The organism is Calidithermus chliarophilus DSM 9957, assembly GCF_000430045.1.
Classification (GTDB): Bacteria; Deinococcota; Deinococci; order Deinococcales; family Thermaceae; genus Calidithermus; species Calidithermus chliarophilus.
The window spans coordinates 110,781-155,670 of the sequence record NZ_KE387027.1 but is presented as its reverse complement, the minus strand read 5'-3'; the positions used below and the strand labels follow the sequence as shown (position 1 = coordinate 155,670).

Genomic DNA, 44,890 nt, shown 5'->3' with positions numbered 1-44,890 from the left:
CGTGGCCCACAGGCTGGCCCAGGCCTACCGGCAGGGGCTGGGGGCGCGCGAGACCGCCCGGGCCCTGCGCGAGGCCGAGGCGGCCACCGGGATGCCCCTGCTGGAGGCGGTGCTGACCTTCCTGGGGAGGGCCGAGGGGCTGAAGGCCGGCCTGCTGCGGGCCTACCGGGGGGAGGAGCCCCGGCCCGCACCCGCCCAAGCGTCACCCGCCCTCCAGCGCAAGGAGAAGACCGGCCAGGCCGAGGAACCCGTCAACAAGCCCGGCGTGGTCTTCGTGGACGAGGCCAACCTGCGCCTGGCCCCCGATCCCGGCAGCAGGCTCCTGGCGACCCTCCGCTTCAACGACCGGGTGTTCGTGGTCTCGGAGGCGCCCGGGGAATGGCTCCGGGTGATCGCGGGCGGCCGGTCGGGGTACGTGGCAAAGCGCTGGGTCAAGACCAACCTGCCCGACCCCGGGTCGCGGCTCTACAAGGTGCAGAGCGGTGAGAGCGCCATCGGGATCGCGCAGCGCTTCTACCAGGACCTGGTGCGGCCAGGCCAGGACCTGCGCTTCTACGTCAACGTCCTGGCCTACGCCAACCCGAAGGCCGTGCAGGGCCAGAGCGGGGACTGGCGGCGGGTGGGCTTCCAGGCCGACACCCTCATCTGGGTCCCCAGCCCTGCCTTCGCCCAGACCCTCAAGGGGGTGGTGGGCGACGGCTCCATCACCGGCGGCCTGTGGGCCAAGGCCAAGAACCTCGGGGATCACCTCGAGGACGTCGTGAGGTCGGTGCTCGAGTCGCCACAGTACCTGGGCGAGGTGCTGGGCGAGCTGGTCCAGCTCGCCAAAGACCACTGGCCCGAGATCGTGGCGACCACCGTAGCCTTGGTCGGCGCCGAGCTCGTCGCCGGAGCCCTGGCCGCCGCCCCCGATCCCACCCTGGTCACCAAGTTCCTGGCGATGGCCCTGCAGGGCGTCGTTATCGCCGTGGCGGGCGCGGGGTTCGTGCTCTCGCTCGAGCAGGCCGTCCAGCACGGCCAGGCCTGGATCAAGGCCGCCTGGGCCGCCAACGGCGACCCCAAGCGACGCGCCGAGGCCTCCAAAGCCTTCCTGCGCATGGTGGGAAGCATCCTCGGCGCCCTTCTGGCCGCCGCCGGTGTTCGGGGTAGCTGGGGCAAGCTCCAGCAGTACAGCCAGGTCAAGGTCCCGCCCCGCTCCCAGCCCGGGGGCGAGGTCGTCACCCCCGAGGGCCAACGGGTCCAGCTAGGCCAGACCCCCGAAGCAGCGGCACCCGCCCAGCTCCCCCCGGCCCTCGCCAAGCTCCCGGACGCCCAGCGCCAGGCCCTGCTGCGCATGGCGGGCAACGACGCCCGGCAGCTCGAGCGCCTCCTCGGCAAGGTCCCCGACCCCCTCGAGCTGAAGGCCCTGCTCCAGATCACCCGCAGCCCGGCGACGCTCGAGCGCCTGCTCGCCGAGCACCCCGCCGCCCGCGTGTCCCGGGCCCTGCGCGAGATGGACCCCTGGAGCATCAGGCCCGAGTTCGTGGAGGAGCTGGCGAGGCTTAAGCTCGAGTACCCGGTGCAGACCAGGAACCTGACAAGAGAGGAACTGGCTCTCTTGCAAGACCCCAAGACCAGGAACGGGATGCTCGACCAGCTCTACCAGGGCAAGATGCCCCTCAAGCTGGCCGAGCTCAGCGAGGCGGAGCGCCTGCGCGACGCGCAGTTCGGGGAGCGGTACAGGAGGCTGCTGCTGGCGATGCTGGAGGAGGAGGAGTACGTTTACCGCTATGTGCGAGAGGCTGTCGCTAGGCGTTATGCCGAGAAGGGGCGGATTGACAGGCCTGGGTTCATGACAAACGTAGGGACCCTGAGCCCTGAAGAGGCCGCATACATGTCACAAATTGAGGGTCGTTGGTATCAGCAACAGCCATGGGACATTGGAAATCCTGATGGGCTACCCCAAGTGGTCATTAAAATTCCTAAGAACGCCCTAAAACTAGACAGCATTGAAGTTCCTCGCCCCACGGGCAATAATCTCGATGTTGCTAACTGGGAGCTAACCACAAGCGCCTATCCAAGCGCCGGCAAAGGTGGTGCATTGCAGTTCATGGCTGAGACTACCAACTTCGACGAGGCTTGGATAATCCGGCTGAAAGAGCCTAAAGTACGAGGGAGGAAGTAACGGTGAAGGAAGCCGCCCAATCGTCCAAGCAATATTTCCATACTGTACGTGGCAAGACCATCGCCGAGGTGTACAAAGCAGCGAATAACCCGGAGGAAGTTACAGACGAGATGATCGATCACTTCTGCCTGCAGGTGCTGAAGTCCTACCCGGCCATCCCCGAGGAGGACTACCCCTGGATGCTCGAGCACGTCCGAGAAGACGCCCATCTTTTTATCCAGGAATTCCCCTGGCAATACTTCAAAGAATTGGCTGAGTATCGTAAAAACCATCATGGCAAAACTTATGATGAAAACATTCTGATTCCTGCAATCATGCGGGCGGCAAAAGTCATCTAATAACTACTAACTACCGTGCGAAGAAGCGGCCTACACTTCCCAGTTGGAGGGCCGCTGGTACGGATTCACCGGCGGGCTGCCCGAGGTGGTCATCAAAATCCCCAGGAAAGCGCTGATCGATGAGTCCATCCGTGTCCCCAGGCCCACAGGGGATGCAAGGGTCATCGCCAACTACGAGTTCACCACCTCGGCCTATCCCACGGCGGGCAGAGGAGGGGCCTTGCAGTTCAAGGCAGAAACATCGACATTTGACCCAGCTTGGGTGTCCGAGTTGAACCGTAGAATCAAGGGGAGGAAATAGCAATGCCTAAGGAACCCAGCTATGAGATCAAGAGCTGGCACCACACGATCAAGGGGCACACCCTGGCCGAGATCTTCAAGGCTGTGGACCGCCGCGAGCAGGTGAGCGGCGAGCTCGTCGACCGGCTGTGCCTGCAGGTCCTCAGGACCTACCCCGAGATCCCCGAGGAGGACCACCCCTGGATGCTCGAGCACGTCCGTGACGGGGTGGACACCTTCCTCCACGCCGCCAACTGGGACTACTTCAAGAAATTAGCCCTTCACGCAAAATCTCCTGACCTATTGGTAAACACCATCATGCGGGCCGCCAAAATTTTGTAGGTGGGTTGCTCGGCTATCTACCTACCCGACCCCGAGGCGAGGAGGGGCCTTGCAGTTCAAGGCAGAAACATCGACATTTGACCCAGCTTGGGTGTCCGAGCTAAACCGTAGGATTAAGGGGAGGAAGTAACGTGGACGTGAAGGAACCTTCAGAGCTGACCCATAGCCACTACCACGTGGTCAGGGGCAAGACCCTGGCCGAGATCTTCAAGGCTGTGGACCGCCGCGAGCAGGTGAGCGGCGAGCTCGTCGACCGGCTGTGCCTGCAGGTCCTCAGGACCTACCCCGAGATCCCCGAGGAGGACCACCCCTGGATGCTCGAGCACGTCCGTGACGGGGTGGACACCTTCCTCCACGCCGCCAACTGGGAATACTTCAAGGGGCTAGCAAACAAGCGCAAAGACTACGACGGCCCGACCTTCGATGACATGGTGCTGATCCCGGCCATCATGCGGGCGGCCAAGATTCTATAGGGGTAGCTCGGGGAAGCAGGCGTGAAGGAAGCTTCCAGAGAATCCCAACGCAAATACCACGGCGTCAAGCAGGCCGAGTAGGCCCTGCGGGGGGTACTGCGGGGGGTACCGCCGGGCGGCCCACGAACTGGCCCGGGCCTACCGGCAGGGGCTGAGCGCCGGCGAGACTGCCCACACCCTGCGCGAGGCCGAGGCGGCTACCGGGGTGCCGCTGCTGGAGGCGGTGCTGACCTTCCTGGGGAGGGCCAAGGGGCTGAAGGCCGGCCTGCTGCGGGCCTACCGGGGGGAGGCGGAGGCCCCCCAAGCTGCCACAGCCCCCGCCCAGCCCGCCCTCTGAAGATCCACCGCGCGCCCGACGGGCGGCTCTCCGCGCTCTACAGAGTGACGCCGGGCAGCGGGATCACCTGGAGGATGACCGGCGCGGTCCTGCCGAACGGCAGCTTCTACCTCGAGCGCGCCGACCACGGGGCCTTGGTCCGGGGCCGGTACCAGAACGACAACACCCTGCTGGTGGATTACGTCAGGATCGTGGGCGAGCGCGACCCCAGCCCCAAGCCCGACGACCGTAAGGACCTGGTTTTCGATAACTTCGTGCTGCGGCCAACGACAGAAAGCCCGCTGGGGCCTGAACCTACACGCCAGGAGTCGTCCCGTACACCCGCACCCGGTCCCTCTCCCGATAGCAGGGGCGATCAACGTCAGGACATGGACTGGGGTGGGCTCGAGAAAGCGGTCCTAAAAGCCTTACCGGAGGCCGCCAAGAAAATGGGCAAGCCTTCCAACCCCGAAGCCATTCGCCAGTTCATCCCCCATGTCAGGACAATCCTGGAAGCCAGTAAAAACGCCGGGGTCACCGACCCTGCTCACATTGCGTACATCGTCGCTACTGCGGCTTGGGAATCGAACATGGGAAGATCGCTGACAGAGCTTTACAGTGGGGCTTCCGCATACGCGTATTTCGAGGCGAAGTACGGGCCAAATCCTAGCATTTGGGACGATGATTACCAGATTTATCGCCTACCTAGGAACGACTCTGCACGGCTCCAGCGATTCCTTGAGGAGCGCAGGCAGCGCAACCTCAACGAGCTGAAGAACACCCAGCCGGGCGACGGTTACAAGTACCGTGGCAGGGGATACGTTCAGATCACCGGCAAAAGCAACTACATGAAGTGGCAACAGATTATCGAGGAAGAGGGCTTCACTGTCAACGGCGTCACCCCGAACATTGTCGAAGACCCGGACGCGGTAGTTCGATACCCTCAACTGTCGGCATTAATCCTCGTGGAAGGAATGCGTGCTGGGACTTTCCGTCCAAGAAGGCAAGCTCCACAGAACTCCCTCGACGGTCGCTTGCCAAAAGGAAAGCAGCCCGACCTTCAGGACTTCATAGGGGCCAGACAGATTGTCAACGCCAGCCTCCATGCAGAGCAGGTGGCCATTAGCGCAGAGATGCTGTATTCATCTCTCCGCGAGTTAGGCAAGTCCGAGCCCGACAAGGCCGACAAACCTCAACAGCCTGCCAAGGTTGAGGGTTTGGTAGTACGCCCCCTTGCGGAGCGACAAAAGCTACTTGACTCCAAGGCCGACGGCTTGACCAAAGAGGAGCGGGACGAGCAGGGTAAAGGAATCCCTATAGGGTCACTCGACGGGGTTGAAGGGTTCTACCACGGGCTGGCAGAAGGCGACTCTTACGGTCCTAACCATTTGAATGATACATACATGGGGCAGAAATGGCAGTGCGTGGAGTTCGCACGTAGGTATTACTGGCTTATTTACGGCCACATGTTGGCTGGCTTGGGCTATGGCACTGGGGCCATCAAGATGTACACAGAGGGCCTCAAAGACGGGGAGATGGGTTACTCCGGCCTGGCGCAGTACCTCAACGGCAGTCCCACTAAGCCCCGCAAGGGCGACCTCATGGTGTTCGCGACAGGGAGCTACGGCCATGTGGCCGTGGTGGCTGAGGTATCCGATGAACACGTCACCGTGGCGCAGCAAAACGTGGGCATTGAATTTACGACCAACTTCCGTTTGAAGAAGACTATCGAAAACGGGAAGGAGTGTTGGACCGTAGATCCGTACGAGAACTTTGTCCCCAAATGCTGGCTCAGAAAGGTATAGAAATGAGGTACCGCAGCCTGATCATCTATATGGGCATAACCGTAGGCATAGCCCTGGCCGTGGGGGCTTTGACCGTCTCCCGGCGGCCCCCAACCGGGCGCACGCCGCTGTTCGGCACCGCCGGCTCGCTGCGCGGGACGGACTTCTGCCAGAAGTACGGCTGCGACTACGAGGGAGCAGAAGGTATAGAAAAGATCCTCCACTTCTTTAGGCTTCTGCGCGATTCTACAGGAAGGTCTTCTCAGCCGGCACTAGTAACGCTCGTGAAAGATCTTGAGGGGCGGGTCATTCAAGCTGAGCTGCGTTTATTCGGCACCGACGACCCCGAAGAAATGCCAAGAATTGTTGATCACCGCATGGTTCAGGACTTCATGCTCCTCATGGTTGGCAACCTGGGCGGTTTTCAGGATGGCCCAGCTCCCTTCTTCGCCAGCCTGTGCGGGGCCGATAGCGACGGGATCTACATGCAGAAATTCATGTTGACCAAGGGGCGGTTTCCAAACGGCACACCCTACTTCATCTACTGCCTTTTGCCGGAGGAGTCGAACGCCGCTTACGCACCTGACAACAGCATCGTTTGGACGGTCAGCATGACCGATGAGGAGTACCGTAGGCGCTGAGCTGTCGAGGTATGAAGCCTAGCTCGCGCCCGACCCTCGAGTTCAGGACCGGGGACCTCGGCGCGACTACCCCGCCTCGGAGAGCCCCCGGGCCAGCACCGCGCCCACCAGCAGGATCCACATGGTGAGGTAGAAACCCACCATCGCCAGCAGGAACCCGGCGATGGGGCCGTAGAGCACCTCGTAGTACTGGGCACGGGGGAGGAGCAAGGGTAGCCCCAGCCGCATGCCGTCCCAGGCCAGGGCTGCCGCTCCCGCCGCCACCACCGCGGCGCCGAGGCGTGGGGCGGGCAGGGGCAGCAGGGTGTAGGTGACGAGGAAGAGCAGGAAAGCGCCCAGCAAGGGCAGGATGAACTCGAGGCCCCCCCGCAGGATCCCCAGCTCGGGGGGCAGGTAGCGCAGCAGGAAGGACAGCGCCAAGCCCCCCAGCGCCAGCAGGATCAGGGCCAGTCCCAGCAGCAGCGGGGCCAGCAGGGCGAGCACCCTCGAGCGCACGTAGCGCCAGACCCGCTGCCCGGCCCGCAGCAGCTTCTGCCCGGTCATGGGGGTATAGCCTTCCATGGGGGTGGGCAGTTCGGCCTGGTGCAGGTGGGGGGCGAGCCCGCCGAAGATGATGCCCAGCGCGTAGGCCAGCGAGGCGAAGAAGCCGCTCGAGGCCCACAGCAGCACCAGCAGGCTGCCCAGCGTGATCGGGAAGGCCCCGCGGGTGAGGAAGCCCACCAGGCCGTTGGCGAGCTCGGGCTGGGTGGGCAGCAGGTAGACGGTGAGCTCGACGAGGCGCACCAAAAAGGCGTCGCGCAGGCCCTCGTTGCCCGAGAGCACGAAGCCGAAGACCCCCACCAGCAGAAACAGCAGGGGCATGAGGCTGAACAGCGCGTAGTAGGACAGGGCCGCCGCGAAGAAGGGGATGTGGGCGTTGGTGTAGGCCCGGACCATCCGGGAGAGCCGGGGGTTCATGGCGCGGTGTGCTCGAGGTTCACTCCCGCACCTGCCCGTCGCCCAGCGCGATCCACTTGGTGGTGGTCAGCTCGCGCACCCCCATCACCCCGTAGGCGTGGAGCTTGCTGGTGGAGATGCCGATCTCGGCGCCCAGGCCTAGCTGGAAGCCGTCGTTGAAGCGGGGCGAGGCGTTGACGAGCACCAAGGAGGCGTCCACCTCGCGCAGGAAGCGCATGGCGTGGGCGTGGTCGTTGGTGCAGATGGCCTCGGTGTGGCGCGAGCCGTAGCGGGCGACGTGGGCGAGGGCCTCCTCGAGGGAGTCCACGACCTTGAGGGTGAGGATCAGGTCGAGGTACTCGGCCGACCAGTCCTCCTCGCCGGCCGCCTTGACGCCCGGCAGGACCTCGCGGGTGCGTTCGCAGCCGCGCAGCTCGACCCCGGCGCGGGTCATGGCGGCCTCGAGCCGGGGCAGGAACTCGGGCGCGGCGGCCGCGTGGACCAGGACCTTCTCGAGCGCGTTGCAGGTGCTGGGCCGCTGGGCCTTGCCGTTGACGGCGATATCCACAGCCTTATCCACAGGGGCGCCGTCGTCCACGTAGAGGTGGTTGACCCCTTCGGCGTGGGCCAGCACCGGCATGCGGGCCTCGCGCCGCACGAGCTCGATGAGCTCCTTGCCGCCGCGGGGGATGAGGAGGTCGAGCAGGCCGCCCAGGTGGCACAGCTCGAGGATGGCCGCGCGGTCGGTGGTGGGGACGAGCTGGACGGCCTCGGCGGGGAGGCCGGCCTGCTGCAGCGACTCCTGCAGCAGCCGCACCAGCGCCTGGTTCGACCGGAAGGCTTCCTTGCCCCCGCGCAGCACGATGGCGTTGCCCGCCTTGAGCGCGAGGGCGCTGGCCTCGACGGTGGCGTTGGGGCGCGACTCGTAGATGAAGCCGATCACGCCCAGCGGCACCCGCATGCGGCCCACCTGCAGGCCGTTGGGGCGCAGGGTCAGGCCCTCGATCTCGCCCACCGGGTCGGGCATGTCGGCCACCTGGAGCAGGCCGGTCACGAGGTCGTCGCGCACCCTGGGCGTGAGCCTGAGGCGGTCCAGCTTGGCCTTGGAGAGCCCCATGGCCTCGGCGGCCTCGAGGTCGTGGCGGTTGGCGGCCTCGAGGGCGTCCCAGTCGCTGTGTAGCCGTGCCGCCGCCTGCCGCAGGGCCTGGGCCTTGGCCGCCGGCGAAGCGCTCGCCAGCCTCCGGGCGGCCTCCCTGGCCCGCTGGGCCATCTCCACGATGGAACGGTGCCCGATCTCGCCGATCATGCCCTCGAGTTTACCCGAAGCCCCGAGCCCTTTCCCTCAGGGGCTGAGCGCGGCCAGCTCGCTGGCGAGGGCGAAGTAGTCGCGGTGGATCACCTCGTCGGAGTGCTTGTAGCCCAAAATGGCCTCGAGGTCGCGGCTCTTGGCCCCCTTGACGCGCTCGATCTCGGCGGAGCTGTAGTTGACCAGCCCCACCCCCACCAGGTTGCCCGCGGGGTCGAGGCAGCGCACCGGCTCCCCCACCCCGAAGCTGCCCCGCACCGCCCGGATCCCGGCCGGCAGCAGCGAGGCCCCGCCCTCCCGCAGCGCCCGGGCGGCCCCGGCGTCCACCACGATCTCCCCCGCCGGCTTGGGGAGCTGGTACAGCCAGAGCTTCTGCCCGCTGTAGCGGCGCTGCCCCGCCGCGAAGAAGGTGCCCACCGGCTCGCCGCGCAACGCCTGCAGCACCGCCCCGGGGCGGGTGCCCGGCAGCAGCAGCATGGGGATCCCGGCGGCCTGGGCTTTCTCGGCGGCCAGCAGCTTGCTCCGCATGCCCCCGGTCCCCACCCCGTTGGGGTCGGCCCCGGCCATCCGCAGCACCTCGGCGTCCACGCGCTCGACGTAGGGCACCGGGCGGGCGTGGGGGTTGTGGCGGGGGTCGGCGTCGTAGAGGGCCTCGATGTCGGAGAGGATGACCAGGAGGTCGGCGCCCACCAGCGAGGCGATGAGGGCGGAGAGCTGGTCGTTGTCGCCGAACTTGATCTCCTCCACCATCACGGTGTCGTTCTCGTTGATCACCGGCACGATGCCCCACTCCAGCAGCGTCTCGAGGGTGTGGCGGGCGTTGAGGTAGCGGTGGCGGTGGGCGAGGTCCTCGGCGGTGAGCAGGATCTGGGCCACCCGCAGGTCGTACCAGGCCAGCGCCTGCTCCCACAACTGCATCAGCACCGGCTGCCCCACGGCCGCCGCCGCCTGCTTGCCGGGCATGGTCTTAGGCCGGGCCTTCAGCCCCAGCCGGGCGACCCCCGTCGCCACCGCCCCCGACGACACCAGCACCACCTCGCGCCCCTCGCCGCGCAGCCGGGCGACCTGCTCGGCGATGGCGATCTGCCTCGAGCGCCCCTCCCTACCGCTCAGCACCGCGCTCCCCACCTTGAGCACGACACGGCGGTACTGCGGCAGGGGAAGGGGGGTGCGCTCCGGCGTCATCCTGAGCCCAGGATAACACCCGTTTTCGGCCTGCTGAACGCCTGCGCTATGACCTGAGTCAGGATTGTCGCCCCGTCCAACTTGCCCATGGGTATTCTGCGGTCTCTGGTACGATGGGGCGTACGGGAGGGAAACCGTGAAACGTATTCCGTTGGTCGCGCTAGCTATGGGCTTGTTGATGCTTCTTACCGCATGCCCGATGAACAAACCCCCTACCATTGGCTCCTTTAGCCGCACCCCCGGCTCGGGCCCCGCCCCTCTCCAGGTGACTTTTTCATGGAGTATCTCTGATCCTGATGGCAACGCGCTGACCTGCAAGCTGGACGTGAACAACGACGGCACCTTCGAGTACACCCTCAGCAACTGCACCTCCAGCTCGACGCGCCAGCACACCTACAACGCCGCGGGCAGCTACGTCGCCAAGCTCGTCGTCAGCGACCCCAGCGGCCTGGAAGATAGCGCGACCGTATCGATCACCGTGAACCCGCCCGCCGATGACCCCTACGACATCACGCTGCGCTTCACCGGCAGCCCCACCCCCAGCCAGCAGGCCGCCTTCGAGGCGGCGGCGGCCAAGTGGGAGCAGGTCATCACCCAGGGCTTCGCCAGCACCAACCTCACCATCCCCGCCAACGACTGTGAGGACGGGTTCTCCGCCTTCAACGGCTCCGTTGACGACATCCTCATCGACGCCGCCGTGGTGCCCATCGACGGGCCGGGCCAGATCCTGGGGCAGGCCGGGCCGTGCTACGACCGCAACCCCGACCGCCTCACCCTCTACGGCATCATGATGTTCGACTCCGCCGACCTCGCGCAGCTCGAGGCCGACGGCCAGCTCGACGAGGTGATCTTCCATGAGATGGGCCACGTGCTGGGCATCGGCACGCTGTGGAACTGGCAGCGCAGCCTGCTCGTCGGCGCGGGCACCAGCGACCCGCGCTTCGTGGGCGCCAACGCGGTGCGCGAGTGGCAGGCGCTGGGCGGCGCGGGCAACGTCCCCGTCGAGAACACCGGCGGGGCCGGCACCCGCGACAGCCACTGGCGGGAGTCGGTCTTCAACAACGAGATCATGACCGGCTACCTCGACAGCGGGGCCAACCCCCTGAGCCGGGTGACGATCGGCTCCTTGCAGGACATGGGCTACACGGTCAACTACGCCGCCGCCGACCCCTACAGCCTGCCGGGGCTCAAGGCCTCGAGCGCCGCCAAGACCCCGCTCAACATCATCCTGCTCAAGCCCAAGGGCACGGTGCAGTAACCCGAACCCCTTCGAGCCCGGGGCCGTATCGGTCCCGGGTTTCCGCTTATAATCCCTTCGCATGGCGCTCTATGCCGTGGATAAACCCCTGGGCCTGACCTCCCACGACGTGGTGGACCTGGCCCGCCGCCACCTGGGCACGCGCCGGGTGGGCCACACCGGCACCCTCGACCCCCTGGCCTCGGGGGTGCTGATCCTGGCGAGCGAGGCCTCGACCAAGCTGGTGCCCTACCTGTCGGCCGAGGACAAGGAGTACCTGGCCTGGGTGTCCTTCGGGGCCACCACGCCCACCCTCGACGCCGAGGAGCCCCCGCCGTCGGCGGAGCCCGTGCCCTTCGGGCGCAGGGACGTCGAGGCGGCCCTGCCCTACTTCCTGACCCTCACCGAGCAACTGCCCCCGGCCTACTCGGCGGTGAAGGTCGGGGGGGTGCGGGCGTACGAGGCGGCGCGCAAGGGGCACGAGCTCGAGCTCGCCCCCCGCCCGGTGCGCTACATCAGCCTCGAGCTCCTCGCCTTCGACCCCGCCCCTACGCCCTACCGCATCGGCCCCACCGTCAACGGCTGGAGCCTGCAGGAGAAGGGGCGAAAGGTCGAGCTGCCCCGGCTCGAGGGCCCCTTCCCCACCGCGGTGATCCGGGTGGTGGTAGGCTCGGGCACCTACATCCGCTCCTTCGCCCGCGACCTGGGCGAACGCCTGGGCGGCAAGGCCTTCCTGTCGGGCCTGGTGCGCACGCGGGTGGGCAACGTGGGCCTCGAGCGCTGCCAGAACCCCCGCGCCATCGACCCCAAGCAGACCCTGGGCGAGCTCGAGGCCCTCTCCTGCCCCGTGGTCGAACTCTCCCACGCCGAGGCCCGCAAGGTGCTCGAGGGCATCCCCCTCCCCATCCCCGCTCGCGGCGTGGTAGCCCTGGTAGACCGCCACCGCCGCCTGCTCGCGATCGCTGAGGGAGACGGGTTCAAGCTGAAGATCCGGCGGGTGTTTAAGGGGGAGGGGTAGGCTGGGCGCGGGTCGTGCGTTTTAGGTCGTACGTCCTGCGTCGTACGACGTACGCAAGACGCCTTGGCCCTGGGCCCTCGACGAACCACACGCCATGGGCCTCCCGCTGATCGCTGACCGCTTAAGCTATACCCATGTCCTGGAAAGACGCCTACCAACGCCTGAGCTTCGCTGAGCCCGAGGAAGGGGTTCTCGAGGTCATCCTCTCGAGCCCTGGCCGTCTCAACGCTGCCGACGCCGAGATGCATCGCGAGATGGCTTACGTCTGGCGCGACATCGACGCCGACGAGAGCGTCAACGCGGTGCTGGTGCGCGGGGAGGGCGGGGCCTTCTCGGCGGGGGGCGACTTCGAGCTCATCGAGGAGATGATCGCCGATTACGAGGCGCTGGTGCGGGTGTGGAAGGAGGCCCGCGACCTCGTGTACAACGTGATCAACTGCTCCAAGCCCACGGTGGCGGCGCTCGAGGGGCCCGCCGTGGGGGCCGGGCTGGCGGTGGGCCTGCTGTGCGACATCACGGTGGCCGGGAAAACCGCCCGCATCCTCGACGGGCACACCCGGCTGGGGGTGGCCGCGGGCGACCACTCGGCCATCGTCTGGCCCTTGCTGGTGGGGCTCAACAAGGCCAAGTACTACCTGCTGCTCAACGAGCCCATGAGCGGCGAGGAGGCCGAGCGGCTGGGGCTGGTCTCGCTGTGCGTGGAGGACGATCAGGTCTACGCCAAATCCCTCGAGATCGCCCGCAAGCTCGCCAAAGGCTCCCCCACCGCCCTGCGCTGGAGCAAGTACGCCCTCAACAACTGGCTGCGCCTGGCCGGCCCCACCTTCGACACCTCACTCGCGCTCGAGTTCCTCGGCTTCCTAGGCCCCGACGCCAAGGAAGGCCTGGCCTCGCTGAAGGAAAAGCGCAGGCCGAATTTCCAGAAGAAAGCGCCGCTATAGGCCGTTGGCAAGGTGTAGGAGGCCTGTGGCGTGTGGCTCGTGGCGTGTAGTTGACCCCTCCCCGTCCCTCCCCGCATGCGGGGAGGGTTTATCCCCCTAGCCCCCCTTGCTAAGGGGGGCAAAGAAGGGGCGTCTTGCGTCTTGCGTCTTGCGTCTTGCGTCTTGCGTTTTGCGTTTAGCTATCGGCCATCAGCTATTGGCTATCGACTATCGACTATCGACGTCCTTCAGTCACGGAGCCCCCGGATCGCAATTGAACCCCGCCCGCAGATCGAGCATCCCGTCGCCCACCAACTGGCGGAACACCAGGCCGCTGAGCGGGTCGCGGGTGGCCCTGGCCCGGAGCTTGAGCTCGACGGAGGCGGGGACGAGGTCGGGGCAGGCGTTGCGCCAAAGCGCCAGGGCGCCCGTGACACAGGCGGTGGCGAAGGAGGTGCCGCCGTAGGCAGCCAGGGCGGTGAGCCCGGGGGCGGAAATCTCGACGTGGGGCCCGGCCGTGCTGCTGGGCATGCGCTCCCAGGTGCCGGGCTCGTATGGCGAGGGCTGCAGAGCTGCCACGCCCAGCAGGCCCTCGAGCTCGGGGGCGTAGTGGGCGGGGAAGTGGGGCAGGGCGCCGTAGCCCTGGGCGCCGTCGTTGCCGGCGGAGGCGGCGGCGAGGGCGTTCTTCTGCAGGGCGAAGGCCAGCAGCACCCGCAGGGGCTCGATGGGCTTGGGGCTGCCCAGGCTGTAGTTAAGCACCAGCGTGCGCAGGGCCCTGAGGTCGCGGCCGCCGCTCGAGACCCGCGACAAGGCCCAGCAGGTCCCCCGGATGAGGTGGCTGGCCCGGCACAGGCCCTTCTCGTCGCAGACCCGCACCGGCAGGACCCGGGCCCTGGGGGCCAGGCCGGACCTCTCGCCCGCGATCAGGGCCGCGACGGGCGTGCCGTGCAGGGCGCCGCCGTTGCCGGGGACCTCGCGGGCGTCGGGGTCGTTGCTCACGAAGTCGAAGCCGGGGAGGAGCCTCGAGCCGAAGTTGTCGAGAACCCCGTCGGTGACGCCGGTGTCGAGCACCGCCACGGTGACCCCGGCGCCCGCGCCGCCCTCGAGCCCGGGCCTCCAGCCGACGGCCTCGCGGTAGTCCGGGGGGGCCTGCACGAGGGCGGGCGCGTCGGTCCAGCCGGAGCTGTGGCTGTCGTCGACGGCCAGCACGAAGTCGTTCTGGGCGATGCGGGCGATGGCCTCGTTGAGGCGGACGCCGTCGACTTCCAGCAGCGCGAACGCCCCCTCGCAGGGGCCGAGCTCGGCGGGTGCGGCGAGACCGGGGCCAGGTGGCGGCACCGCTTCGCACCGCCGGAGCGTCTCCGCCGCCACGGCCCCGCCGAGCACCTCCCGCTCGACCCGCTGGTAGAGCTCGTTGGGCGCGGTCCGGCCTTCGCGGAAAGGGTTGAGCGTGCGGTGGAACTCGAGCACCCGCGCCCTAATGCCCTGCCGCTCGAGGCCGCCGAGCAGCCGGGCCAGGTCGCAGGGCGTCGCCGTGGCCTTGAACAGCACCGAGATGCCCGTCTCGGGCCCTAAGTCGAGGCGGGGATAGGGCGTCTGGGCCCAGGCCACAGCCGCCAGCCATAGCAGCACCGCGATAAACCCCTTCCGCATGCGCAGACCTCCTGGAGCAAACCGGACGCCCGCCGTCGCGGGTCGCCTCAAGACTGCACCTTCGCCCCTGACTGCGCCCTGACCGCCCGCAGCTCCTGGCGGAAACGCTCGGCGTAGTCGTGGTCGCCGGCTTCCTCCAGCAGCAGCACGGCCTCCTCCAGCGCCGAGGGGTTGCCGGTGAGCTGGGAGATGTTGGCCAGCACCAGCGCCAGGTTGCGCAGGTCGCCGGTCTCGCGGGCTGAGGCCATGGCGCGTTCGAAGGCCTCGAGGGCAGCCTCGGGCCGCGCCTGCTTGTTGAGCACCGAGCCCAGGTTGTTCCAGGCCAGCACCGCCACGGCCAACAGCCCGGCCTCCTGCGCCCAGGTGATCGACTGCCGGTAGGCGTCCTCGGCCCGCTCCCACGCCTGCTGCCGCTCGAAGACGAGGCCTAAGTTGAGGTAGGCCCCGGCCCGCAGGCGCAGGTTGTCGCGGCTGGCTTCCAGCACCTCCTGGAAGGCCTGCTCGGCCTCCTCGCCCATCTCGAGCCGCGTGAGCGCGGCGTTGTTGAGCGCCCCGGCCCGGCGGACGGGGTCGCCCAGGCTGTAGAACAGGGCGGCGGCCCGGTTGAAGCGGTCGAGGGCCTCGTCGAACTGCTTGCTGGAGAGGAAGACCTTGCCCAGGGTGTTGTGGGCCTCGGCGCGGGCCTCGGTGCCCCCCTGCAGGGCGGCCTCGGCGGCTTCGCGGGCCTCTTCGGGGCGGCCCAGGCGCCACAGCAGCACCCCCTGGAGGGCCAGCAGGTCGGGGTGTTCGGGCAGGGCTTGCAGGCTCTCCAGCGCCTCCTGGTAGCGGCCGGTGCGCTCGAGGCAGCGGGCATACAGCAGCCGCACGCCCGGCCCCGGGGGGGCCTCCTCCAGCACCTCGGCGGCCTTCTGGGGGAAGCCGCGCCGCAATAGCTCGCGGGCCCAGGCGGTGTAGGCCTGCTCGACCTTGGGCAGGTCCTCCGCCTCCCACAGCAGCCTCGAGCGCCGGTAGAGCGGGAAGGCCTCGAGCCCGCCGCGCTGCCGGGCCAGCCGGAGCGAGAGCGCGGCCTGGAGGGAGGGCTGGCCCTCGAGGTAGTCGAGCACCGGGCGGCGCACCCGCAGGCGGCCCGAGGGCTCGATCAAGGCGGCGGTGACGAGCTCCTCGAGGGCTTCGGCCATGCGGGGGGCCTCCAGGCTCAGGGCCCGCCGGGTGAGCACCAGGTCGGGCTCGTCGAGGAGCGCGAGGGTCAGGAACACCTCGCGGGCCACGGGCGAGAGGATCGCCAGGCGGGCCTCCAGGGCGGTCTCGAGCGGCTCCTCGCGCAGGTAGGCCTCCACCAGCGCGGGCAAGCCCCCGGTCTGCTCGAAGGCGCCGGGGAAGTCGCGCAGGGCCTCGGCCGTGAGCGGCCCCAGCTCCAGCAGCAGGTCGGGCCCGAAGGCGGGGGGCTCGCGCGAAGCCACGATCACCGCGGGGCCCCGCCCCAGGCCCCGCAGGCGGGTCAGCAGCGCCCGGCTCTCGGGGTCGGCCCGCTCCCAGTTGTCCAGCAGCAAGGGGCCCCGCGCCTGGCCGAGGTGGCGCAGCAGCGCCTCCTCGCCCTGCCCCAGCGCCCCGCGCAGCAGGGGCTCGAGCGTCGCGTAGGGCAGCCCTGGGCGCCCCGCCAGGTACTGGCCGCTGCACGCCCGTAGCAGGGCGCTCTTGCCGATCCCGCTGCCCCCCCGAACCCAGGCCCACTGGCCGGGCCCCAAGGATCGCAGGGCCTCGAGCTCGCGCTCGCGCCCCACCAGCACCCGGCGCAACTGCACGCGCGCGTCCTCCGGGCGCTGCTCCAGCCGCAGCCCCAGGCCCTCGGCCTCGCGGCGCACCTCGCCCAGCAGGAAGCTGTTGCCCGCCAGCAGGAGGGGGTACAGCCGCAGCAGGTCCTCGGGCTCGAGGGCGGGCGCCGCCCGCAACTGGTAGGCCTGCTCGGCCAGCTTGGCGGCCTGGTCGAAGCGGCTGCGGGTCGCCTCCTGCTCGGCCAGCGCGAGGTAGGCCTGGCGCACCTGCCCCGCGACGTGCTCGCGCTGGGTGTAGACCCACTCCTCGAGCTCGGCGCTCCAGTCGGGCAGGTAGAGCCCCTCGAGGAAGGGCCCCCGGTACAGCGCGATGGCCCCGGCGTAGTCGCGGGCCTCGAGCGCCGCCTTGAGCGCGTCGAGGTCGTTGTCGAGGCGGGCCCACGCCCGCACCTCGTCGGCCTCGACCGCCCCGGGAACGCCCTTGCGCAGGCGGGTCAGGGCCACCGAAAGGCTGTTGAGGGCGTCGGCGTTGTCGGGCCAGAAAAGCTCGGCCAGATGCCGCCGTTCGCTCGGACCCTCCACCAGCAAATACGTCAGCAGCAATAGGGGTTTTAAGCGGCCGAAGTCGGAGTGCTCGAGCTCGAGTCCGCCCAGGGTGCGGAGGAGCATAGGCCCATTGTAGGCGCTCGTCTCCCGGGATGCGCTCCAAGTCCTTCAGCAAAAGCTAAGGCAGCGGTCAGGCTCCGGTCATGCTGCCTTGCCATGCTGGGCTTAGCTGCCAAGCCATTCGGGAGGAAGCTATGCTGAAGCCTATTCGCAAACCCCAACGCCCCTATACCGTCGCCACCCGCCGCTGGAGCCGTTCCCGCCTGCCCGCACGGGTTTTATTGCTGCCGAGCAGCCTAAAGAACTAAAGCGTTGACACTCCCATGGATAAATCCGTGGGATTCTTGGGCTCACCACTGCGCCCGGTACGGGCGTCTTACACGGTGATGCACGGCATTTCGACCGTCTCCTCGAGCGTGACTTCCCGTGTGCCCCACGCCCCGCCACGGCGTGGCGGGAAGTTTGGACGTTGATGCACGGCTTGGTTTTCGCCGCACGCGTCCGAGGTCTACGCTACAGGTTTTACCCGCCCAGCGCTTCGTGGGCGGAACCCCCTACCCCGCCCCGCCAAGGCGGGGCGGCAAGGACCCCGGAGACTGCTGTCTCCAAGGGCGATTGGAGCACATCAGCCGCCCGCCATGCCACGTCCGCCAGAGGCGGACGTGGGGGAGTCCTCGCCACGGCGAGGCGAGGACTCCCCCACACCCCCTCGCTTTTATAAGCGGTCAGCTATCAGCGGTCAGCCATCAGCGGGAGGCTCGTGGCTCGTGGCTTGTGGTTCGTGGCTTGTGGTTGACCCCACCCCAACCCTCCCCGCGTGCGGGGAAGGAATATCCCCCCCAGCCCCCCTTGCTAAGGGGGGTAAAGAAGAGGCGTCTTGCGTCTTGCGTCTTGCGTCTTGCGTTTTGCGTACGGCGTAGGACGTACAACGCCGGGCGCGGCTATCAGCTATCAGCTACCCCACGGGCTCAAAGTCGAAAACCACCACCTCCGCGTCGCAGAACGTGCGCACCGGCAGCCACGTGGTGCCAAGGCCCCTCGAGACGAACCCCGCCGCGGGGGCGCGGTGGAAACCCTGGGCGAAGCGGGTGCCGTACCTCGAGGGGGCGTGGACGGCGCCGATCAGCGGCAGGCAGACCTGGCCGCCGTGGGTGTGGCCGCAGAGGGTGAGGCTCACCCACTCGGGCACCTGCGGCAGCAGGTCGGGGTTGTGGCTCAGCAGCAGGGTGGCCGCGTCGCGGGGGGCGTCCCGGAGCGCGGCGGCGAGGTCGGGGTTGCCGTGCCAGAGGTCGTCCACCCCGGCGAGGTAGAGGTCGGGGCGCAGGCGCACGCCGCGGTTGGTCAGGAGCTCGATCCCGGCGCGCTCGAGCTCCGTGGTCAGGCTCGAGAGCCAGGCCCGGCGGTCGGCGTTGTCGACGGAGTGCGAGTAGTCGTGGTTGCCCAGCACCCCGTAGACGCCCAGGGGGGCCTCGAGGCGGGCCAGCTCGTCGCCGAGGGACCGCAAGGCTCTGGGCCGCGTGGCCTGGTCCACGAAGTCGCCGGTGATGACCACCAGGTCGGGGCGCTCGGCCAGGGCGACAGCCACCCAGCGGCGCACCGCCTGGGCCGGGTGCTGTTCGCCGAAGTGCAGGTCGCTCAGGTGCGCCACCCGCAGCGGCTGGCGCAGCCCCGGCAGCCCGTAGCGGTGGCGCGAAAGCTCGAAGCCGCGGGCCGAGGCCAGGCCGTAGGCCCCCAAACCCGTTCCTCCCAAGACCCCAAGGCCCAGCAGGCCCAAAAACGCGCGTCGGTTCATGCTCCCCTGCTCCCTCTAGACTACCCCGTAAGCTAAAAAGCGTATGCACCTCGAGCGTGCCCAGTTCCCCGATGACTTCGTGTGGGGCACCGCCACCGCCGCCTACCAGATCGAGGGGGCCGTGCGGGAGGACGGGAGGGGCCCCAGCATCTGGGACACCTTCAGCCACACCCCCGGCAAGACCCGCGCGGGCGACACCGGCGACGTCGCCTGCGACCACTACCGCCGCTACCGCGAGGACGTCGCCCTGATGCAGGGGCTGGGCGTCAACGCCTACCGCTTCTCCGTCGCCTGGCCCCGGGTCTTCCCCGACGGCCGCACCCTCAACCCCAGGGGGCTCGAGTTCTACGAACGGCTGGCGGACGCGCTGCTGGAGGCCGGGATCACGCCCTGGGTCACCCTCTACCACTGGGACCTGCCCCAGGCCCTGCAGGACCGGGGAGGCTGGGCCAGCCGCGGCGTCGTGGACGCCTTCGTGCGCTACGCCGACGCGGTGACCAGGCGCCTGGGGAGCCGCGTGCGGCACTGGATCACCCTCAACGAGCCCTGGGTCTTCAGCTTCCTGGGGCACGCCACCGGGCAGCACGCGCCGGGGGTGCGCAACGTCCCCCGCGCGGTCCAGGTCACGCACCACGCGCTGCTGGCCCACGGGCGGGCCGTCCCGGTGATCCGGGCCAACGTGCCGGGCGCGCAGGTGGGCATCACCAACAACTACATGCCCGTCGAGCCCTTCAGCGCCACCCCCGCCGACCAGGCCGCCGCCCGGCGGCTCGACGGCGTGTTCAACCGCTGGTTCACCGACCCCCTCTTCGGCCGCGGCTACCCCGAGGACACCCTGCGGGTGTTCCGGCTGGGGTTTCCCGGCTTCCTGCAGGGCCCGCTCTTCCCGCCGCGGGTGCTGCCGGGCGACCTCGAGGCCATCGCCGCCCCCCTCGACTTCCTGGGCGTCAACTTCTACACCCGCTTCGTGGCCCGCGCCCGGCGGGGAGGCCAGCCCCTGGGCACCGAGCAGGTCAGGCCCGAGGGCGAGTACACCGCCATGGGCTGGGAGGTCGTGCCCCACGTCCTGCGCGACCTGCTCCTCCGGCTACACCGCGACTACGCGCCCAAAGCCCTCCTCATCACCGAAAACGGCGCGGCCTACCCCGACGTCCTCGAGCAAGACGCCGTCCACGACCCCGCCCGCACCCGCTACTTCCAGCTCCACCTGGCTGCGTGCCTCGAGGCCATAAACGCGGGCGTCCCGCTGAAGGGCTACTTCGCCTGGAGCCTGCTGGACAACTTCGAGTGGGCCGAGGGCTACTCCAAGCGCTTCGGCCTGTACTACACCGACTATCCCACCCAGCGGCGGGTGCTCAAGGACTCGGGGAAGTGGTGGAGGGGGTTTTTGCGGGGGAGTGGTAGGGTCGCTGAGCGCTGAGCGCGGGTCGTACGTCGTACGTCCTACGCCGTACGCCGATAGCCGATAGCCGATAGCCGATAGCCGATAGCCGATAGCCGATAGCTAAACGCAAAACGCCAGACGCCTTGTCCCCCCCTTGGCAAGGGGGCTAGGGGGGGTAAACCTTCTCCGCCTGCGGGGAGGGAAGGGGCGGGGTGAACCACACGCCACAGGCCACGAGTCACGCGACTTTTGCCTACCGTCTTCCCTATTCCTGCCGGCGGTAAACCCTCAGGCTATACCGCAACCACTCGATCCTGCCGTCCTTGCCGCGCAGGAACTCGAGGCGGGCCCCCTCGAGCTGGCCTTGGGTGATCACCAGGCGGTCGGGGTCGTAGAAGAGGGCGGGCGATGGGGGCGGGGGGTCGGCGGGGGTTTCGGTGATGCCGGAGCGGTCGCCGGGGGTGAAGCGGAACTCGAGACCTTCGGCCGTGGGCACGAGCTCGATGGCGTTGCCCATCGCGCCCTCCACGTAGCGCCCGGCGTACTCGGCGAGCTCGGCGGCGGGGCGGGGGGTGGGCTGGGGGGCCGGGGGCTCGAGGCCCAGCAGGTGCTTCTGGACCCAGGCGGTGAGGCCGTTGTTGAGGAAGCGGCCGTGGTCGGCGTTGGTGAGGATGGTGCAGGCGAAGTTGCGTTCGGGGACGAACCAGAAGGCCGACATCTGGCCGTTGGTGGCCCCGCCGTGGCTCACCACGCGCACCCCGCTCACGTCGCGCAGGAAGAAGGAGAGGCCCATCTCCTGCCCGTCGGCGGCCGGCACCTGCGGGGTCTGGAGCAGCCGCATGGACTCCGGCGAGAGCACCCGCTCGCCCTGCTCGTTGCGGCCGTCGCCCAGGTGGAATCGGGCGTAGCGGAGCTGGTCACGCACGGTGGAGGAAAGGCCGCCCACGGCGTTGGCGTTGCGGGCTAAGGCCCAGGGGCGGGCGATGGTGCGCTGCCCGTCGCGCAGCAGGTGCCCCACGGCGAAGCGGTGCAGCATCACCTCCTCGGGGAAGAAGAAGCTGTGGCTCAGGCCCAGCGGCTCGAGCACCCACTCCCGGCAGACCCGCTCGTAGGGCTGGCCCGTCACCGCCTCGACCACCCGCCCGGCCAGGGCGAAGCCGGCGTTGTTGTACGACCACAGCCCGCCCAGCGGGGCCAGTTGCCGCAGGCCGGCCATGGCGGCCACGTACCTCGCCAGCGCGTCGTCGCCGTCGCCGGTGCGCACGAAGAGGTCGCCGGCCCAGCCGCCGGTGTGGGTGAGCAGGTGGCGCAGGGTGACGCGGCCCGCCGCGTCCTCGTCCTGCAGCTTCAGCTCGGGGAGGTAGCGCCGCACGGGCACGTCGAGCTCGAGCTTCCCCGCCTCCACCAGCCGCAGCACCAGCGTGGCGGTGACGGTCTTGGTGGTCGAGCCGATCTGGAAGAGGGTCTGTGGGGTGACCGGCAAGGGGTGGTCCTGGCTGGTCACGCCGAAGCCCTCGGCCCATTCTTCCCCGTCGTGCCAGATCCCGATGGCCAGGCCGGGGACCTGGTGCTGCTCCATGCCTGCGCGGACCTGCTCGGTGAGCGCGGCCAAGTCGCTAGGGTTCATGGAGCCATGCTAACGCCTGCGCCAGGTCGTGCTAGGTGCGGTCCTCGAGCTCCGCCTCCGGGGCGTGGTGCTCCACCGAGTCGATCCCCTGGTCCCGCGCCGCCGCCGAGCTGTAGGTTTCGCTGTGCCCGAGCACGCGACCGTTGGCCCCCTTGAGCACGAAGTAGGGGCGGCCGTCGCTCGAGGTAAGCCGCTCGTAGCGCGCGTCGATAGGCGCGTTGATGCGCACCGAGGCGATGCCCGCCAGCGCCGCGTCCTTGCTCATGTAGCGCTCGCTGGTGAGCACGACCTCGCCGTTGGCGGCCTGGAGGTTGAACAGGTACTGCCCGTCTGCCGTATGCTGGAGCACGAATTTCCCGGCCATAATTCCTCCTCCGGTCTTGCGTCCTCTGTAGGATACGGCGGCGGCGTGGCTTAAAGTAAGGAGATATGCGACTGCAGCAATTTCTCGCTCGAGCCGGTATCGCCAGCCGCCGCAAGGCCGAGGAGCTGATCCGGGCCGGACGCGTCACCGTCAACGGCCAGGTGGCCGACCTCGGCAGCAGCGTGGGCGAAGGCGACGTGGTGCGCTTCGACGGCGAGCGGGTGCGGCTGCCCCAGCGCAAGGTGGTCATCGCGCTGCACAAACCCGCCGGCGTCACCACCACCAAACAGGACCGCCACGCCGAGCGCACCGTCTACCAGCTCGTGCCCGACGTGCCGGGGCTGCACCCGGTGGGCCGCCTCGACCGCGAGTCGGAGGGGCTGCTCCTGCTCACCAACGACGGCGACCTCACCGAGCGCCTCACCCACCCGCGCTACGGGGTGCGCAAGGTCTACCGGGCCTGGTGCCGGGGCGGCGAGGTCTCCCTGGCCGCCTGCAAGCGCCTGGTGAGCGGGGTCGAGCTCGAGGACGGCCCCGCCAAGGCCCTCGAGGCCAAGCCCATGAACGGCGGCGCCCGGCTGGTCATGACCGAAGGCCGCAAGCGCGAGGTGCGGCGCATGCTCAAGGCGGTGGGCTACCCCGTCGAGCGGCTGGTGCGCACCCAGATCGGCATGCTCGAGCTCGGCGGCCTCAAGCCCGGAGAGTGGCGCTACCTCGGCCCCGAGGAGATCGCCGCCCTCACCGCCGAGCCCCCCAAGCCCAAGCCGCAGCGCCCGAAGCCGCAGCCGTCCGAGCCCGCCCGGGAGGCCCGGCGCCCCAGGCCCCACCCGGCGCGCGAAAAACCCCGAAGCACCCCGGAAGCGCCCGCCAAACCCCGCAAGGAAGCCCCGCAGCCCAAGCCTCGAGCCGCAGCGTCCGAAAACCCCGCCGATCGGAACCGGACCCAAAAGCCGCGCGAGGCTCGAGTAAAATCGCAACGTGAGCATCTTCCATCCCGGAAAGGGAAGCGTTCAAATCACTGAAGCCGAGATCCAGGCCCGCATCCGAGCCCTGGGCGCTGAGATCGCCCGCGACTACGCCGGCCAGGAGCCCCACCTGGTGTGCGTGCTCAACGGGGCCTTCATCTTCATGGCCGACCTGGTGCGCGCCATCGACCTCCCCCTGAGCATGGACTTCCTGGCCGTCTCCTCCTACGGCAACTCCACCCGCACCTCCGGCGAGGTCGAGGTGCTCAAGGACCTGCGCATCCCCATCGCCAACCGCCACGTGATCGTGGTGGAGGACATCGTCGACACCGGCATCACCCTCAACTACCTGCTGCGCATGCTCGAGGCCCGCCAGCCCGCCAGCCTCAAGGTCGCCGCCCTCCTCTCCAAGCCCGCCCGCCGCCGCGTCGAAGTCCCCATCGACTACCTGGGCTTCGAGATCGAGGACGCCTTCGTCTACGGCTATGGCCTCGACCGGAGCCAGTTCGACCGGAATTTGCCGTTTATTACGTCGCAGGGGGATTAGGGTCGATAGTCGATGGCCGATAGCCGATAGCCGAACGCTGAACGTCGAATGCTGTGGGGACGCAATGTCTTGCGTCCCCATGGAATTTTGCCTTGTGCTTGGCTGCCGAGCCACGGCGCCGTAGGCTGCCCAATCCTGCGTGCCCTCGAGCCCCTGAAGGGGTAGACTCTTGTTTTGTTGAGGGTTCGCCCATGAAGACCTACCGCTACCTGGACCTGATCACCGCCCTGTTCGTGGTGGTCCTGATCGTCTCGAACATCGCCTCGACCAAGGTGGTCCTGCTCGGCCCCTTCACCTTCGACGGCGGCACCATCCTCTTCCCCCTGGCCTACATCTTCGGCGACGTGCTCACCGAGGTTTACGGCTACAAGCGCAGCCGCCGCGTCATCTGGATCGGCTTCTTCCTGCTGATGCTGGCGGCCCTGACCTTCGGCCTCGTCAACCTCCTCCCCACCCCCGCCGACCCGCAGAGCCAGGGCACCGCCCAGGCCTTCTCCATCATCCTGGGCCTGGTGCCGCGCATCGTGCTGGGCAGCCTGGTGGCCTACTGGGTGGGCGAGTTCGTCAACAGCTTCATCCTCGCCAAGCTCAAGGTGGCGACCCAGGGGCGCTGGCTGTGGGTGCGCACCATCGGCTCGACCCTGGTGGGCCAGGGCCTCGACACCGGAATCTTCCTGCTCATCGCTTTCTACGGCGTGTGGGACAACAGCCTGTTGTGGACAGTGTTCGTCTCCAACTACGTCTTCAAGGTGGGGGTCGAGGTGCTGTTCACCCCCCTCACCTACGCGGTGGTGGGCTTCCTCAAGAAGCGCGAGGGCGAAGATTATTACGACCGCGATACCGACTTCAACCCCTTCGCGCTGGGCCGATAGCTGAACGCCGATAGCCGATAGCCCATAGCCAAACGCCCTTTCCTTACCCCCCTTAGCAAGGGGGGCTGGGGGGATATCCCCTCCCCGCCCGCGGGGAGGGATTCCTTTCACCACGAGCCATAAGCCTCCTGCCGCCCGCTGACGGCTGAAATTACCGCTTGCTGCTCCGTGCCCTTCCTGGACCAGGGCTCCCGCCGCGCCGTCTTGCGTTTGGCGGCTTTCAGACCCAGCTCACCGCGCCGAAGGTGTCCTCGCGGCGCGGGCTGGTGGAGAACATCACCACCGGCACCCCGGTGTACTCCTCGATCATCTCGATGAGGCTGAGCACGCTCTTGGGCAGGGCCTCGCGGGTGCTGATGCCCGCCAGCTCGCCCCAGCCCTCGAGCTCGGCGTAGCGCACCCCATCGGGGGTGTGCTCGACCCCCACCTTCACCTTGGGGAAGCCGCTGAGCACGTCGAGCTTGGTGAGCACCAGGCCGTCGAAGCCGTTGACCTCGCAGGCGTACTTCAGGAGCGGCAGGTCGAGCCAGCCGGTGCGGCGGGGCCGGCCGGTGGTCACGCCGAACTCGCCGCCCTTCTGCCGCAGGTGCTCGGCCTCGTCCTCGGGGAGCTCGGTGGGGAAGGGGCCGTTACCCACGCGGGTGGCGTAGGCCTTGGCCACCCCGTAGACCTTGTTGATGGCCTTGTGGTTCACCCCGGCGCCCACGATGATGCCGCCCACGGTGGGGTGGGAGCTGGTGACGTAGGGGTAGTCGCCGTAGTTGAGGTCGAGCAGGGTGGCCTGGGCGCCCTCGAAGAGCACCTTCTTGCCCTGCTTGATGGCCTCGCGCAGCATCCTGCCGGTGTCGGCGACGTGCGGGGCCAGGATCTCGCGCATGCGCCCCAGCTCCTCGAGGGCCTTCTCGAGCGAGTCCCAGCCCGCCTCGCGGGTGGAGTTGGGCTTTTCGACGAGCAGCGTCTCGACCCGCTCACGCAGCACCGCCTCGTCGAGCAGGTCGCCGGCGCGGATGCCCACCCGCCGCGCCCGGTCGGAGTAGGCCGGGCCGATGCCGCGCTTGGTGGTGCCCACGAAGTTGTTGCGGCTCTCCACGTGCTTGTGGTGCGGCAGCACCAGGTGGGCCTTCTCCGAGACCAGTACCCTAGGCTCGAGGCCCTCCGCCCGGATGTTGCCCATCTCCTCGGCGAAGCGGAAGGCGTCGATCACCATGCCGTCGCCCAGCACGTTGGTGGCCTGGGGGTGGATCACGCCGGTAGGCAGCAGGTTGAGCTTGAAGGTCTTGCCGTGGGCCACCACGGTGTGGCCCGCGTTGGCCCCGCCCTGGTAGCGCACCACGTAGTCGGCGTCCTGCGCGAGGGCGTCGGTGACCTTGCCCTTGCCTTCGTCGCCCCACTGGGCCCCGATGATCGCGATCCCTGGCATACCGGCCCAGTTTATCCAACCGCGCCGGTTTCGGCCACGCCGCCCTTCTGTTACGCTGGGCAGGTCATGAGCCGACCCTGGATGCTCCTCCTCCCGCTCCTGCTGGGCCTGGGCTGGGCCGACACCTCCGCCCGGGGCTCCCACCCGGTCCTGGTGCGGCTGCCGGGGTCCGAGCGGGCCGACCTGCTGGGCTCGAGCCGGGACGGCAGGTGGGTGGAGGCCCAACGAACGGCCCCCGGCGTCGCGGGGGGCGAGCGCTACCGGGTGTTCGCGGGCCCTACGGCGCTGGGCGAGGCCCGGGGCTCGAGGCCCGAGAGCGGCGAGCCCTGCGACTGGAACTACGGGGTGGCCCTGAGCCCCAACCCCTCCCCCGCCCGCTGGGTCGTCGCCACCACCGCCCCCTGGAACCTCCAGCCGCGCAAGGTGGAGGAGCTTCCCGCCGCCAACAGCCCCTACGCCGCCGTGGTGCGCGACCTCCTGGCCCGCAAGGGCCTGCGGAACCCCCAGGTCCGGCTCACCCGCGTGCTGCGGGCCGACCTCGAGGGCGACGGCCGCCAGGAGGTGATCCTGGCGGCGACGCGCTACACCGGGCGCGACGAGCCCTTCCCGCCCGGCCACGGCGAGGTGGGCGACTACTCGCTGGCCGTGGTGCGCCGCCTGGCGAGCAACGACCCCGCCAGCCTGCAGACGCTCGAGCTCGGCGCCTCCGTCACCGTCCGGCCCTCCAGCCCCGGCGCCGAAGCGCCCCAGCCCTACGCCCTGCGCTTCGACGTGGTGGGCGTCTACGACCTCAACGGCGACGGCCGGATGGAGCTGGTGTTCTGGGACGCCTTCTACGAGGGCTACACCCTGAGCGTGCTCGAGTGGGACGGAAAGGGCTTCCGGGAGGCGCTTTCGACGGGCTGTGGGGCCTGACCCTTGGCTTGGGCCGGGCGAGTGTGCTATACTCTTGCCCGTTGTCGTGACGCTGGCCGCAGCCAGCAAGGCGGAGGAAAGCAATGTCGAGGATTTGCGAAATTAGCGGCAAGCGCCCCATGGTGGTCAACAGCATCATCCGCCGTGGTAAGGCCAAGGCCGATGGCGGCGTGGGTAAGAAGACCACCGGCATCTCCAAGCGCTGGCAGACCCCCAACCTGCGCAAGGTCACCGTGCAGGTCGGCGAGCACAGCATCACCTTCAAGGTCGCCACCACCCACGTGCACAAGGTCTACGAGATCGTCGAGCGCTCCAAGGGCATGAACCTCAAGGGCCTCGACGCCAAGCAGGTCAAGAACAAGCTCCTCTCCCTGCTCTGATACCCGATTCGGTCAGTCCGGCGCCGGGCTGACAGGGCCGAAGTTATCCGCGTAGCGGAGGGCGATACCGCCCCTCGGGAGGGATACGCTTTCTTCGCCGACCCTCAGGGAGGGGAGTGCTCTGGGATTCAAAAAGATAGCCTCTGAGGGTCTTTGGGTTTGGATGATTATCTTTTTGAATCCGGTGTAAGCCCTCCTTCAGACGAACGGCCCCCTCGGGGCCGTTTTCCTTTGCCCGGTCCCGCGAGGGCGAGGCCCGGCGGAACTCACGGCGACGTCTCCCCCTCCCGCACGGGAGGGCTCCGCCCCTTTCCCTTAGCGCTGTGACAAAGGAGGGGGCCGCCCGTGGGCGGCCCCCTCCTTCGGTGTGAAGCTTACTTCTTCTCGGTCTCTTCCTCGAGGTCGAGCTGGTTGAGCAGGTCGCCGAACATGTCGCCGAGCTTGACGCTGGCCGAGGCGGCCTCACCCGAGGAGTAGGAGCCGGAGTAGCCGCCGTCGATGCCGCCCATGTCGTAGTCGCGGTCGCGGCCACGGCCCTCGCGGCCACCCTTCTTGCGCTTGCCCGCGCTGGGGCGCTGGTCGGGACGGCCCTCGCGGCCCAGGCCCATGCTGCGGCGGGGACGGTCTTCCTCGCCCGCCTCGCTGGGCATGGGGGGCGGGAGCAGGCGCTTGCGCGAGAGCGAGACGCGCTGCTCGACGGGGTCGATGTTGAGGATGATGGCCTCGACCTCGTCGCCCTTCTTGAAGACCTCGGAGGGCTTCTCGATGCGCTGGTAATCCAGCTCGGAGACGTGGATCAGGCCCTCGATGCCCGGCTCGACCTCCACGAACACGCCGAACTCGGTGAGGCCGGTGACCTTGCCCTTGATGGGGGTGCCCGGCGGGTAGCGGTCGGGGAGGGTCTTCCAGGGGTCGGGCTGGGTCTGGCGCAGGCCCAGGCTCAGGCGGCGCTCCTCGGGGTCGATGCGCAGCACCACGGCCTCGACCTCCTGGCCTTCCTTGAGGATCTCGGAGGGGTGCTTGGGGCGCTTGGTCCAGGAGAGCTCGCTGATGTGGATGAGGCCCTCGAGGCCCGGCTCCACCTCCACGAAGGCGCCGAACTGGGTCAGGCCCACCACCTTGCCGTTCACGCGCGAGCCGATGGGGTACTTCTCGCTGACGTTGATCCAGGGGTCGGACACTAGCGCCTTGATCGAGAGGTTGACCCGCTCACGGTCGGCGTCGACCGAGAGCACCTTGGCGCGCACGGTCTGGCCCTTGGAGATGACCTCGCGGGGGTGGGTGAAGCGGCCCCAGGTGATCTCGGAGCGGTGCACCAGGCCATCCACGCCGCCCAGCGCCACGAAGACGCCGAACTCGGTGACCTCGACCACCTGGCCCTCGACCTCCTGGCCTTCCTGGAGGCTAGAGAGCAGGCCGGAGCGCAGCTTCTTCTGCTCCTCCTCGAGGATGGTGCGGCGCGAGAGGATCACGCGGCCCTTCTTGCGGTTGAGCTCGATGATCTTGACCGCGATGCTCTGGCCCACGTACTCGTCGAGCTCGGGGGTGCGGCGCAGATCGACCTGGGAGGCAGGGAGGAAGGCGCGCACGCCCTCGATCAGGGCTACCAGACCCCCCTTGACCTTCTCCTGGACCTGGACGACCACGGGCTCGCCCTTCTCAAAGAGTTCCTGGAGCCTGACCCACGACTGGTCGCTCTCGGCGCGCTTCTTCGAGAGGATCACCTGACCGTTCTCCAGGTCGGCGCGCACCACGTAGACCGTGACCTCATCGCCGGGCTTCAGGAGCTTCTCCAGCTCTTCCTGCGGCAGGTTGGCCTCGGTGAGCTGGTTGAAAGGGATGATCCCTTCAGTGCGGGTGCCGATGTCCACCATGAAACCGTCGTTGGTCTTGAGGACCACGGTACCGGTGATGACCTGGCCGCGCTGAACGGTCTTCTCGAGCCGGGCCTCCACTTCCTGGAGGGCCTGCTCCATGCTAAAAACTTCGGGGTTTCCGGCTTGGGCCGGGGTCTGGGTTGCCTTGTCTTCCATCCGCCTGTTTCCTCCAACCTTTGTCGCGCCAAAAACCCCGCCCAGCTACTCTGGGCTCGGGTGGGGTGGCCTGCGCGACGGGTCGTCCTCTTATAGAAGCCGCTAGGGGACTCACGAGGACATACCTGTCAGTTATAACACACCTCGAGGCGTTTTGTCCAACGAAAAGGCCGCGAGAACATCGGCTCAGATGGGGCGGTCAACCGGAAGTCGTAGGCCTGTGGCCCGTGGCTCGTAGTTACCCCTCCCCGCCGGCGTTGAGGGCCGAGGCGTCTTGCGTCTTGCGTTTAGCGTTTAGCTATCGGCTATGAGCTATCGGCGTACGGCGTAGGACGTACGACGCACGACCGCGCCTGGCTATTAGCTATTAGCATTTAGCTATCGACATCCACTGTTAGAATGCCCGCATGCAAGTCAAGGAGCTGATGAAGGCTCGGCCCTACACCGTGCGGGGCGACGAACCCTTGATCGTGGCGGCGAGGCGGATGCTCGAGCACGGCCTCGGCGGGCTGCCGGTGGTCAACGAGAAGGAGCAGCTCATCGGGCTGCTCGAGGTCGACGACCTGTTGCCCAAGCCCGAGAACGTACCTTTTTCCACCGTGCAGGCGCTGCAGCTCTTCGGGGAGTGGGTAGACCCCGGTTCTATCGAGAAAATCTACGCCCAATACGCCCGGATCCCGGTGAGCGAGGTCATGCGCACCGAGCTCGCGACCGTGCGGCCGGAGGACTCGCTCGAGACCGCCCTCGCCCGCATGATGGAAGGCCAGCAGTACCGGCGGGTGCTGGTGATCGACGAGCAGAACCACCTGCTGGGCACGCTTACCCGCAGCGACTTCCTGCGGCTGTTCGTGCAGGGGGGGGCCTAGATGCACGGCGCGGGGCACCTGCTCGAGGTCTTCTTCCTGCTGCTGGCCGCGCAGCTCATGGGCTGGCTCTTCCGCCGCCTCAAGCAACCCGCCGTGATCGGGGAGGTGCTGGCCGGGGTACTGGTGGGGCCTGCGCTGCTGGGCCTGGTGCACGAGGGCGAGGTGCTGGAGTTCATGGCCGAGCTGGGCGCGATTTTCCTGCTGTTCATGGTGGGGCTCGAGACCCGCCTGCGCGACATCCTGGCGGTGGGCAAGGAGGCCTTCTTGGTGGCGGTGCTGGGCGTGGCCTTTCCCTTCGTGGGGGGCTACTTCTTCGGGCTCGCCATCGGCTTCGAGCAGTTGCCCTCGCTCTTCCTGGGCACCGCGCTGGTGGCGACGAGCGTGGGCATCACCGCGCGGGTGCTGCAGGAGCTGGGCGTGCTGTCGCGGGCCTACAGCCGCATCATCCTGGGCGCGGCCGTGATCGACGACGTGCTGGGCCTGATCGTGCTGGCGGTGGTCAACGGGGTGGCTCAGAGCGGGGCGCTCGAGCTGGGCACCGCCGTGCGCATCAGCTTGCTGTCGGTGGTGTTCGTGGGCAGCGCGGTGCTGCTGGTGCCGCTGGTGCGGCGCATCCCCGTCCGGTCGCTACCGGTGGGCAGCCCCTTCGGCTTCGCCCTGCTGGTGGGCGTGGGGCTGGCCTCGCTGGCCGCGACAATCGGGCTCGCGCCCATCGTGGGGGCCTTCCTGGCCGGGATGCTGCTGGCCGAGGTGCGCGAGGAGCTGCGGCTGGAGGAGCCCGTGCAGGCCGTCGAGAGCTTCCTGGCCCCCGTCTTCTTCGCCATGGTGGGGGTGCGGCTCGAGCTCGCCGCCCTCGCCAACGCCAGCATCCTGCTCTACGGCAGCGTGGTCCTGCTCATCGCCCTGCTGGGCAAGCTGATCGGCGGCTTCCTGGGCGCCCTCTCCCAGGGCTTCCGGCGGGCCGTGGTGGTGGGCGTGGGCATGGCCCCCCGCGGCGAGGTCGGGCTCATCGTGGCGGCACTGGGCCTGGCGGCGGGCGCAGTCAACGAGGAGGAGTACGCCCTGGTGCTGTTCATGGTGGTGGGCACCACCCTGCTGGCCCCCCTCTTCCTGCGCCCCAGCATCGCCTGGGCCGAGCGCGTGCCCGGGCCCAAGCCCGCCGCGGAACCCGCCGACGAGCCCCGCGCCTAAGGCAAATTCCGGGCATAGGGCGCGGAAGCTGTGCTACACTCGGCTGGATGAAAGCCAAAGCCCTGCTTGCCTGGCTCCTGGGCGCAGCGCTGTGCACTCAACCCTTGATTCTGGCTCAGGAAAACGCCGCAACTGCGTCGCCGCAGGCCACCTACACCGTCCAGCGCGGTGACACCCTGTATTCCATCGCCAAGCGCTTCGGCACCACCGTCGCCGCCCTGAGGGAGCTCAACGGCCTCAGCGGCAACGCCCTGAGCCTCGGGCAGGTGCTCAAGCTGCCCGGCCCGGCTCCCAAGCCCCCCGCCCCCAAGGCCGAACCCCAGGCCAAAACGCCGCCCCCCGAGCCCTCCCCGAGCACCTACACCGTCCAGCCGAAGGACACCCTCTACTCCATCGCCCGGCGCTTCGGCACCACGGTCGAGGCGCTGGTGGCGCTCAACGGCCTCGAGGGGACGGCGCTCGAGGTCGGCCAGGTGCTCAAGCTGCGGGCGGGCGAGTCCAAGGACGCCCCGGCCCCGCCCGCCGAGCCCAAGCCGGAGCCCGCCCCCACCGCCCCCAAACCGGCGGAGGCAGGGGGGCTCGAGTACGACCCCAACCACCCCCTGATGCCCGCCATCCTCAAGTACCTTGGCCTGGTCTACAAGTACGGCGCCAACTCCGACAGCACCCTCGACTGCTCGGCCTTCGTCCAGCGCGTCTACGCCGACATCGGCGTGCGCCTGCCCCGCACCAGCCGCGAGCAGTACGCCGCGCTGCCCGAGGTGACGGGCGAGCTGCGCCAGGGCGACCTGATCTTCTTCAGCTTCGGCGGCAAGGACATCGACCACGTGGGCATCTACCTAGGCCGGGGCGTCTTCGCGCACGCCAACAGCTACGCCAGCCGGGTGGTGATCGAGGGGCTCTCCACGCCCTATTACCAGAAGACCTACCGGGGGGCCCGGCGCCCTGACCTGACCGCCGTAGCCCGGACGGGGCCATGAGCCCGGCCCCGTCCGGCTACGGCAGCGGGCAGAACGACCAGCCGCGCCCCCGGAGCAGGCGCTGCTCCCGCTCGTGGAGGACCACGACGAAGCGGCAATCGCCGGGGTAGTCGTCGCAGGCCACGAAGCGGTAGGCGGGGTCGCGCAGGCCCTGGTTGACCTGCCGCATCAGCGCCAGGTGGTGCAGGAAGTCGTCGTGGCCGTCGGGGTGATCGAGCCGGAAGGCTCGGCCCGCCGCTTTCCAGGTGACCTCCACCGGCCCCAGGGGCGTGTGCCAGCGCTCGAGCACCTCCTGCGGCTCGAACAGGCCCCGGGAGATGCCCGCCCACTCGCGCAGGGTGGTGGCGTAGGCCTCCTCGCCGGGGTAGACGCCCTCGAGGTCGCGGCACCAGACCCGCCGTTCGTCCGGCCACAGCAGAAGCTGGTCGAGCCCCGCCGGGGTGCGCGCTCCGGCCAGGACGTCGGGCCAGTCGAGCCCGTAATAGTCCTTGACGTGCCGCAGGGCCAGCCCGGGGCCGGCGAAGCCGGCGTAGAAGCCCAGGGCTTGCAGCTCGGCGAGGGTCTGCAAGAGCGCTTCCTCGGTGGACAGGGCGGCCATAACGGCTGCGGCTCCTCAGAACCCGGCCTCCTCGAGCAGCTCCCGCAGCACGCGCAGGTTCTCGAGGGCATGGCCCTTGGTCGTGTTGTTGAAGATGAACCAGGCCTGGCTGAGGTCCTCCTGCTCGCGGGCCTCGGCCAGCGACTGCACCCAGAAGGCCAGCTCGTCGCGGGTGTAGCGGTAGTCGTGGCGCTCGGAGGCGCTCTTGCCCTCGTGCCACTTCTCCTTGTTGCGCCCCGACAGCCGCACGTAGACGATCTCGCCGGTGACGTGGAGCTGGTTCTTGGGCAGCCCGGGCAGCGGGGGGTAGTCGGTGCTGACCCAGATCAGGCCCGCCTTCTTGAAGGCCTCGCGCACCTCGTCGTTGTCCCAGGAGTGGTGGCGGAACTCCACGGCCAGGCCGCCCGGGGCCAGGGCCCGGTCGCGGAAGCGCTCGGCCAGGGCCGCGAGGTACTTGCGGTTTTCGGGGGTGCGGTGGAAGCGCTGGGGGAACTGGGCCAGAAAAGGCCCCAGCACGCCCGCCTCGCGCAGCGGGGCCACCGATTCGAACAGGCGCTTGTAGTCGTCGTCGGTGGCGTTTTGCTCGTGGGTCATGCTCTGGTGGATCTTCACGCCCCAGTGCACCCGGCCCCCGCTCTTCTTCAGCATCCCCTCGAAGGCGCGCACGCCGGGGATGTTGTAGAAGGAGGAGTTGAGCTCGACCGCGTTGAAATGCTGGGCATAAATGGAGAGCCAATCGCCCTTCTTGGCTTCGGGGGGGTAGATCAGGCCCACCCAGTCGTCGTTGGTGTACCCGCCGGTGCCCAGGTAGAGTTCCACCCCTCCAGTTTAACCGCTAGTACGGTAGGAGCATAATGGGCTGGCAAGATTTGCACCGCCGCATCCTCGAGCAAGGCGACGCGATGGACTGGGGCGCCGCGCTCACCCCTGGGATCCTGCCCTACCTCGAGGGCCGCGAGCGCGTGCTGGCCCTGGGGTGCGGCCAGGGTCACGACAGCCTGCGGCTGGCCCGGTCGAGCGCTCGCCGGTTAGCGCACCGGCCAGACGAGCTCGGTGCGGTACTCGGCCGGGTTCTCCACCTGCCCCTGGCCCACCAGGTACACCTCCCGGGGCGGCCCGGCCGCCTCGTGGCCGTGCTCGCCCATCCAGGTGGTCACGGCCTGGTAGGCGCGCCCGATCCCGCCGTAGGGGCCGGCGTGCAGGGTGTAGGCCACCGGGCCGGGGGGCAGCTCCCAGGCCCGCAGGTCGCCCCAGGAGCTCCCGAGCCGCTCGGTGGGCAGGCCGGGCTCGTAGTCGAGGTCCTCCTCGTCGAACTCGGCGCCGTGGTAGAGCACGAAGGGGGGCCCCGCGGGGCGGAGGTCCTGCCGCACGAGCGCGGCGTAGAGCTCGGCGAACGCCGCGCCCAGACCCCGGACCATCTCCGGGAAGGGGGCCCGCAGGCGCCGGCTCAGCACGGGCTGCGCGGCTTCGTGGCGCAGGCGCACGGGGTAGGCCGCGCTCAGGGGGGCCGCCTCGAGCCCCTCCAGCGCCGCGATCACCCGCTGGTACCCGGCGACGGCGGCCTCGAGGCGGGCCTTGTGCCGCTCCAGCCGCTCCCGGACCGAGCGGGCGTCCGGGGCCGAGAGCAGCTCGCGGATCTCCTCCAGGGGCATCTCGAGCGAGCGCAGCAGCCGGATGCGCTCGGCCTCGGCGGCCTGGGCCAGGCTGTAGTAGCGGTAGCCGGAGGCCTCGTCCACCAGGGCGGGCTTGAGCAGGCCCAGCTCGTCGTAGTGCCGGAGCATGCGGACGCTCAGCCGGGTGACCTGGGAGAAGCGGCCGATGGGCAGCAGGTTCCTCATGCCTTGCGCACAGGATAGCGGATGAGCGTCCGCAGCTTCTCGGGGGCGGCGCGCAGGGGGTCGCCGAGGTAGATTTCGTGATGCTTGCCGGCGATGGCGTACCCCTGCTCGGCGATGGCGGCGTGGAGCCGGGCGAGGGTGGGGCCTTCGGCGGCGTAGGGGCCCACGTGGAGGGTCTGCGCGCACAGCCCCTCGCCGAAGCGCTCGAGCCGCACCCGCTCCAGCCCCTCCAGCCCCTTCTTGCGGCGCAGCTCGGCCCTGGCCCGCTCGAGGTCTTCGGGGGTGAGGGCCTCGGGCTGGGCGATCATCAGGGTCCAGCTCCACTCGCCGCGGCGGGAGAGCAACTCCTCGAAGCTCATGCCCTCGGCCCCCTCCACCCACCACAGGCCCTCCAGCGGCCCCACCTTGTGCTCGAGCCCCCGGGACTTCTTGAGCATGAATTTGATGGCGTAGGACAGGCTGTAGAGCGCCTGGACCACCTGTTTGAAGCCCTCCGAGTTGGGGTCGCCGAGGCCGTCCACCACCAGGAAGGGCATCTGCGGAACTTCCACCAACACCACCTGGCCCTTGGGCGCCTTGTAGAGCTCACCGGCCTTCGTTCCCGTGCCGACCATTCGCCTCACCTCCTGCCCTCAGGGTCAACCCTGACACGGCCGGAGGGTCAAGGCCCACGGCTCATACCGGATTCAAAAAGATAATCATCCAACCCAAAGACCCTCAGAGGCTATCTTTTTGAACCCCAGAGCGCACCCCTCCCTGACGGTCGGCGAAGCAAGCGTATCCCTTCGGTCGGGTCAGTACGCCACCGAACGGTGGCGCACTGACCGAATCGAGTATCAGAAGGCGGGGGCGGCGGGGGCCTCGAGGGAGGCCGAAGCCTCGGGGGCGGGCTCGGGCGGCGGGGCCTGGTCGTGGTCGGGGAGCAGCGTCTCGGCGTCGCGCACGGCCGGGAACAGGTAGCCCCCTAAGCCCACCAGCGCGCCCAGGATGCCGGTGAACACCAGCATCAGGGCGATCCCGGCGCCCGGCCCCGTGCCCACCAGGCCGCCGAAGGTGCCCGCCAGCGCCCCGCCGGGCATCATGGCCGGGGTCATGAGCTTGTCGGCCACCGGGCCCGCCAGCAGCATGGCGAGGGGGTTGGCGACCCAGGCGATCATGCGCCGGGCGGCGAAGACCTTGCCCTGCACGTCCGGGGGCACCTTGGCCTGCCAGATGGCCTGGTTGGAGCCGTTGAGGATGGGGATGGTCACCAGGGCGATGAAGCTGGCGAGCGCCCACAGCGCCACGCCCTGCCCCAGGCCCATGAGCAGGCTGCCGGAGAGGCTCGAGACCACCATCCCCGCCAGCACGCCGTGCACCTTGCGCCGGGGGCCGCCCCAGGTGGACAGCAAGAGCCCGCCCAGCACCCCGCCGACCCCGGCCGCCGTGCGGACGATGCCCATGGCGGTCTCGTCGTTGCCGGTGCGGCTGAGGATCATGGCGGGCTGGACGGCGTGCCCGAAGGTGGCGAAGAGGTTGAGCAGCAAAAAGGTGGTCTGCAGGCCCAGCAGGCTCGGGCGGGCGAAGATGTAGCGGAAGCCGTAGGCCGCCTCCTGCAGCAGGCTCCCCCGGCTCTCGCGCCCCGCGGCGCTCTGCCGGGGCTGGGGCACCTTCACCACGAGCAGGGCCCCGATCGCCACCAAAAAGCTCAGCAGGTCGATGATCAGGAGCCCCCCGACCCCGATCAGGCCGTAGAGCACCGCAGCCAGCATGGGCGCCCCGATCCCCGCCACCGACTCGCTCAGCGACAGCAGGCCGTTGGCCCGGCCGTACTGCTCCTTGGTCACCATGGTGCTGATGGCCGCCGAGAAGGCGGGCCACTGGAAGGCGTGGAAGGCCCCGCTGACGGCCGCGGCCAGGTAGAGGTGCCAGATCTGCAAGCCCCCGCCCAGGTAGAGCCCGAAGACCATCAGCGTGGCGGCAGCCGAGCCCAGGTCGGAGAGCATCATCATCAGCTTGCGGTTGCTCCGGTCGACCAGGGCCCCGGCGAAGGGGGAAACCGCGATCAGGGGCAGGAAGTGGAAGAAGCCGATCAGGGCGAGGGAGGTGGCCAGGCCGGTCTGCTCGAAGGCCCACAGCATCAGCCCGAACTGGCTCATCTCCGAGCCCAGGATGGAGACGAGCTGCCCCGAGGCCACCAGCGTGAACCCCGGAAGTCCGGTGGGTGCTCTAAACCTCCGCATACGGTGTCGGTGAGGGCGCTCCTCGAGCCCGGCCCGCCCGGAGGGCACCTGCCCCCCTCGAGCGCGACCCTGCCCGCCTTGCGCCCGGCGTGCCCACAGGGTAGCGGCCCTCTACTCAGATCAAAAGCCAGCGTGTAGAGTAGTAAGAACATGTCCGCGACCGTGGAAATCCCTCCGATGGTGGAGGTCAGGAACCCCCTGGCCGCCCGCATCCTGGCCGACCCCGACGTCGCCTTGTGGCTCAAGCCCTTCATGAAGGCCGAGCTGTCGGTGAAGGAGGCCGCCGAGACGCTCAAGGTGCCGCTGCAGACCCTGCACTACCGGGTCGAGCAGATGGTGGAGGCGGGGCTGCTCGAGGTCGTGGGCCTCGAGGCCCGCCGCGGCCGGCCCATCAAGCGCTACCGGGCCACCGCCACCGGCTTCAAGGTGCCCCTCGACCTCATCCCCCCGCGCATGCTCGAGGACCTCGAGAGCGCGGTGTTCTGGTCGCGGCAGTTGCAGGAGGGCCTAGAGCGCACCCGCCGGCTGCCGAAGTACCGCGACCACCTCACGGTCTACCTCAACGAGCACGGCCTGATGATCTTCGGCTCGAGCCACGAGAAGGTGCGCCCCAAGCTCCTCGGCGACGACGAGCCGGCCGTGCTCAGCCTGTGGACCATCGGCCTGCACCTCACCCGCGAGGACGCCAAGGCCCTGCAGGCCGAGCTGTGGGAGATCTACCAGCGCTACCACAAGCGCCAGGGGCCCGAGCGCTACGTGCTGCACCTGGGGATGGCGCCGCACCCCGACGGCAGGTGAAAGCGGGCCGGGGGGTCCCCCGGCCCGCGCAGTTTTGGGGCTACCTGCAGGTGCGCAGCCCGAACTGGCCGATCAGGAAGGCCTCGAGGCTGGTCGAGCCGCTGGAGAAGGTCAGGGTCACGTTCTCGCCGGGCACGCAGTTGCCGTTGGCGTCGTCGAGGACGCCGGAGAAGGTGACCTGCTTCTTGTTGACCTTGAGCACGCCGTTCTGCAGGCGGAAGCTCGCCTCGGGGCCGCTCTTGAACTGGTCGGCCAGGAAGCTCAGGGCCAGCGACTGGCCGTCGGCGCTGACGCCGGCCGAGAAGTCGAGGTTGGCGGGCATGAAGTTGCTGAGGCGGCCGCAGCCGCTGCGCTCGACGGCGCCCACGCTGGAGACGTCCCACTGCACCGAGGCCTCGTTGCCGGCGCCCTTGGCGCTCAGGGAGCCGCTGGTGTGGACCTTACTGGCGCCGATGCTGTAGCGGGCGCTGGCCTCGATGGCCCTGCCGCCGCCCGGGCGGTTGACGAAGCCGCTGAGCTCGAGCGCGTCCGGGGCGTCGTAGAGGTACTTGCCGGCCAGGCAACTGCTGGGGTGCCAGGCCACGGCGAGGGTGCCCTGGGCGAGGACCTGCGCGTCGAGGCTGACCTTGGCCGTCATCTTGGTCGGGGCTTCGATGAAGTAGCCCTGGTAGGGGCTGCCGTCGTTGGTCAGCATGTGGAGCTGGACGGTGGGAGAAGGGGCGCCCAGGCTCGAGGCGTCCCAACATGGAGCGCTCACGAAAGCGAGCCCGCCCTGCGGCCGCAGGGCGGGCGGTGGGGGGCTCGCGAAGCCCGGCGCCCTAGGCCAGCGCCTCCTCCGCGGGGGTGTACGGCAGCCCGAACGCCTCGGCCACGCCGGCGTAGGTGAGCTTGCCCTGGTGGGTGTTGAGGCCCTTGCGCAGCACGGGGTTGTGGCGCAGGGCGTCGAGGCCCTTCTCCGCGAGCTGCAGCAGGTAGGGCAGGGTCTCGTTGGTGAGGGCGAAGGTGCTCGTGCGGGGGACGGCCCCGGGCATGTTGGCGACGCCGTAGTGCACCACGCCGTCGACGACGTAGGTGGGGTCTTTGTGGGTGGTGGCGCGGATGGTCTCCACGCAGCCGCCCTGGTCCACGGCCACGTCGACGATGACCGCGCCCTCCTTCATGGTGGGCAGCATGTCGCGCGTGACCAGCTTGGGCGCCTTGGCGCCGGGGATCAGCACCGCCCCGATCAGCAGGTCGGCGTGCTGGATCGCCTTCTTGATATTGGCCTCGGTGGAGGCCAGGGTGATGACCCGCCCCCCGAAGATGTCGTCGAGGTACTGCAGGCGGGACTTGGAGACGTCGAGGATGGTCACCTGAGCACCCATGCCGAGCGCGATCTTGGCGGCGTTGGTGCCCACCACGCCCCCGCCAATGATCACCACGGAGGCCGGGGCCACGCCGGGCACCCCGCCCAGCAGCACGCCGCGCCCGCCGTGGGGCTTCTCCAGGGCGGCGGCGCCCACCTGCGGCGCCATGCGCCCGGCCACCTCGCTCATGGGGGTGAGCAGGGGCAAGGAGCCGTCCTCGAGCTGCACCGTCTCGTAGGCGATCCCGGTGGTCCCCCCGGCCAGAAGGGCCTTGGTCAGGGGCTCGTCGGCGGCGAGGTGGAGGTAGGTGTACAGCAGCAGGCCCTCGCGCAGGTACTTGTACTCCTCGGCGATGGGCTCCTTGACCTTGACCACGACGTCGGCGGCCCAGGCCTCCTCCGCCGAGACCATTTGGGCCCCGGCCGCCTCGTACTCCGCGTCGGAGAGGCCCGAGCCCACCCCGGCGCCCTGCTGCACCAGCACCTTGTGCCCGCGCCGCACCAGGCTCTCCACGCCGCCCGGGGTGAGGGCCACCCGGTTCTCCAGGGTCTTGATCTCTTTCGGCACGCCAATGACCATAGCTTCCTCCTCTTTTTTCCTAGAGTTTAGGGAGCGGTTTGGCGCTTTTGAATGCGGATGATGCGAAAAATGGGCAAAAGCGGTTTAGATCCTTAGGTATAATTCCCCCCATGCCTTACGATTCAAGCAAGCTGCTCGACGCGACCAACCTGGCGATCCTGCGCGAGCTGCAGCAGGACGCCCGGCTGTCCTACAGCGAGCTGAGCCGCCGGGTGGGCCTGAGCGTGCCCGCCGTCACCGAGCGGGTGCGGAGGCTCGAGGACGCCGGGATCATCGAGGGCTACGGGGTGCGGCTGAACTTCGAGGCCCTGGGCTACGGCATCACCGCCCTGATCGAGCTCTCGGCCCCGCCCAGCCGCTACCCCCAGGTTCTGGCCTTTTGCGAGCAAACCCTCGAGATCCGCGAGAGCTACTTCGTAACCGGCGATTCCTCCTACGTGGTGCGGGTGGTGGCCCGCTCGGTGCAGCACCTCCAGGAGATCATCCAGCGGCTGGGCACCTTCGGCAACACCCGCACCTCGGTGGTGCTCTCGAGCCCCATCATCAAGACCAGCTTCGACCTCGAGGGCCTCAAGCGCTAGCCGCCGGCGGGGTGGGCTGAAAGTTAAGGCCGTCCTAGGGCAACGCTCATGCTCCTGGCCGGGCTTTTGTTATCGTTGCCCGGTACGAGGAGGAACCTGTGAAGCGATTTTCCCTGGCGTTGCTCGGCACGGCTCTGGCAGCGCTGCTCACCGCGTGCCCGAGCACCCAGCCGCCCGCCAACGAGGCCCCCGTCATCGCCTCGTTCAGCGTCAGCCCGCAGGCCGGTGCCGCCCCCCTCCAGGTAAACTTTTCCTGGAACATCTCCGACCCCGACGGCGACAGCCTCACCTGCAAGATCGACGCCGACAACAACGGCACCTTCGAGCACACCGTCACCGGCTGCACCTCCTCCTCGACACGCCAGCACACCTACCCCGCCGGCGGGACCTACACGGCACGGCTGGTGGTGAGCGACCCGGACGGCGCCAGCGACGAGCTCACCAAGACGGTCACGGTGGGCGCCAACCGGGCCCCGATCATCGCCTCCTTCACCCGTAGCCCGGCCTCGGGCAACGCGCCGCTCGAGGTCACCTTTTCCTGGAGCGTCTCGGACCCCGACGGCGACTCCCTGGCCTGCATCCTCGACGTCAACGGCGACGGGAACGCCGAGTTCTTCCTCAGCCCCTGCACCAGCGGCAGCCAAAAGCACACCTACACGGCTTCCGGCACCTACACGGCGCGGCTGACGGTGAGCGACGCGGGCGGGCTCGAGGCCCAGCAGACCGCCACGACCACCGTGGGGCCGGGCGGCGGCGGCAACCAGCCGCCGGTGATCGACGCCTTCAACCGCGACCCGGCCTCCGGCACCGCTCCCCTGGCGGTCACTTTTAGCTGGGCCATCTCCGACCCCAACGGCGACCCCCTCACCTGCAAGCTCGACGTGAACAACGACGGCACCTTCGAGCACACCGTCACCGGCTGCACCTCTTCCTCGACGCGGCAGCACACCTACAACGCCGCCGGGAGCTACACCGCCAAGCTCGTCGTCAGCGACGGCAAGGGCCTGGAGAGCAACAAGACCGTCTCGGTCACCGTGACCTCGAGCCAGCCCAACCGGCCGCCCGTCATCAGCTCCTTCGCCGGCACCCCCGCCTCGGGCGTCGCTCCCCTGCAGGTGACCTTCTCCTGGGCCATCTCCGACCCGGACGGCAACGCCCTCACCTGCAAGCTGGACGTGAACAACGACGGCACCTTCGAGTACACCCTCAGCAACTGCACCTCGAGCTCCACCCAGAAGCACACCTACGGCAGCGCCGGGAGCTACACGGCCAAGCTGGTGGTGAGCGACCCCGCCAACGCCAGCGCCCAGCAGACGGCCACGGTGACCGTTTCGAGCCCCAACCAGGCCCCGGCGGTCAACTCCTTCAGCGCCAGCCCGAGCAGCGGCACGGCCCCGCTGACGACCACCTTTAGCTGGAACGTCTCGGACCCCGACGGCGATAGCCTGACCTGCAAGCTCGACGTGGACAACAACGGCACGTTCGAGTACACCCTCGACAACTGCACGTCCGGCTCGAGCCAGCAGCACACCTACGGCGCCGCGGGCAGTTACACCGCTAGGCTCGTCGTCAGCGACGGGCAAAAGGAGAACAGCAAGACCACCACGGTCACGGTGAACGCCCCTGGCGGCGGTGACCCCTACAACATCACGCTACGCTTTACCGGGACCCTGACTACCGGCCAGCAAGCGGCTTTTGACGCCGCCGCCGCGAAGTGGGAACAGGTCATCACCCAGGGCTTCGCCAGCACCAGCCTCAACATCCCCGCCGACGAGTGTGCCGACGGCCTCCCCGCCTTCAACGGCTCCGTCGACGACATCCTCATCGACGCCGCCGTGGTGCCCATCGACGGCCCGGGCGGCGTCCTGGGGCAGGCGGGGCCGTGCTACATGCGCACCGCCGACCGCCTCACCCTCTACGGCGTCATGCAGTTCGACTCCGCCGACCTGGCCAACCTGGAAGCCAACGGCCTGCTCGACGAGGTGGTCTTCCACGAGATGGGCCACGTGCTGGGCATCGGCACGCTGTGGAACTACGGCCGCTCCTTGCTGACCGGCGCGACCGGTCCTGATCCTCGCTTCGTGGGCGCGAACGCGGTACGGGAGTGGCAGGCCCTCGGGGGGAGCGGGAACGTCCCCGTCGAGAACACCGGCGGGGCCGGCACCCGCGACGGGCACTGGCGCGAGTCGGTGTTCGACAACGAGGTCATGACCGGCTACCTCAACAGCGGGGCCAACCCCCTGAGCCGCCTCACCATCGGCTCCCTGCAGGACCTCGGCTACACCGTCAACTACGGCGCGGCCGACCCGTACAGCCTGCCGGGGCTCAAGGCCTCGAGCGCCGCCAAGACCCCGCTCAACATCATCCTCATCAAGCCCAAGGGCTCCATCCCCTAGCCTGAAGGGCAATTTCGTGACCGGGGCTCGGCGGCCCCGGTCATTTTTGAAGGCCGGATGAGCCGAGCCTCAACTTTCCGACGAAGAAAATGAGAGCTACACGCGCTTATCCTGAGCTTGGGAGGTACTCAATGCGATTCATTGCCCTAGCATTTTCGGTTCTAGCCCTCGTGTCCTGCCAGTCCACGCCTAAGCCCGGAGGGAACGACCCCTACAACATCACCCTCAATTTCGTGGGCTCGCCCACCGGCAACCAAAAAGCGGCCTTCAACGCTGCCGCGGCCCGGTGGCAGCAGGTCATCACCAAGGGACTCCCCGAGCAGAAGCTCCAGATCCCTGCCAACGACTGCGGCGACGGCTTCCCGGCCCACAACGTCACCGTCGACGACCTGTTCATCGACGCGGCCGTGGTGGACATCGACGGCCCCGGCGGCGTCCTCGCGCAGGCCGGGCCGTGCTACGCCCGCGACGCCGACGACCTGCCCTACTACGGCGTCATGATGTTCGACTCCGCCGACCTCGAGCAGCTCGAGGCCGACGGCCAGTTGCAGGACGTCATCTTCCACGAGATGGGGCACGTAATCGGGTACGGGACCCTGTGGAACTACGAGCGCAGCCTGCTCGTCGGCGCGGGCACCAGCGACCCCCGCTTCGTCGGCGCCAACGCGGTGCGCGAGTGGCGGGCGCTGGGCGGCGCCGGCGACGTGCCCGTCGAGAACACCGGCGGGCAGGGCACCCGCGACAGCCACTGGCGCGAGAGCGTCTTCCAGACCGAGATCATGACGGGGTACCTCGACGCGGGGGTGATCAACCCCCTGAGCCGCGTCACCATCGGCTCCCTGCAGGACCTGGGCTACACCGTCAACTACGCCGCCGCCGACCCGTACGACCTGCCGGGGCTGAAGGCCTCGAGCGCGAAGAAGATCCCGCTCAACGTCATCCTGATCAGGCCCAAGGGCAGCCGCTAATACCGGATTCAAAAAGATGATCGTCCGAACCAAAGAGCCCCAGAGGCTATCTTTTCGGACCCCAGAGCACACCCCTCCCTGACGGTCGGCGAAGCAAACGTCTCCCTCCCGAGGGGCGCTACCGCCCTCCGCTACGCGGATAACTTCGGTCGGCCGCCCCGCCAAGGCGGGGCGGCGTCACCATTCGGTGACGAACTGACCGAATCTGGTATAAGCCTTACAGCGACGGGAAAAGCCAGGGGGAATCCCCCTGGCTTTCGCTTTGCCCGGGATCACCCGACCAGCGCCTCGAGCTCTTCGACCATGCCTCGGAGCACCTCGAAGCCGCGCTCGACCGGCTCGGGGCGGGTCATGTCGATGCCCGCGACCTTGAGCGCGTCGGTGGGGTACACCGAGTCGCCCGCCTTGAGGAAGTCCATGTAGCGCCGGGCGGCGGGCTCGCCCTGCTCGAGCACGTCCCGTGCCAGCGCGTTGGCGGCGGCGATGCCCGTGGCGTACTGGTAGACGTAGAAGGGGCTATAGAGGTGGGAGAAGTTCATCCAGCCCGAGCCCAGCCGCTCCTTGTCGATCTCGACCTCCCCGCCGTAGCCCTCGGCGAAGAGCTCGGCCAGGCGCTCGATGAGGAAGGGCGCGGTGAGGGCCCCGCCCCGCTCGATGCGCTCGTAGAGCTCGAGCTCGAAGCGGGCCAGGGTGGGCATGACGAAGAGGTAGCGGTGGAAGTTGGAGAAGGCCTCCTCGAGCACCGCCAGCCGGTAGGCGGGGTCTTGGGCCTCGCGCAGCAGCATGGCCCGCACCATCGCCTGGTTGAAGTTGGAGGCCACCTCGGCGATGAACAGGCTGTAGCGGGCGTAGATGGCGGGCTGGGTGCCGCGGGTGAAGTAGGAGTGCATGGAGTGGCCGAGCTCGTGGGCCAGGGTGCTCATACCCTTTCATGCTGATGCCTTCGCCCTCGGCCACCAGTGGAAGAGGGTGTGCCGCCGCAGGGTCTTTGGGTCCCCCTCCAGGACCCGGCACCGCTCGGCCACCCCCTCCATCATCTCCTGCAGGTCCTGGAAGTACCGGTTCGCCACCGCCTCGTTCACCAAAGGCCACACCCGCTCCACCGGTTGCAGCTCGGGGCTGTAGGGGGGCAGAAAGACCAGACGTATCCCTTCAGGCACCTCCACCTTGGGGGAGACGTGCCACCCCGCCCGGTCCAGCACCACCCAGGCCTCCTCTTCCTCCCGCAAGGCGGCCCTGAACTCCCGCAGCACCCAGC

At 68.7% G+C, this 44,890-nt stretch carries 43 protein-coding genes; 24 read left to right on the top strand and 19 right to left on the bottom strand.

Features of this window, described 5'->3' with window-relative positions:
- From MEICH_RS0117775 to MEICH_RS0117740, 8 genes are all read left to right on the top strand, one after another.
- Window positions 1-2,164: SH3 domain-containing protein (locus MEICH_RS0117775; RefSeq protein ID WP_169730704.1), on the top strand; the 2,164-nt coding region annotated here is incomplete at its 5' end.
- A 2-nt stretch (window positions 2,165-2,166) separates the two neighbouring features.
- A complete protein-coding gene (locus MEICH_RS25900; protein WP_036219676.1) occupies window positions 2,167-2,502 on the top strand; it encodes a hypothetical protein in 336 nt (111 codons plus the stop codon).
- Between the two features lie 43 nt (window positions 2,503-2,545).
- Complete coding sequence (locus tag MEICH_RS0117765; protein WP_027893704.1) at window positions 2,546-2,803, top strand: hypothetical protein; 258 nt, start codon at window positions 2,546-2,548, stop codon at window positions 2,801-2,803.
- Between the two features lie 2 nt (window positions 2,804-2,805).
- Window positions 2,806-3,123 (top strand): hypothetical protein, encoded by a 318-nt coding sequence (locus MEICH_RS0117760; RefSeq protein WP_027893703.1) that lies wholly within the window; start codon window positions 2,806-2,808, stop codon window positions 3,121-3,123.
- A gap of 131 nt (window positions 3,124-3,254) precedes the next feature.
- Complete coding sequence (locus tag MEICH_RS0117755; protein WP_027893702.1) at window positions 3,255-3,596, top strand: hypothetical protein; 342 nt, start codon at window positions 3,255-3,257, stop codon at window positions 3,594-3,596.
- A gap of 205 nt (window positions 3,597-3,801) precedes the next feature.
- On the top strand, window positions 3,802-3,933 hold the full coding sequence (locus MEICH_RS30525; RefSeq protein ID WP_275052630.1) for a hypothetical protein: 132 nt from the start codon (window positions 3,802-3,804) through the stop codon (window positions 3,931-3,933).
- Between the two features lie 74 nt (window positions 3,934-4,007).
- Window positions 4,008-5,717, top strand: a complete 1,710-nt coding sequence (locus MEICH_RS27390) for a CHAP domain-containing protein (protein ID WP_051304326.1) — start codon at window positions 4,008-4,010, stop codon at window positions 5,715-5,717.
- A 2-nt stretch (window positions 5,718-5,719) separates the two neighbouring features.
- Window positions 5,720-6,337, top strand: a complete 618-nt coding sequence (locus tag MEICH_RS0117740; protein WP_027893701.1) for a hypothetical protein — start codon at window positions 5,720-5,722, stop codon at window positions 6,335-6,337.
- Between the two features lie 66 nt (window positions 6,338-6,403).
- Here the strand turns inward: MEICH_RS0117740 and MEICH_RS0117735 are convergent, their stop codons facing one another.
- The 3 genes from MEICH_RS0117735 to proB are packed head-to-tail and all read right to left on the bottom strand — an operon-like array spanning window position 6,404 to window position 9,764.
- Window positions 6,404-7,294 (bottom strand): YhjD/YihY/BrkB family envelope integrity protein, encoded by an 891-nt coding sequence (locus tag MEICH_RS0117735; protein ID WP_027893700.1) that lies wholly within the window; start codon window positions 7,292-7,294, stop codon window positions 6,404-6,406.
- A 19-nt stretch (window positions 7,295-7,313) separates the two neighbouring features.
- Entirely contained in the window at window positions 7,314-8,579 is a 1,266-nt protein-coding gene (locus tag MEICH_RS0117730; RefSeq protein WP_036219673.1) for a glutamate-5-semialdehyde dehydrogenase, read from the bottom strand.
- 36 nt (window positions 8,580-8,615) lie between these two features.
- A complete protein-coding gene (proB, locus tag MEICH_RS0117725) occupies window positions 8,616-9,764 on the bottom strand; it encodes a glutamate 5-kinase (protein ID WP_036219670.1) in 1,149 nt (382 codons plus the stop codon).
- 199 nt (window positions 9,765-9,963) lie between these two features.
- Here proB and MEICH_RS25890 point away from each other — a divergent pair, with 199 nt between their 5' ends.
- The 3 genes from MEICH_RS25890 (at window position 9,964) to MEICH_RS0117710 (ending at window position 12,960) form a co-directional block, all read left to right on the top strand.
- Window positions 9,964-11,022: a leishmanolysin-related zinc metalloendopeptidase gene (locus MEICH_RS25890; RefSeq protein WP_169730703.1), complete on the top strand. Its 1,059-nt coding sequence runs from the start codon at window positions 9,964-9,966 to the stop codon at window positions 11,020-11,022.
- A 61-nt stretch (window positions 11,023-11,083) separates the two neighbouring features.
- Window positions 11,084-12,019, top strand: coding sequence for a tRNA pseudouridine(55) synthase TruB (truB, locus tag MEICH_RS0117715; RefSeq protein ID WP_027893697.1), 936 nt, complete (start codon window positions 11,084-11,086; stop codon window positions 12,017-12,019).
- Between the two features lie 134 nt (window positions 12,020-12,153).
- Entirely contained in the window at window positions 12,154-12,960 is an 807-nt protein-coding gene (locus MEICH_RS0117710; protein ID WP_027893696.1) for an enoyl-CoA hydratase/isomerase family protein, read from the top strand.
- A 231-nt stretch (window positions 12,961-13,191) separates the two neighbouring features.
- On the opposite strand, the gene MEICH_RS27385 is transcribed toward MEICH_RS0117710, so the two are convergent.
- The 3 genes from MEICH_RS27385 to MEICH_RS0117695 all read right to left on the bottom strand — a co-directional run bounded on the left by MEICH_RS27385 (window position 13,192) and on the right by MEICH_RS0117695 (window position 18,762).
- Entirely contained in the window at window positions 13,192-14,592 is a 1,401-nt protein-coding gene (locus MEICH_RS27385; RefSeq protein ID WP_051304324.1) for a S8 family peptidase, read from the bottom strand.
- A gap of 47 nt (window positions 14,593-14,639) precedes the next feature.
- Entirely contained in the window at window positions 14,640-17,033 is a 2,394-nt protein-coding gene (locus tag MEICH_RS30520) for a tetratricopeptide repeat protein (protein WP_027893695.1), read from the bottom strand.
- An 892-nt stretch (window positions 17,034-17,925) separates the two neighbouring features.
- Window positions 17,926-18,762: a metallophosphoesterase gene (locus tag MEICH_RS0117695; RefSeq protein WP_027893694.1), complete on the bottom strand. Its 837-nt coding sequence runs from the start codon at window positions 18,760-18,762 to the stop codon at window positions 17,926-17,928.
- 43 nt (window positions 18,763-18,805) lie between these two features.
- Here MEICH_RS0117695 and MEICH_RS0117690 point away from each other — a divergent pair, with 43 nt between their 5' ends.
- A complete protein-coding gene (locus MEICH_RS0117690) occupies window positions 18,806-20,182 on the top strand; it encodes a GH1 family beta-glucosidase (protein ID WP_027893693.1) in 1,377 nt (458 codons plus the stop codon).
- A 229-nt stretch (window positions 20,183-20,411) separates the two neighbouring features.
- Here MEICH_RS0117690 and MEICH_RS0117685 read toward each other — a convergent pair whose 3' ends face one another.
- Window positions 20,412-21,773, bottom strand: coding sequence for a serine hydrolase domain-containing protein (locus tag MEICH_RS0117685; protein ID WP_027893692.1), 1,362 nt, complete (start codon window positions 21,771-21,773; stop codon window positions 20,412-20,414).
- Window positions 21,774-21,804: 31 nt separating this feature from the next.
- Complete coding sequence (locus tag MEICH_RS0117680; protein WP_027893691.1) at window positions 21,805-22,137, bottom strand: YegP family protein; 333 nt, start codon at window positions 22,135-22,137, stop codon at window positions 21,805-21,807.
- A 65-nt stretch (window positions 22,138-22,202) separates the two neighbouring features.
- On the opposite strand from MEICH_RS0117680, the gene MEICH_RS0117675 reads away from it, so the two are divergent.
- The 3 genes from MEICH_RS0117675 to MEICH_RS0117665 all read left to right on the top strand — a co-directional run bounded on the left by MEICH_RS0117675 (window position 22,203) and on the right by MEICH_RS0117665 (window position 24,521).
- Window positions 22,203-23,159, top strand: coding sequence for a pseudouridine synthase (locus MEICH_RS0117675; RefSeq protein WP_027893690.1), 957 nt, complete (start codon window positions 22,203-22,205; stop codon window positions 23,157-23,159).
- Window positions 23,122-23,649 carry a hypoxanthine phosphoribosyltransferase gene (gene hpt / locus MEICH_RS0117670; RefSeq protein ID WP_027893689.1) on the top strand — a complete coding sequence of 176 codons (528 nt, stop codon included), beginning with the start codon at window positions 23,122-23,124 and terminating at the stop codon, window positions 23,647-23,649. The genes MEICH_RS0117675 and hpt overlap by 38 nt, the downstream gene beginning before the upstream one ends.
- A 191-nt stretch (window positions 23,650-23,840) precedes the next feature.
- A complete protein-coding gene (locus MEICH_RS0117665; protein WP_027893688.1) occupies window positions 23,841-24,521 on the top strand; it encodes a queuosine precursor transporter in 681 nt (226 codons plus the stop codon).
- 220 nt (window positions 24,522-24,741) lie between these two features.
- Here MEICH_RS0117665 and MEICH_RS0117660 read toward each other — a convergent pair whose 3' ends face one another.
- Window positions 24,742-25,941, bottom strand: coding sequence for an adenylosuccinate synthase (locus MEICH_RS0117660; protein WP_027893687.1), 1,200 nt, complete (start codon window positions 25,939-25,941; stop codon window positions 24,742-24,744).
- A 66-nt stretch (window positions 25,942-26,007) separates the two neighbouring features.
- Here MEICH_RS0117660 and MEICH_RS25880 point away from each other — a divergent pair, with 66 nt between their 5' ends.
- Complete coding sequence (locus tag MEICH_RS25880; RefSeq protein ID WP_157202890.1) at window positions 26,008-26,856, top strand: hypothetical protein; 849 nt, start codon at window positions 26,008-26,010, stop codon at window positions 26,854-26,856.
- A gap of 83 nt (window positions 26,857-26,939) precedes the next feature.
- Window positions 26,940-27,236 (top strand): large ribosomal subunit protein bL28, encoded by a 297-nt coding sequence (locus tag MEICH_RS0117650; RefSeq protein WP_027893686.1) that lies wholly within the window; start codon window positions 26,940-26,942, stop codon window positions 27,234-27,236.
- Between the two features lie 374 nt (window positions 27,237-27,610).
- On the opposite strand, the gene MEICH_RS0117645 is transcribed toward MEICH_RS0117650, so the two are convergent.
- Window positions 27,611-29,269 (bottom strand): 30S ribosomal protein S1, encoded by a 1,659-nt coding sequence (locus MEICH_RS0117645; protein WP_027893685.1) that lies wholly within the window; start codon window positions 29,267-29,269, stop codon window positions 27,611-27,613.
- 407 nt (window positions 29,270-29,676) lie between these two features.
- Between MEICH_RS0117645 and MEICH_RS0117640 the strand changes: the two genes are divergently transcribed.
- The 3 genes from MEICH_RS0117640 to MEICH_RS0117630 are packed head-to-tail and all read left to right on the top strand — an operon-like array spanning window position 29,677 to window position 32,306.
- Window positions 29,677-30,135: a CBS domain-containing protein gene (locus tag MEICH_RS0117640; RefSeq protein ID WP_027893684.1), complete on the top strand. Its 459-nt coding sequence runs from the start codon at window positions 29,677-29,679 to the stop codon at window positions 30,133-30,135.
- On the top strand, window positions 30,136-31,326 hold the full coding sequence (locus MEICH_RS0117635) for a cation:proton antiporter (protein WP_027893683.1): 1,191 nt from the start codon (window positions 30,136-30,138) through the stop codon (window positions 31,324-31,326).
- A gap of 47 nt (window positions 31,327-31,373) precedes the next feature.
- Window positions 31,374-32,306: a C40 family peptidase gene (locus tag MEICH_RS0117630; protein ID WP_027893682.1), complete on the top strand. Its 933-nt coding sequence runs from the start codon at window positions 31,374-31,376 to the stop codon at window positions 32,304-32,306.
- A 16-nt stretch (window positions 32,307-32,322) separates the two neighbouring features.
- On the opposite strand, the gene MEICH_RS0117625 is transcribed toward MEICH_RS0117630, so the two are convergent.
- The 5 genes from MEICH_RS0117625 to MEICH_RS25875 form a co-directional block, all read right to left on the bottom strand.
- Window positions 32,323-32,904 (bottom strand): hypothetical protein, encoded by a 582-nt coding sequence (locus MEICH_RS0117625; protein WP_027893681.1) that lies wholly within the window; start codon window positions 32,902-32,904, stop codon window positions 32,323-32,325.
- Window positions 32,905-32,919: 15 nt separating this feature from the next.
- Window positions 32,920-33,723, bottom strand: coding sequence for a DUF72 domain-containing protein (locus MEICH_RS0117620; protein WP_027893680.1), 804 nt, complete (start codon window positions 33,721-33,723; stop codon window positions 32,920-32,922).
- 209 nt (window positions 33,724-33,932) lie between these two features.
- Window positions 33,933-34,742 carry a MerR family transcriptional regulator gene (locus MEICH_RS0117615; protein WP_027893679.1) on the bottom strand — a complete coding sequence of 270 codons (810 nt, stop codon included), beginning with the start codon at window positions 34,740-34,742 and terminating at the stop codon, window positions 33,933-33,935.
- Window positions 34,739-35,356, bottom strand: coding sequence for a GyrI-like domain-containing protein (locus MEICH_RS0117610; RefSeq protein WP_027893678.1), 618 nt, complete (start codon window positions 35,354-35,356; stop codon window positions 34,739-34,741). Before MEICH_RS0117610 ends, MEICH_RS0117615 begins: the two co-directional genes overlap by 4 nt.
- Window positions 35,357-35,578: 222 nt before the next feature.
- On the bottom strand, window positions 35,579-36,964 hold the full coding sequence (locus MEICH_RS25875) for an MFS transporter (protein ID WP_051304323.1): 1,386 nt from the start codon (window positions 36,962-36,964) through the stop codon (window positions 35,579-35,581).
- A 150-nt stretch (window positions 36,965-37,114) separates the two neighbouring features.
- Here MEICH_RS25875 and MEICH_RS0117600 point away from each other — a divergent pair, with 150 nt between their 5' ends.
- The gene (locus tag MEICH_RS0117600; RefSeq protein WP_051304322.1) at window positions 37,115-37,762 is read left to right on the top strand and encodes a winged helix-turn-helix domain-containing protein; all 648 of its coding nucleotides are present in this window, start codon (window positions 37,115-37,117) and stop codon (window positions 37,760-37,762) included.
- Window positions 37,763-37,802: 40 nt separating this feature from the next.
- On the opposite strand, the gene MEICH_RS0117595 is transcribed toward MEICH_RS0117600, so the two are convergent.
- Entirely contained in the window at window positions 37,803-38,519 is a 717-nt protein-coding gene (locus MEICH_RS0117595) for a hypothetical protein (protein ID WP_157202889.1), read from the bottom strand.
- Between the two features lie 61 nt (window positions 38,520-38,580).
- Window positions 38,581-39,687 (bottom strand): alanine dehydrogenase, encoded by a 1,107-nt coding sequence (gene ald, locus MEICH_RS0117590; protein ID WP_027893675.1) that lies wholly within the window; start codon window positions 39,685-39,687, stop codon window positions 38,581-38,583.
- A 110-nt stretch (window positions 39,688-39,797) separates the two neighbouring features.
- Here ald and MEICH_RS0117585 point away from each other — a divergent pair, with 110 nt between their 5' ends.
- The 3 genes from MEICH_RS0117585 to MEICH_RS25865 all read left to right on the top strand — a co-directional run bounded on the left by MEICH_RS0117585 (window position 39,798) and on the right by MEICH_RS25865 (window position 43,632).
- Window positions 39,798-40,268 carry an Lrp/AsnC family transcriptional regulator gene (locus tag MEICH_RS0117585; RefSeq protein ID WP_027893674.1) on the top strand — a complete coding sequence of 157 codons (471 nt, stop codon included), beginning with the start codon at window positions 39,798-39,800 and terminating at the stop codon, window positions 40,266-40,268.
- Window positions 40,269-40,366: 98 nt separating this feature from the next.
- Entirely contained in the window at window positions 40,367-42,664 is a 2,298-nt protein-coding gene (locus MEICH_RS27380; RefSeq protein ID WP_084542410.1) for a PKD domain-containing protein, read from the top strand.
- Between the two features lie 131 nt (window positions 42,665-42,795).
- A complete protein-coding gene (locus tag MEICH_RS25865; RefSeq protein ID WP_169730702.1) occupies window positions 42,796-43,632 on the top strand; it encodes a leishmanolysin-related zinc metalloendopeptidase in 837 nt (278 codons plus the stop codon).
- A 272-nt stretch (window positions 43,633-43,904) separates the two neighbouring features.
- On the opposite strand, the gene MEICH_RS0117570 is transcribed toward MEICH_RS25865, so the two are convergent.
- A complete protein-coding gene (locus MEICH_RS0117570; RefSeq protein ID WP_027893673.1) occupies window positions 43,905-44,555 on the bottom strand; it encodes a M3 family metallopeptidase in 651 nt (216 codons plus the stop codon).
- A gap of 6 nt (window positions 44,556-44,561) precedes the next feature.
- A partial coding sequence (locus MEICH_RS30515; protein WP_174422452.1) for a transposase occupies window positions 44,562-44,890 on the bottom strand: 329 nt, incomplete at its 5' end.

Coding starts and splice junctions, on each gene's coding strand:
- MEICH_RS0117760 (WP_027893703.1), top strand. CDS start 2,806: ATGCCTAAGGAACCCAGCTATGAGATCAAGAGCTGGCACCACACGATC.
- MEICH_RS27390 (WP_051304326.1), top strand. CDS start 4,008: ATGACCGGCGCGGTCCTGCCGAACGGCAGCTTCTACCTCGAGCGCGCC.
- MEICH_RS0117740 (WP_027893701.1), top strand. CDS start 5,720: ATGAGGTACCGCAGCCTGATCATCTATATGGGCATAACCGTAGGCATA.
- MEICH_RS0117735 (WP_027893700.1), bottom strand. CDS start 7,294: ATGAACCCCCGGCTCTCCCGGATGGTCCGGGCCTACACCAACGCCCAC.
- MEICH_RS0117730 (WP_036219673.1), bottom strand. CDS start 8,579: ATGATCGGCGAGATCGGGCACCGTTCCATCGTGGAGATGGCCCAGCGG.
- proB (WP_036219670.1), bottom strand. CDS start 9,764: ATGACGCCGGAGCGCACCCCCCTTCCCCTGCCGCAGTACCGCCGTGTC.
- MEICH_RS25890 (WP_169730703.1), top strand. CDS start 9,964: ATGAACAAACCCCCTACCATTGGCTCCTTTAGCCGCACCCCCGGCTCG.
- truB (WP_027893697.1), top strand. CDS start 11,084: ATGGCGCTCTATGCCGTGGATAAACCCCTGGGCCTGACCTCCCACGAC.
- MEICH_RS0117710 (WP_027893696.1), top strand. CDS start 12,154: ATGTCCTGGAAAGACGCCTACCAACGCCTGAGCTTCGCTGAGCCCGAG.
- MEICH_RS27385 (WP_051304324.1), bottom strand. CDS start 14,592: ATGCGGAAGGGGTTTATCGCGGTGCTGCTATGGCTGGCGGCTGTGGCC.
- MEICH_RS30520 (WP_027893695.1), bottom strand. CDS start 17,033: ATGCTCCTCCGCACCCTGGGCGGACTCGAGCTCGAGCACTCCGACTTC.
- MEICH_RS0117695 (WP_027893694.1), bottom strand. CDS start 18,762: ATGAACCGACGCGCGTTTTTGGGCCTGCTGGGCCTTGGGGTCTTGGGA.
- MEICH_RS0117690 (WP_027893693.1), top strand. CDS start 18,806: ATGCACCTCGAGCGTGCCCAGTTCCCCGATGACTTCGTGTGGGGCACC.
- MEICH_RS0117685 (WP_027893692.1), bottom strand. CDS start 21,773: ATGAACCCTAGCGACTTGGCCGCGCTCACCGAGCAGGTCCGCGCAGGC.
- MEICH_RS0117680 (WP_027893691.1), bottom strand. CDS start 22,137: ATGGCCGGGAAATTCGTGCTCCAGCATACGGCAGACGGGCAGTACCTG.
- MEICH_RS0117675 (WP_027893690.1), top strand. CDS start 22,203: ATGCGACTGCAGCAATTTCTCGCTCGAGCCGGTATCGCCAGCCGCCGC.
- MEICH_RS0117665 (WP_027893688.1), top strand. CDS start 23,841: ATGAAGACCTACCGCTACCTGGACCTGATCACCGCCCTGTTCGTGGTG.
- MEICH_RS0117660 (WP_027893687.1), bottom strand. CDS start 25,941: ATGCCAGGGATCGCGATCATCGGGGCCCAGTGGGGCGACGAAGGCAAG.
- MEICH_RS25880 (WP_157202890.1), top strand. CDS start 26,008: ATGAGCCGACCCTGGATGCTCCTCCTCCCGCTCCTGCTGGGCCTGGGC.
- MEICH_RS0117650 (WP_027893686.1), top strand. CDS start 26,940: ATGTCGAGGATTTGCGAAATTAGCGGCAAGCGCCCCATGGTGGTCAAC.
- MEICH_RS0117645 (WP_027893685.1), bottom strand. CDS start 29,269: ATGGAAGACAAGGCAACCCAGACCCCGGCCCAAGCCGGAAACCCCGAA.
- MEICH_RS0117640 (WP_027893684.1), top strand. CDS start 29,677: ATGCAAGTCAAGGAGCTGATGAAGGCTCGGCCCTACACCGTGCGGGGC.
- MEICH_RS0117635 (WP_027893683.1), top strand. CDS start 30,136: ATGCACGGCGCGGGGCACCTGCTCGAGGTCTTCTTCCTGCTGCTGGCC.
- MEICH_RS0117630 (WP_027893682.1), top strand. CDS start 31,374: ATGAAAGCCAAAGCCCTGCTTGCCTGGCTCCTGGGCGCAGCGCTGTGC.
- MEICH_RS0117625 (WP_027893681.1), bottom strand. CDS start 32,904: ATGGCCGCCCTGTCCACCGAGGAAGCGCTCTTGCAGACCCTCGCCGAG.
- MEICH_RS0117615 (WP_027893679.1), bottom strand. CDS start 34,742: ATGAGGAACCTGCTGCCCATCGGCCGCTTCTCCCAGGTCACCCGGCTG.
- MEICH_RS0117610 (WP_027893678.1), bottom strand. CDS start 35,356: ATGGTCGGCACGGGAACGAAGGCCGGTGAGCTCTACAAGGCGCCCAAG.
- MEICH_RS25875 (WP_051304323.1), bottom strand. CDS start 36,964: ATGCGGAGGTTTAGAGCACCCACCGGACTTCCGGGGTTCACGCTGGTG.
- MEICH_RS0117600 (WP_051304322.1), top strand. CDS start 37,115: ATGTCCGCGACCGTGGAAATCCCTCCGATGGTGGAGGTCAGGAACCCC.
- ald (WP_027893675.1), bottom strand. CDS start 39,687: ATGGTCATTGGCGTGCCGAAAGAGATCAAGACCCTGGAGAACCGGGTG.
- MEICH_RS0117585 (WP_027893674.1), top strand. CDS start 39,798: ATGCCTTACGATTCAAGCAAGCTGCTCGACGCGACCAACCTGGCGATC.
- MEICH_RS25865 (WP_169730702.1), top strand. CDS start 42,796: ATGCGATTCATTGCCCTAGCATTTTCGGTTCTAGCCCTCGTGTCCTGC.
- MEICH_RS0117570 (WP_027893673.1), bottom strand. CDS start 44,555: ATGAGCACCCTGGCCCACGAGCTCGGCCACTCCATGCACTCCTACTTC.